At 71.8% G+C, this 57,671-nt stretch carries 47 protein-coding genes (1 of these 47 only partly in view); 17 read left to right on the forward strand and 30 right to left on the reverse strand.

Going from position 1 to position 57,671, the window contains the following annotated elements; genetic code table 11:
- Positions 1 to 30 precede the first annotated feature (30 nt).
- Both AWQ71_RS08490 and AWQ71_RS08495 read right to left on the reverse strand, forming a co-directional pair.
- A complete protein-coding gene (locus AWQ71_RS08490; protein ID WP_061253439.1) occupies positions 31 to 288 on the reverse strand; it encodes a WhiB family transcriptional regulator in 258 nt (85 codons plus the stop codon).
- A 192-nt stretch (positions 289 to 480) separates the two neighbouring features.
- Positions 481 to 2,496: a hypothetical protein gene (locus AWQ71_RS08495; protein ID WP_157570247.1), complete on the reverse strand. Its 2,016-nt coding sequence runs from the start codon at positions 2,494 to 2,496 to the stop codon at positions 481 to 483.
- Between the two features lie 168 nt (positions 2,497 to 2,664).
- Here AWQ71_RS08495 and cofD point away from each other — a divergent pair, with 168 nt between their 5' ends.
- Entirely contained in the window at positions 2,665 to 3,621 is a 957-nt protein-coding gene (gene cofD / locus AWQ71_RS08500) for a 2-phospho-L-lactate transferase (protein ID WP_067129380.1), read from the forward strand.
- A complete protein-coding gene (locus AWQ71_RS08505; RefSeq protein WP_245658180.1) occupies positions 3,618 to 4,925 on the forward strand; it encodes a coenzyme F420-0:L-glutamate ligase in 1,308 nt (435 codons plus the stop codon). Before cofD ends, AWQ71_RS08505 begins: the two co-directional genes overlap by 4 nt.
- A gap of 18 nt (positions 4,926 to 4,943) precedes the next feature.
- Here AWQ71_RS08505 and AWQ71_RS08510 read toward each other — a convergent pair whose 3' ends face one another.
- From AWQ71_RS08510 to AWQ71_RS08535, 6 genes are all read right to left on the reverse strand, one after another.
- The gene (locus AWQ71_RS08510) at positions 4,944 to 6,629 is read right to left on the reverse strand and encodes a substrate-binding domain-containing protein (RefSeq protein ID WP_245658181.1); all 1,686 of its coding nucleotides are present in this window, start codon (positions 6,627 to 6,629) and stop codon (positions 4,944 to 4,946) included.
- Positions 6,630 to 6,804: 175 nt separating this feature from the next.
- Positions 6,805 to 9,405, reverse strand: coding sequence for a bifunctional FO biosynthesis protein CofGH (locus AWQ71_RS08515; protein WP_084258703.1), 2,601 nt, complete (start codon positions 9,403 to 9,405; stop codon positions 6,805 to 6,807).
- 320 nt (positions 9,406 to 9,725) lie between these two features.
- Positions 9,726 to 10,694: a DNA-3-methyladenine glycosylase family protein gene (locus AWQ71_RS08520; protein ID WP_067130353.1), complete on the reverse strand. Its 969-nt coding sequence runs from the start codon at positions 10,692 to 10,694 to the stop codon at positions 9,726 to 9,728.
- A 171-nt stretch (positions 10,695 to 10,865) separates the two neighbouring features.
- Positions 10,866 to 11,969, reverse strand: a complete 1,104-nt coding sequence (gene manB, locus AWQ71_RS08525; RefSeq protein WP_245658182.1) for a mannose-1-phosphate guanylyltransferase — start codon at positions 11,967 to 11,969, stop codon at positions 10,866 to 10,868.
- 372 nt (positions 11,970 to 12,341) lie between these two features.
- The gene (locus AWQ71_RS08530; protein ID WP_067129386.1) at positions 12,342 to 13,295 is read right to left on the reverse strand and encodes a lysylphosphatidylglycerol synthase transmembrane domain-containing protein; all 954 of its coding nucleotides are present in this window, start codon (positions 13,293 to 13,295) and stop codon (positions 12,342 to 12,344) included.
- Positions 13,296 to 13,365: 70 nt separating this feature from the next.
- A complete protein-coding gene (locus AWQ71_RS08535; RefSeq protein ID WP_218001708.1) occupies positions 13,366 to 14,211 on the reverse strand; it encodes a class I SAM-dependent methyltransferase in 846 nt (281 codons plus the stop codon).
- 234 nt (positions 14,212 to 14,445) lie between these two features.
- On the opposite strand from AWQ71_RS08535, the gene AWQ71_RS08540 reads away from it, so the two are divergent.
- Positions 14,446 to 15,393 carry a lysylphosphatidylglycerol synthase transmembrane domain-containing protein gene (locus AWQ71_RS08540; protein ID WP_084258704.1) on the forward strand — a complete coding sequence of 316 codons (948 nt, stop codon included), beginning with the start codon at positions 14,446 to 14,448 and terminating at the stop codon, positions 15,391 to 15,393.
- Here the strand turns inward: AWQ71_RS08540 and AWQ71_RS08545 are convergent.
- The 4 genes from AWQ71_RS08545 to AWQ71_RS08560 all read right to left on the reverse strand — a co-directional run bounded on the left by AWQ71_RS08545 (position 15,363) and on the right by AWQ71_RS08560 (position 20,287).
- Entirely contained in the window at positions 15,363 to 16,439 is a 1,077-nt protein-coding gene (locus AWQ71_RS08545) for a glycosyltransferase family 4 protein (RefSeq protein WP_067129388.1), read from the reverse strand. The genes AWQ71_RS08540 and AWQ71_RS08545 overlap by 31 nt on opposite strands.
- Before the next feature lie 10 nt (positions 16,440 to 16,449).
- On the reverse strand, positions 16,450 to 17,382 hold the full coding sequence (locus tag AWQ71_RS08550) for a glycosyltransferase family 2 protein (protein ID WP_067129391.1): 933 nt from the start codon (positions 17,380 to 17,382) through the stop codon (positions 16,450 to 16,452).
- 84 nt (positions 17,383 to 17,466) lie between these two features.
- The gene (locus AWQ71_RS08555) at positions 17,467 to 18,072 is read right to left on the reverse strand and encodes a hypothetical protein (protein WP_067129393.1); all 606 of its coding nucleotides are present in this window, start codon (positions 18,070 to 18,072) and stop codon (positions 17,467 to 17,469) included.
- Between the two features lie 49 nt (positions 18,073 to 18,121).
- Positions 18,122 to 20,287, reverse strand: coding sequence for a hypothetical protein (locus AWQ71_RS08560; protein ID WP_067129396.1), 2,166 nt, complete (start codon positions 20,285 to 20,287; stop codon positions 18,122 to 18,124).
- A gap of 290 nt (positions 20,288 to 20,577) precedes the next feature.
- Between AWQ71_RS08560 and AWQ71_RS08565 the strand changes: the two genes are divergently transcribed.
- Entirely contained in the window at positions 20,578 to 22,011 is a 1,434-nt protein-coding gene (locus AWQ71_RS08565; protein WP_245658183.1) for a hypothetical protein, read from the forward strand.
- A 459-nt stretch (positions 22,012 to 22,470) separates the two neighbouring features.
- Entirely contained in the window at positions 22,471 to 24,666 is a 2,196-nt protein-coding gene (locus AWQ71_RS41455; RefSeq protein ID WP_157570248.1) for an LCP family glycopolymer transferase, read from the forward strand.
- A 223-nt stretch (positions 24,667 to 24,889) separates the two neighbouring features.
- Here the strand turns inward: AWQ71_RS41455 and AWQ71_RS41460 are convergent, their stop codons facing one another.
- Positions 24,890 to 25,216 carry a hypothetical protein gene (locus AWQ71_RS41460; protein ID WP_157570249.1) on the reverse strand — a complete coding sequence of 109 codons (327 nt, stop codon included), beginning with the start codon at positions 25,214 to 25,216 and terminating at the stop codon, positions 24,890 to 24,892.
- A gap of 325 nt (positions 25,217 to 25,541) precedes the next feature.
- Between AWQ71_RS41460 and AWQ71_RS39990 the strand changes: the two genes are divergently transcribed.
- The 3 genes from AWQ71_RS39990 to AWQ71_RS08590 all read left to right on the forward strand — a co-directional run bounded on the left by AWQ71_RS39990 (position 25,542) and on the right by AWQ71_RS08590 (position 29,514).
- Entirely contained in the window at positions 25,542 to 27,449 is a 1,908-nt protein-coding gene (locus AWQ71_RS39990; RefSeq protein WP_084258707.1) for an acyltransferase family protein, read from the forward strand.
- A gap of 60 nt (positions 27,450 to 27,509) precedes the next feature.
- A complete protein-coding gene (locus AWQ71_RS08585; protein ID WP_157570250.1) occupies positions 27,510 to 28,685 on the forward strand; it encodes a glycosyltransferase in 1,176 nt (391 codons plus the stop codon).
- Positions 28,686 to 28,779: 94 nt separating this feature from the next.
- Entirely contained in the window at positions 28,780 to 29,514 is a 735-nt protein-coding gene (locus AWQ71_RS08590; protein ID WP_067129404.1) for an acetoacetate decarboxylase family protein, read from the forward strand.
- A gap of 39 nt (positions 29,515 to 29,553) precedes the next feature.
- Here AWQ71_RS08590 and AWQ71_RS08595 read toward each other — a convergent pair whose 3' ends face one another.
- Positions 29,554 to 30,255: a hypothetical protein gene (locus AWQ71_RS08595; protein WP_067129412.1), complete on the reverse strand. Its 702-nt coding sequence runs from the start codon at positions 30,253 to 30,255 to the stop codon at positions 29,554 to 29,556.
- A 19-nt stretch (positions 30,256 to 30,274) separates the two neighbouring features.
- Positions 30,275 to 30,625 carry a hypothetical protein gene (locus tag AWQ71_RS08600; protein ID WP_067129415.1) on the reverse strand — a complete coding sequence of 117 codons (351 nt, stop codon included), beginning with the start codon at positions 30,623 to 30,625 and terminating at the stop codon, positions 30,275 to 30,277.
- Positions 30,626 to 30,791: 166 nt separating this feature from the next.
- Here AWQ71_RS08600 and AWQ71_RS08605 point away from each other — a divergent pair, with 166 nt between their 5' ends.
- The gene (locus tag AWQ71_RS08605; RefSeq protein WP_067129418.1) at positions 30,792 to 32,774 is read left to right on the forward strand and encodes a sensor histidine kinase; all 1,983 of its coding nucleotides are present in this window, start codon (positions 30,792 to 30,794) and stop codon (positions 32,772 to 32,774) included.
- Complete coding sequence (locus tag AWQ71_RS08610) at positions 32,762 to 33,403, forward strand: response regulator transcription factor (protein ID WP_067129420.1); 642 nt, start codon at positions 32,762 to 32,764, stop codon at positions 33,401 to 33,403. The genes AWQ71_RS08605 and AWQ71_RS08610 overlap by 13 nt, the downstream gene beginning before the upstream one ends.
- Before the next feature lie 33 nt (positions 33,404 to 33,436).
- On the opposite strand, the gene AWQ71_RS08615 is transcribed toward AWQ71_RS08610, so the two are convergent.
- The 6 genes from AWQ71_RS08615 to AWQ71_RS44315 form a co-directional block, all read right to left on the reverse strand.
- The gene (locus AWQ71_RS08615; RefSeq protein ID WP_067129422.1) at positions 33,437 to 34,318 is read right to left on the reverse strand and encodes a glycosyltransferase family 2 protein; all 882 of its coding nucleotides are present in this window, start codon (positions 34,316 to 34,318) and stop codon (positions 33,437 to 33,439) included.
- A 202-nt stretch (positions 34,319 to 34,520) separates the two neighbouring features.
- Positions 34,521 to 35,279, reverse strand: a complete 759-nt coding sequence (locus AWQ71_RS08620; RefSeq protein WP_067129424.1) for a CDP-alcohol phosphatidyltransferase family protein — start codon at positions 35,277 to 35,279, stop codon at positions 34,521 to 34,523.
- The gene (locus AWQ71_RS08625) at positions 35,257 to 36,297 is read right to left on the reverse strand and encodes an iron-containing alcohol dehydrogenase family protein (protein WP_067129426.1); all 1,041 of its coding nucleotides are present in this window, start codon (positions 36,295 to 36,297) and stop codon (positions 35,257 to 35,259) included. Before AWQ71_RS08625 ends, AWQ71_RS08620 begins: the two co-directional genes overlap by 23 nt.
- A gap of 171 nt (positions 36,298 to 36,468) precedes the next feature.
- Positions 36,469 to 37,200, reverse strand: coding sequence for a phosphocholine cytidylyltransferase family protein (locus AWQ71_RS08630; RefSeq protein WP_067129428.1), 732 nt, complete (start codon positions 37,198 to 37,200; stop codon positions 36,469 to 36,471).
- A gap of 132 nt (positions 37,201 to 37,332) precedes the next feature.
- A complete protein-coding gene (locus AWQ71_RS44310; RefSeq protein ID WP_067129430.1) occupies positions 37,333 to 37,956 on the reverse strand; it encodes a DUF5941 domain-containing protein in 624 nt (207 codons plus the stop codon).
- 32 nt (positions 37,957 to 37,988) lie between these two features.
- Entirely contained in the window at positions 37,989 to 39,515 is a 1,527-nt protein-coding gene (locus tag AWQ71_RS44315) for a CDP-alcohol phosphatidyltransferase family protein (protein WP_067129432.1), read from the reverse strand.
- Positions 39,516 to 39,644: 129 nt separating this feature from the next.
- Between AWQ71_RS44315 and AWQ71_RS08645 the strand changes: the two genes are divergently transcribed.
- Together AWQ71_RS08645 and AWQ71_RS08650 are read left to right on the forward strand one after the other, a co-directional pair.
- Positions 39,645 to 41,051: a bifunctional cytidylyltransferase/SDR family oxidoreductase gene (locus AWQ71_RS08645; RefSeq protein ID WP_067129435.1), complete on the forward strand. Its 1,407-nt coding sequence runs from the start codon at positions 39,645 to 39,647 to the stop codon at positions 41,049 to 41,051.
- An 18-nt stretch (positions 41,052 to 41,069) separates the two neighbouring features.
- A complete protein-coding gene (locus AWQ71_RS08650) occupies positions 41,070 to 42,836 on the forward strand; it encodes a CDP-glycerol glycerophosphotransferase family protein (protein WP_067129438.1) in 1,767 nt (588 codons plus the stop codon).
- 53 nt (positions 42,837 to 42,889) lie between these two features.
- On the opposite strand, the gene AWQ71_RS08655 is transcribed toward AWQ71_RS08650, so the two are convergent.
- Entirely contained in the window at positions 42,890 to 43,948 is a 1,059-nt protein-coding gene (locus AWQ71_RS08655) for a glycosyltransferase family 2 protein (protein WP_084258709.1), read from the reverse strand.
- Positions 43,949 to 44,008: 60 nt separating this feature from the next.
- Between AWQ71_RS08655 and AWQ71_RS08660 the strand changes: the two genes are divergently transcribed.
- Complete coding sequence (locus AWQ71_RS08660) at positions 44,009 to 45,496, forward strand: LCP family protein (RefSeq protein WP_067129441.1); 1,488 nt, start codon at positions 44,009 to 44,011, stop codon at positions 45,494 to 45,496.
- Between the two features lie 17 nt (positions 45,497 to 45,513).
- Here the strand turns inward: AWQ71_RS08660 and AWQ71_RS08665 are convergent, their stop codons facing one another.
- Both AWQ71_RS08665 and AWQ71_RS08670 read right to left on the reverse strand, forming a co-directional pair.
- A complete protein-coding gene (locus tag AWQ71_RS08665; protein ID WP_067129443.1) occupies positions 45,514 to 46,716 on the reverse strand; it encodes an MFS transporter in 1,203 nt (400 codons plus the stop codon).
- A 299-nt stretch (positions 46,717 to 47,015) separates the two neighbouring features.
- On the reverse strand, positions 47,016 to 47,732 hold the full coding sequence (locus AWQ71_RS08670; RefSeq protein ID WP_067129445.1) for a TetR/AcrR family transcriptional regulator: 717 nt from the start codon (positions 47,730 to 47,732) through the stop codon (positions 47,016 to 47,018).
- An 88-nt stretch (positions 47,733 to 47,820) separates the two neighbouring features.
- On the opposite strand from AWQ71_RS08670, the gene atpB reads away from it, so the two are divergent.
- Positions 47,821 to 48,609 (forward strand): F0F1 ATP synthase subunit A, encoded by a 789-nt coding sequence (atpB, locus tag AWQ71_RS08675; protein WP_369407192.1) that lies wholly within the window; start codon positions 47,821 to 47,823, stop codon positions 48,607 to 48,609.
- On the opposite strand, the gene AWQ71_RS08680 is transcribed toward atpB, so the two are convergent.
- The 4 genes from AWQ71_RS08680 to AWQ71_RS08695 all read right to left on the reverse strand — a co-directional run bounded on the left by AWQ71_RS08680 (position 48,589) and on the right by AWQ71_RS08695 (position 54,071).
- On the reverse strand, positions 48,589 to 49,113 hold the full coding sequence (locus AWQ71_RS08680) for a hypothetical protein (protein ID WP_067129449.1): 525 nt from the start codon (positions 49,111 to 49,113) through the stop codon (positions 48,589 to 48,591). The two genes, atpB and AWQ71_RS08680, sit on opposite strands and share 21 nt — an antisense overlap.
- Positions 49,114 to 49,258: 145 nt before the next feature.
- Positions 49,259 to 50,680: a DUF2079 domain-containing protein gene (locus tag AWQ71_RS08685; RefSeq protein ID WP_169806528.1), complete on the reverse strand. Its 1,422-nt coding sequence runs from the start codon at positions 50,678 to 50,680 to the stop codon at positions 49,259 to 49,261.
- Positions 50,681 to 50,999: 319 nt separating this feature from the next.
- Positions 51,000 to 51,779, reverse strand: coding sequence for a methylenetetrahydrofolate reductase (locus AWQ71_RS08690; protein ID WP_067129451.1), 780 nt, complete (start codon positions 51,777 to 51,779; stop codon positions 51,000 to 51,002).
- Positions 51,780 to 51,944: 165 nt separating this feature from the next.
- Positions 51,945 to 54,071 carry a prolyl oligopeptidase family serine peptidase gene (locus tag AWQ71_RS08695; protein WP_067129453.1) on the reverse strand — a complete coding sequence of 709 codons (2,127 nt, stop codon included), beginning with the start codon at positions 54,069 to 54,071 and terminating at the stop codon, positions 51,945 to 51,947.
- Between the two features lie 896 nt (positions 54,072 to 54,967).
- On the opposite strand from AWQ71_RS08695, the gene AWQ71_RS43210 reads away from it, so the two are divergent.
- Positions 54,968 to 55,435, forward strand: a complete 468-nt coding sequence (locus AWQ71_RS43210) for a hypothetical protein (protein WP_067129463.1) — start codon at positions 54,968 to 54,970, stop codon at positions 55,433 to 55,435.
- Positions 55,436 to 55,457: 22 nt separating this feature from the next.
- On the opposite strand, the gene AWQ71_RS08705 is transcribed toward AWQ71_RS43210, so the two are convergent.
- The gene (locus tag AWQ71_RS08705; protein ID WP_067130376.1) at positions 55,458 to 55,946 is read right to left on the reverse strand and encodes a nitroreductase family deazaflavin-dependent oxidoreductase; all 489 of its coding nucleotides are present in this window, start codon (positions 55,944 to 55,946) and stop codon (positions 55,458 to 55,460) included.
- Positions 55,943 to 56,401, reverse strand: a complete 459-nt coding sequence (locus AWQ71_RS43000) for a hypothetical protein (protein ID WP_174550689.1) — start codon at positions 56,399 to 56,401, stop codon at positions 55,943 to 55,945. Before AWQ71_RS43000 ends, AWQ71_RS08705 begins: the two co-directional genes overlap by 4 nt.
- Before the next feature lie 335 nt (positions 56,402 to 56,736).
- On the opposite strand from AWQ71_RS43000, the gene AWQ71_RS08715 reads away from it, so the two are divergent.
- Positions 56,737 to 57,393: a TetR/AcrR family transcriptional regulator gene (locus tag AWQ71_RS08715; RefSeq protein ID WP_067129465.1), complete on the forward strand. Its 657-nt coding sequence runs from the start codon at positions 56,737 to 56,739 to the stop codon at positions 57,391 to 57,393.
- Positions 57,394 to 57,598: 205 nt separating this feature from the next.
- Positions 57,599 to 57,671: the start of a ribosomal RNA small subunit methyltransferase A gene (locus tag AWQ71_RS08720; protein ID WP_084258711.1), read on the forward strand. The gene runs 752 nt beyond the window's last position; only the first 73 of its 825 coding nucleotides appear in the window; the start codon lies at positions 57,599 to 57,601; the stop codon falls past the right edge of the window.

Genomic DNA, 57,671 nt, shown 5'->3' on the forward strand with positions numbered 1-57,671 from the left:
GCCACGCGCCGATCGCGTGGCCCCGCCGAATCACACCGCCTGGCGCTTGATCCGGCGCCGTTCCCGCTCCGACAGCCCGCCCCAGATGCCGAACCGCTCGTCGTGTTCGAGCGCGTACTCAAGGCACTCCGCTCTCACCTCGCACGAGCGGCACACCTTCTTGGCCTCTCGGGTGGAGCCACCCTTCTCCGGAAAGAACGCTTCCGGGTCGGTCTGAGCGCACAACGCACGCTCTTGCCACCCAAGATCCTCACCGTCGAGCGCCTGTGCCATGACCTGGTCGGCCATTGCACACCTCCCTGTCGCTCGCCAGCCCACAATGGAGCCCCCCATGGAACGCCTTCCTGGTTACCCAGTTATTGGAAGGCGTAACAACATGACTGTAATTACACGCGCGTCTCGCGTGTGGCGTCAAGCGGCATACCGATACCCGGGGAAAGACCAGCTTGCCCCGGTTTCGCGACCCTTGTGTTAGCCCTATCAGCGTTGGGAACCGTACCAGGGGGCCTGCGGGTCAGATCCGTGACCTGCCTGCTCTGTGCTCACACCTTCCTCAAGCTTTGCCTGCGACCGCTCGGGAGCGTAGATCGCGGTCGGATCGATGGTGTCCTCGCGACGCGACGGCCCACTGAGCGGATCCCCCTGATAGAGGTTGGCGTCGAAACGCATGGTCTGGTCGCTCGGGGCGGAGTATCGGGAGGGCTCGGGCGTCTGGGCGTGTCCGAGCGGGTTGTCGTAGTAGGAGTCCGGATAGTCCTGGGGTGCGGTCTGGGAACCGGCGTAGTCCACCGGCTGGGAGTGCTGCTGGTAGTTCTGCGCCTGCTGGTAGGCCGCGGCGAGCTGCTGCTCCCTCGGGTCCACGCCCGGCTCGTACGGCCGGGACGGGTCGAAGGCCGTGGCCGGCTGCTCGAACGAGGAGCCCTGGTCGGCCCCCTGGCCGCCGAAGTGGCCGCCCTGGTAGCCGGAGAACGCCCCCTGACCCTGCTGCCCCTGCTGCCCCTGCTGACCGTACTGCTGCTCGGCCTGCTGGCCCTGCTGGCCGTACTGCTCGGCCGGGTGGCCGTAGGACTCCTGCTGGTACGGCTGGGCCTGCTCGGCGGCCGGGTAGCCGGGCTGGCCGAAGCCCTGGTCGGCGTATCCCTGGTTGGCGTAGCCGGGCGTCTCGGCCTGGGGCGCCGGCGGGAACGGGGGGCCGTCCTGCCGGGACCCGAAGGCGCCGTAGCCCGCCCCCTCGCCCTGCTGCCCGGCGTAGCCGTGCTGGTCGAACATCGGACCCTGCGGCGGCTGGGAGTAGCCGCCGGTCTGCTGCTGGAACGCCTGCGGAGCGGGCTGCGCCTGCTGGACGGGCGGAACCGGCTGGACGGGCTGGATCGGCTGCACCGGCTGGGGCTGGGCGGGCCCGGGCTGGTGGGGCGCCTGCTGCTGGGAAGGCTGCTGGGCGCCGTACGGCACGACCGCGGCGGCCGAGGGCTCGGAGGCGTACGCCGGGGAGTCGGAGCCGTAGCCCTGGGCGCCGAACTGGCCGGCGGGCTGGGCGTCCTGCTGGGGGAAGCCCTGGGTACCCTGCGCGTACCCGTCCTGGTAGCCCTGCCCCGGCGCGTACGGCTCGGCGGGCGAGGGGCTCTGGACCGGGGAGGCGGGGGAGCCCGGCCCGGCGGCCGCGGCGGCGAAGGGCTGCTGGTCGTGCTGCGGCCGGCCGTACGGGGATTCCTGCTGGCCGAAGGACGAGTCCTGGGCCTGGCCGAACCCGCCGTCTTGCGGGTGGCCGAAAGACGAGTCCTGACCCTGACCGAATCCGCCATCCTGCGGGTGGCCGAAAGACGAGTCCTGACCCTGACCGAATCCGCCATCCTGCGGGTGGCCGAAGGACGAGTCCTGCCCGGGGTTGTACACCTGCTCCAGCTGGGTGGGCGCGAAGGAGGGGCTCGCCTGCGCGCCGCCGCCCTGGGCCGGCTGCACCGGCGAGACGGGCTGAATCTGGGGGGCCTGGAGCGCCTGCTGCGGGTTGTAGCCGCCGAAGCCCTCCTCGGGGAAGCCGCGGAACCGCTCCTCGGAGCGGGCCGTCCCTCTGCGCGGCACGTCGGCGCCGATGGAGCTCCGGGCGAACAGCATCCCGACGGCGGCGAGTGCGACCTGGGGCAGCGCCAGGATCAGGTACTCGATCTTGTCACCGAACGACCCGCCGGCGAAGAACCCGACGATCGTGGCGACCAGGCCGAGCAGGGTGGCCAGGCCGAGCAGGGCCATGGTGCCGAGGTTGACCAGCCGGGCCCGCGCGGTCGGATCACCGGCCCGGGTCACCAACAGCACCGCGCCCGCGGCCAGCGCCGTGTTCAGGGGGCTCACGAACGCCGACAGATAAGCGATGGCCCGCATCGTGAACGACGCCGACCCGAAGAAGAGGTGGACGACGCCGAGGAGGACGTTGGTGGCGACCACCGCCAGCATGATCCATGCGGCAGGCTCGCGCAGCCGTCCGGTATCAACCCTGAGCACCACTACCCCCAACGCCTTCCAAAAGACACTCGGGGAAGTTTCGCACAAGAGCGACTTTGGTGTCGGTAGACGCAAGAACCGCATCCTATTACAAGTGTTGTCTACGTCACATTTCGCCTCATATGAGGCCGGTGCCGCCGTCGACCAGCCGAGTGCGAGACTGGCCGCATGCGCATCGTTTGCCTCGCCGGCGGGATCGGCGGCGCCCGTTTCCTCCGCGGCCTCAAGGCGGCCTGTGTCGAAGCCGCCCCCGAAGAGCCCGCCGAGATCACCGTCATCGGCAACACCGGAGACGACATCACCCTGTTCGGCCTCCGGGTCTGCCCGGATCTCGACACCGTGATGTACACCCTCGGCGGCGGCATCAACGAGGAGCAGGGCTGGGGCCGCACCGGCGAGACGTTCACCGTCAAGGAGGAGCTGGCCGCCTACGGCATGGAGCCCCAGTGGTTCGGGCTGGGCGACCGCGACTTCGCGACCCACATCATCCGCACCCAGATGCTCGCCGCGGGCTATCCCCTGTCGCAGGTCACCGAGGCGCTGTGCGCGCGCTGGCAGCCCGGTGTACGGCTGCTCCCCATGACCGACGACCGGGTCGAGACCCACGTCGTCGTCGAGGACGAGCAGGGCAGGCGCGCCATCCACTTCCAGGAGTGGTGGGTGCGGCTGCGCGCCTCGATCCCGGCCCGCCAGATCGCCCTCGTGGGCGCGGACGAGGCGAGCCCGGCTCCCGGCGTGCTCGACGCCGTACGCGAGGCCGACTTCGTGATCCTTCCGCCGTCCAACCCGGTGGTGAGCATCGGCACGATCCTCCAGATCCCCGGCATCAGGTCCGCCCTCTGCGAGAAGACCGTCGTCGGCGTCTCCCCGATCATCGGCGGCGCGCCGGTGCGCGGCATGGCCGACGCCTGCCTGACCGCCATCGGGGTCGAGACGAGCGCCCAGGCCGTCCTGGAGCTGTACGGCTCGGACCTGGTCGACGGCTGGCTCGTGGCAGAGGAGGACAAGGCCGTCTCCCTTTACGGCGTGGCCGTCGAGGCGTGTCCCCTCCTCATGGACTCCCCCGAGGCCACCAGGGACATCGCCGCCGCCGCGCTCACGCTCGCCCGCGGGCTCGCCTCGTGACCGCGGGCGAGGACGGCGTCGTGTCCCGCGTCACGATCACCGGCGTCCCCGGCCTGCCCGAGATCCGGCCGGGTGACGACATCGCCGCCCTGGTGGCGGACGCCGTGCCCGACCTGGCCGACGGCGACATCCTCGTCGTGACATCCAAGATCGTGAGCAAGGCGGAGGGCCGGGCCCGGCGGGGCGACAGCCGTACCGAGGCGATCATGGAGGAGACCGCGCGGGTGGTCGCCCGGCGCGGCGACACGGTCATCAGCCAGACCCGGCACGGGTTCGTGATGGCGGCGGCCGGGGTGGACGCCTCGAACACCGAGCTCGGCACGATCCTGCTGCTGCCTGAGGACTCCGACGCCTCGGCGCGGCGGATCAGGAAGGGCGTGCGGGCCCGGTCCGGCGCCGACGTAGGTGTGATCGTCTCCGACACCTTCGGGCGCCCCTGGCGGCACGGGCTGACCGACGTGGCGATCGGCGCGGCCGGGGTGCGGCCGATGGACGACTTCCGGGGCGCGACCGACGCGTACGGGAACCCGCTTCGGGCGACGGTGACCGCGCTGCTCGACGAGATCGCGGCGGCGGCCGAGCTGGCCAAGGGCAAGCTCGCCGGAGTGCCGGTCGCCGTCGTGCGCGGGCTCGGCCACCTCGTGACGAGCGAGGACGGCCCGGGGGCACGCGTCCTGGTCCGCCCTCCGGACGAGGACATGTTCCGGTACGGCTCCGCCGACGTGGTCTTCGCCCGCCGGACGATCCGGGAGTTCTCCGCCGCCCCGGTGGATCCGGAGGCGGTCCGGCGGGCGGTGGCCGCGGCCGTCGCCGCCCCCGCGCCGCACCACACGACCCCGTGGCGGTTCGTGCTCGTCGAGACGCCCGAGGCGCGTACGGCGCTGCTGGACGCGATGCGGGACGCCTGGATCGCCGACCTGCGCGGCGACGGCTTCTCCGAGGAGTCGATCGCCCGGCGGACCAGGCGGGGTGACGTGCTCAGGAACGCCCCCTACCTGGCCGTTCCGTGCCTGGTGATGGACGGGTCGCACACCTATCCGGACGCGCGCAGGAACGCCGCCGAGCGCGAGATGTTCGTCGTCGCGGCCGGCGCGGGTGTGCAGAACTTCCTGGTCCAGCTCGCGGTGGAGGGCCTCGGTTCGGCCTGGGTGTCGTCCACCATGTTCTGCCGGCCGGCCGTACGCGAGGTGCTCGGCCTTCCGGAGAGCTGGGACCCGATGGGCGCGGTCGCCATCGGCCACGCCGCGGCGCCGCCCAGGGACCGGCCGCCGCGGGACGCCGCCGACTTCGTGGTCACCCGCTGACGGCCGCGCCGCCCGGGCTCAGCCCGCCGAACCCGGGCAGGTCGGATGGCACAGCCGCCGGGCCAGCGCCGAGAGGAAGACGTCGATGATCTGGCCCGGCTGCTCGGCCACGTAGAGCTGGCCGTTGGTGACCGAGACGATCTCGTTCAGCGCGTTCCTGTCGGCGCCCGCGCCGAAGGCGACCACGATGATCTGCACCGGCCGCTCGGGGTCCCACTCCGCGCGCAGCGCCTTGACCAGCTCGGCCCGGGAGAGGCCCTCCCCGTCGTCCTTTCCCGCGGTGAGCAGGAGCAGCGAGTTGTTCATCAGCGGGTCGTAGTCCCCGGACACCTCGCGGAAGCCGGCCAGGATCGAGTCGTACAGGGAGCTGGTCCGGCCGGGGAGCGCGCGGATGCCGTCCGCGATCCGGAACAGGCTGGTCCTGCGGATCTCCTGTCCCGAGTCGGGCCTGGCGATCGAGCCGAGACTGACCAGCTCGCGTTTGTCCGCCCGTCCGGCGATGTGCCGGGCGAACTCCCACACCCCGATGGAGGTCTCGTCCGGGAACATCCGGATGCCGATCTTGGCGGCCTCGATCGCCACGTCGAGCCGGGTCTGGCCGCCCGCCCTGATCGGCTCCGCGGTCTCCTTGGAGACGTCGGCGAGGACCAGGATCCTGGTCGGCGGCGCCAGCCTGCTCCAGGCCTCCAGCGCCTCGTCGATGACCTCCGGGGTGATCGAGGGGCGCGGGTCGGGCGCGTCCGCCGGGATGTCCGGGCCGACCGGGAACGGCGGCTCCCTGCCGTCCGCCGTGCGGAAGCCGTCGCGGCGCATGGCCTCCTGCGTCTCGGCCGAGCGCAGCCAGCTCGCGAACAGCCGCGACCCCGCCGACCGGTCCGGCTCCGCCGAGGTCACGACGTACGGATAGTCGAGGGTGATCGTGCCCTCCTTGGGGTGGAGGGCGACGGCGGGCGCGGCGCCCGCCATCTGGTTGTGCGCCCACACCGACTGCTCGGGGACGACCACGACCGGGCGCGCCCAGAAGCCAGGGGCGTCGACGGCGCCGAGCATGCTCCGGTAGTCGGGGGCGGAGCCCGCCTGCGCCATCCGCACGAAGGCTGTGAGCTGCTTGCCCGCGTCCGGCCCCGTCCCGACGATGTCCCGGGCCGCGGCGACGGCGGCGATGCCCGCGCCGGAGACCGAGGGGTCGGGGACGCGGACCACGTCGGGCTCGCGCTCCGTGGGCTCCAACCGGCCCCGTACGGTGGCGGGGAAGAGCATGTCCCAGCTCATCGCCGTGCCTCCGGCCGCGAACCGGTGCGCGAGCGGCCGGCTGGTGGCGAACACCAGCGGAGACGTGGCGACGACCGTCTCCCCCGGCGCGACTCCCTGCGCGCCCTGCTTGCGAGCCAGCCGCACCCAGGCCGAGGAGTCGGCGATCCAGCCGTCCGGACGGCGCGGCAGGACCCCCGCGCGGTCGCCGATCAGGGTGCGCAGCACGGGCGCCGGCGGCTGCTCGGCCACCTGGACCTTGACGCACCGCCCGTCCACCTCGGCCCCGCTGTCGTTGAACAGCCGGGCCGCCTCCATGACGGGCGGCGCGATGTCCACCGCGGCGGCCACCGCGACCACGACCGGGTCGCGGACAGAACACGTTCCGGGCGCCGCGCCCACGAAGCGCACGGCCACTCCCACCAGCAGAAGCGCCGTCCCCGCGCCCGCCATGAGAAGGCGCCTCCGCATGGGAGGGCGCGGCTGGTCAGCGGATGTCGCGGCGCGGTGACGTCCGTACGGCACGGGCATGACCCCTCTCAGGCAAGGGATCACGATTGTGCCTAGCCGCCCGGTGCGGGGCGCAAGCCCCTCGACGGGGAATTTGTAGAACTTGTTATAAGAACGGTCACAGGACCGGCAGGGTCCTCCTGACGCTCTGGCACACGCCGTCGCTGCGCTCGGCCGCGACGATCCGCTCCGGGGTCGGCACGCCGTACTCCGTGGTCCGCTGTCGCAGCGGGCGGCCCGTGGGGGCGACCATCGCGGCGATCTCGCTGATGGTCTTGTAGGAGCCGTTCTCCGAACCGGCCATCCGGCTGATGGTCTCCTCCATCAGGGTGCCGCCGAGGTCGTTGACGCCTCCGGCGAGCACCGAGCGGCACAGGTCGTCGCGGAGCTTGACCCACGAGCACTGGATGTTCGGGATCGCGCCGTGCAGCATGATCCGGGCCAGGGCGTGGACGGCGCGGTTCTCGCGCGCGGTGGGCCCGGGGCGCGCGATCCCGGCGAGGTAGATCGGGGCGCTGTGATGTACGAACGGCAGCAGCACGAACTCGCGGAAGCCGCCCGTCTCCTCCTGGATGTCGCGGATGAGGCGGATGTGGCGGACCCAGTGCTCGTGCGTGTCGACGTGGCCGTACATCATGGTCGAGGTCGTCGGGATGCCGACCCGGTGCGCGGTGGTGATCACCTCGATCCACTCGGCGGCCGGAAGCTTGCCCTTGGTCAGCACCCAGCGGACGTCGTCGTCGAGGATCTCGGCGGCGGTCCCCGGCAGCGAGTCCACCCCCGCCTCCTTGGCCGCGTGCAGCCACTCGGCGATGGACAGGTTCGTCCGGGCGGCGCCGTTGACGACCTCCATCGGCGAGAAAGCGTGGACGTGGATGTCCGGGCAGCGCTCCTTGACCGCGCGGGCGATGTCGAAGTACGCGGTTCCGGGCAGGTCGGGGTGGATCCCGCCCTGCATGCAGACCTCGGTGGCGCCCGCGTCCCACGCCTCGGCCGCCCGGTCGGCCACCTCGGAGAGCGACAGCGTGAAGGCGTCGGCGTCCGTACGGCGCTGCGCGAAGGCGCAGAACCGGCACCCGGTGTAGCAGACGTTGGTGAAGTTGATGTTGCGGTTGACGACGTAGGTGACGTCGTCGCCCACCGCCTCGCGGCGCAGGCCGTCCGCGATCCGGGTCAGCTCGTCGAGGCCCGCGTCGTCCGCGCCCACGCCGTTCTGGTCCCCGGCCAGGCCGAGCAGGGCCAGCGCCTGCTCGTCGGTCAGCGCGGCCGGGTCGCGCTCCGCGACGCGCAGCGCCTCCCGTACCTCGGCGGCCACCCGGCCGGTGGTCGCGGGGCGGGGCAGCCGGGCGCGGAGGGCGTCCCAGTCGCCGTAGACGCTGTCGAAGTCGGCCCGGCGGTCGGCCGTCCGCCCCTCGGAGTCGATCGCGACGTGCAGGTCGGCGCGGCCGCTGCTCGCCGCCGCGGCCTGGAAGCCGCCGTCGGGCTCCTGCCAGGGCCGCCCCTCCGGTGTCACGTCCTCCCGGGCCAGGCCGGTACGGGGGTCGGCCAGGGCGGCGACGTGCTCACGCAGCCGGGGGTCGAGCCACGGCTCCCCAGCCGCCACATATTCCGGATATATCGTGAGCCGTTCCTTGAGCTCGAACCCGGCGGCCGCCGTACGCGCGGCGAGATCGTCGATCTGGGGCCACGGGCGTTCGGGGTTCACGTGATCGGGCGTGAGCGGTGAGATGCCGCCCCAGTCGTCGATGCCCGCGCGGATCATCAGGGCGTACTCGTCGTCCACCAGATTCGGCGGCGCCTGGATCCTGACCTTGGGGCCGAGCACGAGCCGGGCCACGGCGATCGTCGCGGCGAGCTCCCGCAGGTCGGCGTCCGGCATGCCGCGCATCGCCGTGTCCGGCTTGGCGCGGAAGTTCTGGACGATCACCTCCTGGATGCCGCCGTACTCCCTGGCGACGCGGCGGATCGCGAAGATCGACTCGGCGCGGTCCTGAACCGTCTCACCGATGCCGATCAGGATGCCGGTGGTGAACGGCACGTTGGTGCGCCCGGCGTCCTCCAGCACCCGCAGCCGTACGGCCGGATCCTTGTCGGGCGAGCCGTAGTGCGCCTGGCCTTTCTCGGCGAAGAGCCGCTCGGACGTGGTCTCCAGCATCATCCCCATGGACGGGGAGACCGGCTTGAGCCGCTGGAGGTCCCGCCACGTCATCACACCGGGGTTGAGGTGCGGCAGCAGCCCGGTCTCCTCCAGCACCCGCACCGCCATGGCCCGCACGTACGACAGGGTGTCGTCGTAGCCGTGCGCGTCCAGCCACTCGCGCGCCTGGTGCCAGCGGTCCTCCGGGCGGTCTCCCAGCGTGAAGAGGGCCTCCTTGCAGCCCAGCGCCGCACCCTGGCGGGCGATCTCCAGCACCTCGTCCGGCGGCAGGAAGGGGCTGTCGAGCTTGTGCGGCGCGGTCGCGAACGTGCAGTAGCCGCAGCGGTCCCGGCACAGCCGGGTCAGCGGGATGAAGACCTTCCTGCTGTAGGTGACGACCCCCGAGCGGCCCACGGCCGCCAGCCCGGCGTCCCTGACCCGTGCGGCGTGGTCGAGCAAGGTCTCCAGGTGATCGCCTCGGGCCTGTAGCAGGACGACGGTCTCGGTGACGTCGAGGGCCTTGCCGTCCCGCGCCCGAGCCAGTGCGCGCCGCAGCGCGGCGTCCGTGGGGTTCGCGCTCATGGGCTGCACATTACGGCGCGCCCCGGCGGCGGCACCCGGCGGGGGCGATCATCGATTCAGCATCCCTTAAGAGATAGGCGGAGAACTTTTCAATAGACGTGAATAGATGCACGGACACATACTTGAGGCATCACCCAACGCCACCGAGCCGCCACCGGTTCGGCCGTCCCCTCGCAAGGAGTCCGCCATGAGCTGGTTCGTCATCGCCTTCATAATCGCCGTCGCGGCGCTCGCCCCGTTCCTCGGCGCCGACACCCGGGACGGCCGCGACTGGAAGCTCGGCTGATGGGCTGTCCGCGGACCTCGGCCGCCGTGGACGGTCAGAACGACCGGTAGTCGCGCACCGACATCCGCGGGCCGCGCGCCGGCGGCCGTGGAGCGCCGAGCGCGATCAACCACGCCACCCGGTGGCGCTGCCCCCGGAACGGCTCCAGGAGCTCCAGCATGGCGGCGTCGTCCACCTTCTGCCCGGTGAGCGCGTAGCCCACGTGGCCCGCCAGATGGAAGTCCCCCACGCTGGGCGCGTCGGGGTCGCCGTGGGCGCGCTGGCGGACCTCCGCCGACGTCCACACCCCGATCCCCGGAAGCGCCCGCAGCAGGCGGTCCGCCTCGGCGCACCCGCCGGACGGCGCCGTGGCCGTCGCCTCCAGCCGGGCCGCGTACCGCGCCGCGTTCACGATCGTCCGCGCGCGTACGGCCTCGGCCCCGGCGCGGTGCCAGTCCCAGGACGGGATCCGGCGCCACACCTCTGGCGGCGGGATGACCACCATGCCCTCGGGCGCGGGGCCGGGCGCGGCCTCGCCGTACCGGCGCATGAGCCACCGCCAGGCCCGCCACGCCTCCATGCCGACGACCTTCTGTTCGAGCACGGCGGGGACCAGCGCCTCGAAGACGCGCAGCGACCGGCCGACGCGCAGGCCCGGGTTTCTGGCGGCCAGCTCGGTGACATAGGCGGCCGTACGCGCCGCGCCCGATGACGCCGCCCGCGCCAGCACGTCGGCGAAAGCCGCGACGTCGTCGTCCGCCCCGAGCAACGAGGGCAAGGTGTCGAGCAGCCACTCCGCGCCCGGACCCCAGGCCTGGCCCAGGACCTCTCCGGCCGAGGCGGTGACGCGCAGCGTGCCGGGGCCGTCAGGAGTGCGGCAGGTCCGCCAGAACGCGCCGTCGGGAGCGCGGCGCCAGGCCGGGTCCCCGCCGCCGTGCGGGTGCGGCGACAGCGTCAGGACCAGGTCGAGGGCGCCCGCGGGCCGCCACCGGCGTTCCCGCTCTCTCACCGCCGTGCTCGTCATCGCTCCCGCCACCACACCGTCTCAACGTAGTCGCCGACGGGTACCCGCCGATCCCGGGACCGGTGCGGCGGGCCGTTCAAGACGCGGCGGCGTCCCGATGACGACAGGACGCCGGGGATGGCGCGCGCCTGCCTGCCGCCCCGGGGACTCGCGGGGAGGCCCGGACGGACGTCAGATGTCGCTGGAGAACCGCACCGAGCACTCGTCCAGCGTCACGCCGGGCCAGATGCGGGCGCCGGCGGCGAGCTCGTTGCCCGCGCCGATCACGGCCCCGTCGCCGACGACCACATCGCGGAGCACCGCGCCCGTGGAGACCCGGGCCCCGGGACCGATGATCGAGTCGATGACGGTCGCCCCCGGCTCCACCACTGCCCCGTCGCCGAGGACGCTGCCCTGGACGGTGGCCCCGGCCTCGACCGTGACCCCGGCGCCCACGACCGTGCCGCCGCCGACCTTGGCCTCGGACGAGACGTTCGCTCCGTCCAGCAGGAGGACCTCGCCCACCGGGCCCGGCAGGGCGGGCGACTCCAGCCGGCCCAGCACGAGGTCGGCGGACCCCTGGACGAAGGCGGCCGGGGTGCCCACGTCCAGCCAGTACGACGCGTCCGAGTAGCCGAGGACCAGCTCGCCCGCCTCGATCAGCCCGGGGAACGTCTCCCGCTCCACTGAGACGACCTGCCCGGCCGGGATCGTGTCGATGACCGAGCGCTGGAACACGTAGCACCCGGCGTTGATCCGGTTGGTGACCGGATTGGGGGTCTTCTCCAGGAACGCGGTGACACGGCCGTCGGCGTCGGTCGGCACACAGCCGAACCGGGACGGGTCGTCCACCTCGGTCAGGTGGAGCGTGGCGGCGGCGCCGCGTTCGACGTGCATCCTGATCTGGTCGGACATGTCGTGCCCGGAGAGGATGTCGCCGTTGAGCACCAGCACGGGGTCGTCCGCTCCGCAGGTGAGCGCCTCGGCCGCGTTGCGGATCGCGCCGCCGGTGCCGAGCGGCGTCTCCTCGGTCATGTAGACGATCTCCAGCCCAAGGCCGGAGCCGTCGCCGAAGGCCTCGGCGAACATCGAGGCGCGGTAGGAGGTGGCGAACACGATCCGGCGCACCCCGAACGAGCGAGCCTTCGCCAGTTGGTGCGCGAGGAACGGAACCCCGGCGGTCGGCAGCAATGGCTTCGGCGTAAAAAGCGTCAAGGGCCGCAAACGCGTACCTTGGCCTCCAACCAGAAGAATCGCCTCATAATGGGCCGACTCCGGCAAACAGCTCGTCCTCACATTGGCGAGGTTAGCCTAACGATCCGGAGGACGCCCTGACGAAACCAGATGTGCCCGACCTGAGACCTGTGCAGGGAATTCCGCTGGCCAGGCAAATGCCGCGAATCGCGCAATCGGCCACAACGGCAGGGTGGCCGGGATCACTTTCATCCGTCCCAGCGAAGTCGGCCGCCGCAGTACCCGAGCGCCAGACCGGCCCCAGGCCGGAGACTGGTCGGGCTGGTACCCGCCCGGCCATCCCCGGGCCGAAAATCCGCACGGGGAATAGCGCAAAGAACGCGAGGCGGAGGAGAAGGACCGATGACGAACTTTCCTAAGTGGAGCGACATCCGCGGCGACATCGTGGCCACCTCAATCCTCCGGGACGCGTGGTCAGTCCTTCGGCTGGTCGCCGCGCAACGATCCGGCGGGTGACTCGACCGGTACGGCAGGGGCCGACCGGCGTGCGGACAGGCCGGCGAGACCGGCGCACACGAGGTCGCCCACGGAGACGATCAGCCGCGAGCAGAGCGTCGCGGCGATCGCGGCGTCCTGGCTGAGCACGGGTGCCAGCGCGGCGACCATCGCGACCTCGCGCACCCCCACGCCGGCCGGGGCGATCACCACGATGAAGCCAAGGGACCAGGCCAGGGCGAACGCGCCGACGCTGAGCAGCGCCGCCTGTGGGCCCGACGCCCCGAGCCCGTGGACGATCAGCGCGAGATGCGTGCCGTACGCCGCCCAGCCGCCGAAGGCCCAGCCGCAGGCGACCAGCACGCCACGGCGGGTCAGCGGCCGCTCCAGCGGAGCCCGGCGCAGCAGCCGGAGCCCGCGGTTGATGCACCAGTTGATGACGGACGGGTGCAGGGCCGCCGCGAGCACCGGGATCAGCAGCAGCAGCCAGGCGAACCGGGCGACGGAGCCGCCCGCGAGCACCGGCAGGGTCACGCCGGCCGTCAGGAGGCCGCTGCCCAGATAGACGGGATAGGTGAGGAAGAAGGCCGCCGCGCTGCGCGCCCGGGGGACGCCGTGGTCGCGGCCCATCTCCATCTGCGCGAGCACCGGCCACAGCGAGCCCGGGATGTACTTCCCCAGCTGGCCGACGAAGAAGATCTTGGCGGCGTGCGGGAACGCCAGCGGCGAGCCGAGATCGGCGAGCAGTGCGCGCCACATCATCATGCCGCAGCCCAGCGCGGCGATCACGGCGAGCAGCGAGCCGCCGAGTTCCAGCCACGACAGCCGGGCGAACCCCTCGGACACCTCGGTCCACCGGCTGGCCACCGCCCACACGCCGAAGCCCAGCGCGACGGCCAGGAAGAGCAGCCGCAGCGCCTTGCGCCCGCTCACCGGCTCTCCCCCCGCACGCCCCGCATCGCCGCGCCGACGACGAACGCGTCCCGAAGGTCTCGCGTGCGGGTCACGGCGTGCGTACCGGCTCGGGCGGTTGCGGGAGCGCGGGCCCGCGCGGACGGCGCGGCCTCCGGGTCGCGACCCACAGGTATGTCGGCACGATCGGGAGCAACGCCTGCAACGCCGTGCGCGGCGCGCGCTCCAGGGTGCCCTTGGCGGCCCGCCCGACCGCTCCGGGGAACAGCTCGCCACCGGCGAACCGCTCAGGCGAGGCCAGCACCGGGAACGTGTAGTCCCACACGTGGAAGTCCCTGAGCATGCGGCGCAGGCCGCCGCGGGTGCGGAAACGCTCGTAGTAGCTGTCCGCCCGGCCGAACGCCCGCACGTAGCGGTCGGCGGCGGCGGGCGGCAGATAGGACAGGAACGGCAGCTTGTAGTGCGGCTCCATGACGCCGAGCCGGTTGCCGAGACCGAGGTAGAGCACGCCGTCGTCGGACAGCACCCGGTGCATGTCCTTGATCACGGCGTCGGGGTCCACCACGTGCTCGTAGATGTGGTTGAACACCAGCACGTCGATCGAGCCGTCCGGGAACGGCAGCGCCCCGCCGTCGGCGCACACGAACTCGACGCGCTCGCCGAAGCGATCCGCGGCCTTGCGCAGCCCGGGGACGTCGATGTCCACCCCGAAGGTGCGGCTCGCTCCGGCGCCCGCCAGCTCGTCGGCGATGAACCCGGCGGAGCAGCCGATGTCGGCGACGGTCAGCCCGGCCAGCGGGCGGGCGGGGTCCTGTGCGCCCAGGAAGTGCCCGAGCACCGCGATGATCTTCGCTGCCTTGCGGCGGCGCTTCTCCTCGTCCAGCATCGCGGACTGGAATTCGGAGTACTCAAGCTGGGCGGCCCGTTGCCTGCTCACCTGTCGCTCACCACTCCCCGGCCGCCGCGCGACCCGATCCGCTCGCCCCGATCCGCCGGGCCCCGCAGGGCCCGCCGCCGCTCATCGGCCCGCTCACCGCTCTCGCGCCTCCCGCGGCGCGCACCCGTCGCTTCCCACGCCGCCCAACAGTACCGGCGCGCCCGGGCCTCCTCGGCCCGCCCTGTGGAAAACTCACCCCTACCAAACGGTAGCTTCGGGCCGTACTCTTGGCGGATGCTGCGCCGCCTGCGATCGAGCCCGCTGCTCAGGGGCCTGCTGGCCCTGATCGCGCTGGGGTTCCTGGCATACGGCCTGGCCAGGAACTGGACGGAGACCTCGGCCGCCCTCGCCCGCCTCTCGTGGTGGTCGCTGGCCGGCTGCGGCGCCGCCGTGCTGGCCGGCTTCGCCTTCATGCTGCTCGCCTGGAGGACCGTCCTGGGCGGCCTCGGCTCGCGCCTGCCGTTCCCCGTGGCCGCCCGCGTTCTCTACGTCGGGCAGCTCGGCAAGTACATCCCCGGCTCGGTATGGGCGTTCGCCGCGATGATGGAGCTGGCCCGCGACCACGGGGCGCCTCCCCGGCGCACGTTCAGCGCCACGGCGCTCGCCCTGGTCACCTCGCTCGGCTGCGCGCTCACGCTGGTAGCGGTGACGCTCTCCCGCCAGATGGCCGGCCAGGCGTGGCAGTTGCTCGCACTGATCCCGCTCATCCTCGCCGGCCTGCACCCCCGCGTGATGACCTGGGGCCTCAACCTCGCCCTCAGGATCGCCCGCAAGGAGCCGCTCGACCGGGTGCTGAGCGGAGCCGACATGGCCAGGGCGGCCGGCTGGACCATGGCCGGCTGGCTCTGCTACGGCGCCCACCTGTGGTTCCTCGTCGCCGGCATGCGTCCCGGCGGGCTCTCGCTCTACGCCGTCGCCGCCGGCGCGTACGCGCTGGCCTGGGCGACCGGCATCCTCACGGTCGTGGTCCCGGCGGGCATCGGCGTCCGCGAAGGCGCCATGGTCGTGGCCTTGGCACCCGTCCTCGACACGCCGAGGGCGCTGGTGGTCGCGGTCGTGTCGCGGGTGGCCTTCACGCTGGGGGACGCCGCGGTCGCCGGGATCGGCTTCCTGCTCGCCCGCGTCGCCCCGCGCCCGGCACCCCCCTCGGGTCAGGAGGGCCCGAGCAACGTGTCGAGGTAGGTGTTCCAGAAGGGCTCGGGATCGACGGCCTTGACCCCCTCGGCCAGTCGTCGAGCCGTACCGGGCCGGTAGAAGCGCGTGATCGCCTCGGCCAGCGCGTCGGCGGAGCCCGGCTCGACGAGCAGGCCGTCCACGTCGTCGGTCACGTTGTCGGGCAGCGCGCCGACCCGCGTCGCGATGACGGGGACGCCGTGCTCGTGGCCGAGCCACACGTTCTGGCTGGCCGTGGCCGAGCGGTAGGGCAGCACAAGCGCGTCGGCCCGCGCGAACAGCCCCGGCACGTCCTCCGCCGGGACGTATCCCGGCCGCAGCTCGACCCGCGCGTCCAACCCCAGCTCGCCGATGAGCGCCCCGGTCTCCTCCAGGCCGCCCCAGAACTCGCCCGCCACCGTGAGGCGCACGTCCGGGACCCGGGCCAGCGCACGCAACAGCAGGTCGAGCCCCTTGTACGGCCGGACGATCCCGAAGAACAGCAGCTCACGGAGCGGCTCACCGCCCCGGGCGGCGGCTCCCCCGGACGCGGGCAGGTGCGGCGCGAGCGCGGACACCGCGACCGGAACCCCGGTGAGCCCGCGGGCCAGCTCCGCCTGCTGCTCCGAATGGGCCAGGACCGCGTCCACCCGCGCGAGCAGCGCCTTCATCAGCGGCCGGTCATAGGGCTTGCTCTCGTGCGGCAGCACGTTGTGGCACAGCGCCACCACGCGCGTCCGGCGGCGCAGGCCGTACAGGATGCCGAGGTAGGCGGGCACCTGGACGGGGCTGAGCACGGCCAGGATCACGAGGTCGGCGTTCCGCAGGCGCCGCCCGCAGCGGAGCCAGCCGTCGGGCCGCCGCCAGTCCAGCTCGCGGCGCGTCCCGGGGTACGGCTCGCCCTCCGGCGTGTCGATCGTCTGTTGCCCGGGATAGAGGAAGGAGGGGTACTGCGCCCGCCAGGACTCGATCACCACGTCGTGGCCGCGCGCCCGCAGCCGGTGGGCCAGCTCGGTGGTGTGCTGGGCGCCGCCTCCCTTGTAGGGGTAGGTCGGACCGACGATCGCGATCCTCATCGTGCCGCCGTCACTCGGCCCGGGAGCGGACGATCAGGTCGGCGAGCAGCGCCAGCGACCCGATCAGCAATCCCGACAGGAAGGTCACGACCGTGTTGCTGGTCAGGTAGATCGTCCTGTGCGTGACCACGTCGAACAGGCCCTTGACGAACCCGATGCCGACCAGCCAGATCGCGGGGGGCATGAGGACCTTGAGCGGGTTGAAGTACATGATCATCCGGAGCACCTGGAGGATGTACCGGTAGGCGTCCGAGACGAAGCCGAACTTCGACTTGCCGGCCCGCTTGGCGTACTCGATGGGCAGGTAGTACACGTCGTGCTGGTTCGACAGGAACGCCAGCGTGATCGTCGTGACGCAGGAGAACCCGGGCGGCAGCAGCCGCAGGTACGGCCTGGCGACCGACTTGCGGAACGCCCGCAGGCCGGAGTTCAGGTCGGGGATCTTCTGCCCGGCCAGCCGCTCGGCGACCTTGCGGATGAACCACTTGGCCGGCACCCGCAGAAACTTGTGCGAGCCCTCCTCGGTGGTCCGCGCGCCGACGACCTGGTCGACGGTCGGGTCCTTGTCCAGGATGCTGACCAGCTCGGGGATGCGCTCGTTGGGGTACGTCATGTCGGCGTCGGTCCACACGACGATCTCGCCGCGCGCCTCCTGGGAGCCGATCCGGCGCACCGTGCCGGATCCGCCGTTGCGGTGGAACGCCTTGATCCGCATGTGCGGGAACCGCGGCGCGGCCTCCCGGAGCCGGGCCAGCGTCTCGTCGGTCGAGCAGTCGTCGACGGCGAGCAGCTCGTATGTGTAGCCGCTGGAGTCCATGGCGGCGCAGATGCGCTCGACCTCGTCGATCACGTGGTCCTGCTCGTTGTAGCAGGGCAGGACGATCGTCACGTATGGGGTGTCGGCGGGGATCACGGCGCTTCCAGAGGTATCGGGCGTGCTCACGTCGGCAAAGGGTACTCTGCCGCGGCCACCTCCCTGCCCCACATGAGGATCTCGCCCGCATTCCACACCCGCACGGCCGCGGCCTCACGGCGCGGCGACCGGCGCCACTTCCCTCACCCTGGCCACGCCGGACATGCCCGCGACGGCCTTCTCGATCCGCGCCGCCGTGCCGGGGTCGGCGATCTTGACGTAGAAGCTCTCGGGGAGGTCATCGAGTGGACCGTCCCCGAACGGCCTCAGCCATGCGATATGGCCACGCGCCTTCGCCGCGTGCGCCGGGTCCTCCGCGTAGACCTTCTCGATCACCGAGACATCCGCCTTCCCCCACCAGAAGTCGTCGCGGTACGCGATGGGGGCACCGACGCCGGGCAGATCCCCCAACGTGCGGAGCAGGGCGCGCCAGTCCCCTTGGCCGAGAGTGCCGCCGTAGCCCTCGTGCATCACGTCCGCGGTGAGGATGTCACCGACCCGGTAATCCTGCCGCGCGATCGCCAGCATCCCCTCCGGGCTCTTCCGGCCGTACGACGTGACTTCGGGGAGCGATGCGAGGGTCCGCTCGATGACCCACTTCTCCTCGTCGGTGACGGCACCGCCACCCGCACACCACTCCCAGACCTCGGCGCTGTCGTCCTGGCAGAGATGGAGGAGGAAGGTGCCGGTTTCGGGCCAGGGGCCGCCGGGCGGCGGCAACGGCCACCGACCGCGGTCGTAGGGATCGTTGGTCCGACCGCACGGCGGACTAACGCTGCTCCTGGGGGACGGTCATCCAGACGTCGGAGCCGAGACTCCAGACGGCGTCCGGCGGGCCGACGAGGGAGCGCTCGTCCTGGCTCGTCCGTAGCCCCAGCACCTGGGTGGCCGTGCCGTACCGCGTGAGCTGGGCCTGCTCGGCGGCGAGCAGCACGGGCCGGCGGCCGGTGGCCCGCACCTTCCCGATCACCCTGCGCACGTCGAGTGCCAGGGCGACGCTCGCCCCCTCGAGGTTCTTGACCCGCGCGGTGGGGACACCGCACTGCCCGCGAATCACCTGAGTGAACCTGTCCCCGGTGACCCGCTCGATGATCAGCACGGACGCGTCGCGCGGGATCGCCGCGCACATGCGGGCGACGCCGTCCGCCTCGCCCCGCTCGACGGGCGAGAACGCGGTCCCGATCGAGGTGACGGCGGGGGGAACCACGAACAGGAGCACTCCGGCGACCATGGCGAGGCGGGTGCCGCGTCCCGCGCGGTGGAGGCGGTCGCGCCCCCAGCGCAGCCCCCAGACCGCGAGCAGGATCAGCCCGGGGATCACGACCGGCACCAGCCGCCGCGCCGCGAACGGGTGGTCCGGTGTGATCGCGGGACGCCACAGGGTCGTCACTGTCGTCCAGCCGACGATCGCGAGCGGGAGCAGCCACTCCAGGCCCCTCCCCCTGGCGAGGCGCCGCGCGAGGACCGCGGCGGCGAGCGTGGCCAGCACGACCACTGGAAGCCCGACGTACCAGATGACCCAGTAAAGGGAGTCCTCGTAGTAGAGCCGGGTGCCGTCCACCGGGAGACGGTTGGCCATCTGGGTCTTCTCGATGAAGTCGGCGTTGAGCTTGTCCTCCCATGTCACCGCCACGCGCCGCACGATCTGCACCCAGGGCCGTACGGCGAGGCCCGCCATAACGAGCACGACCAGCGCGGTGGCCCATCCCGGCAACGCCGACACCCGGAACAACTCCGGCAGCCGCGGCAGGCGGGAGAGCCCGGACCGTCCCGGCTGATCGCCCCGCTCCGGCCGGCCGGGCCGTTCCGGATGATCGGTACGTCCGGGGCGGGCCCGGCGGGCGGCGAGCCGGACGGCGATCCTCGGCGCGAGGGCCGCGCCCGCGGCGGTGACCACGACGACGACGGCGCAGATCGCGAGCAGCGGCAGCAGCGACCCCGCGAGGTAGTTCAGATAGGGCCGGGCCAGCAGGTAGCAGGCGGCGAAGCCGCAGAATCCGCCCACCCCGAGCCCCGCGAGGAGCGGCACGCCCAGCCGCCCGTCCGGGAACCGCCGCGCCGTCTCCGCGCCCGCCGGCGCGGGCGGCCAGGAGATGCGGCGCAGCGCGATCAGCACCCCCGCGTACGCCAGGACGGGGAGCACGTCACGCAGGCCGTCGATCCGTACGAGCAGGGCGAGGCCGAAGACCAGCCCGGCCAGCGCCGCGGCGGTGCGGGCGCCGTCCCCCGCCCGGAGCCGGTGGCGGGCGTCGAGCAGCAGCGTCATGCCGCCGAACAGCAGGATCAGGGAGGGGATCTCGCTGAACGTCGTCCGCGACGTGTAGAGAATGGGCAGGCTGACCGCGAAGACCAGGGCCGCGAGCGGCGCCCAGCGGGCTCCGGCCAGACGGGCGGTGGTCCCGGCGACGACGAGCACCGCCAGCGCGCCCAGCACCGGCGGGACCAGCAGGAGTCCGGGCACCCCGCCGAGCCAGTAGCCGATCGCGTCCAGCATGGGCGGCCCCGGCATGAACTGGGGCACGATCGCGCCGTGGAAGTCGTAGAACCCCACGCTGTCGAAGCGCAGCGCGGGGTCGAGGCCGCCGAAGTCGGCCTGGCCGTACGGGATGGGCAGCGACCCGTGCCGGGCCAGCCAGATCGCGTACTGCGCGTACGTCGCGGGGTCGCGCCGCACGAAGATCTGCTCGGAACGCAGGAACCCGTTGAACAGTCCGGACGCGACGGCGATGCCCGCCACGGCGGCGGTGTGCCGTCCGAGGGCGGGCACGCTCTCCGGGAGGCGGCGCAGGCCGAGCACGCACAGGAGGAGGGCCGCGCCGCCGCCGAGCAGCGCCATGGGCAGCGGCCGGAACCAGCCGAGCAGCAGCAACGGCAGGCCCGCGAGCAGCCATCCGGCGAGCGCGAGCGCGGGCACGGCGGAGCCGACGGCGAGCACCCGGCCCGCCGACGGCCATGTCGTTCGCGGCCGGAGCCGGCCGAACCGATTTGTCGGGATGAGCCGAGCGTAACGGCCCGCCGCGGATGATCGGCCCACGCGCCCTGCCCCCGACCGAGCCCTGCCCCCGACCGAACCCGGACTCTCGCGGCGCTCGAACTGTCACCGCGGCGGGGTAGCGTACGCCGGGAAGGACGCGGGGGACGGGGAACGCCGGGGGGACGGGGAGTCAGGTGTCGTGGTTGCGGCGCATCGCGCCTTGGGCTCGCCGCCACAGATGGTTCCTGGGGGTGCTCGGACTCGGCGCCGCCCTCCGGGTCGTGACCATGCTCGGGTACCGGCCCACGCTGTGGTTCCCGGACTCCTACAGCTACGTCGTGACGGCGATGCGGCCGAAGCCCGACCTGGTCCGCCCGGCGGGCTACTCGATGTTCCTGCGGCTGCTGGAGCCCCTGCACGACTTCGGGTTCGTGGTGCTCACCCAGCACGTGCTCGGCCTGCTGACCGGCGCGATGATCTATCTGGCGGTGATCCGCCGCCGCAGGCCGCTCTGGGCCGGCGCGCTCGCGTCCGCGCCCGTCCTGCTCGACGCGTACCAGGTGCAGCTTGAGCACCTGCTGGTCTCCGACGCGCTGTTCACGTTCCTGCTCGTGGCCGCGGTCTTCGTGGCGCTGCGCCCCCTGACCTGGCGGACGGCCGTCGCCACCGGCCTGCTCCTGGCCGCGGCGACACTGACGAGGACGGTGGGCCTCCCGCTGATCGCCGCCTTCGCGGTCCTCCTGCTCTGGTACGGCTCGCGCGCCGCCGGGAAGGCCGCCGCGGACGACGCGGCCGGCCAGGCGGGCGCGGCCCAAGGGTCACGGCGCGGGCTTCCCTGGCGGGTCGTCGGGGCGTTCCTCGCCGCGGCGCTGGTCCCCGTCGCCGCCTACGCGGGCTGGTTCTGGGCGGCCCATCACCGGGTGGGGCTGGTCGGGTCGAACGGCGCCTTCCTGTACGCGCGGACCATGTCCTTCGCGGACTGCCGGGTCATGCGGCCCCCGGCCGACCTGGCCGTCCTGTGCGACGACCGGCCCCCGGCCCGCAGGCCGCCGTCGCAGGACTACGTCTGGGACCCGGACTCGCCGCTGGTCCGGCTGCCCGGCATCACGTTCCTCAGCGAGACCGACGCGCTGGCCGGCCGGTTCGCGTGGCTGGCCATCCGCAGCCAGCCGCTCGACTACCTGTCCACCACGGTGGACGAGTTCGCCCGGACGTTCGTGTGGGGCCGCCCGGTCTATCCCGACCCCGAGGTCTACGGATACTACGAGTTCCCCTCGAAGACTCCCGCCCCGCCCGGACGCCATCCCGCGGTCGTCGGCACCCGGTTCGCCGAGCTCTACCAGCGGGGTCCGATCTCCACCCAGGTCGTCGAGCCGTTCGCCGGGGTGATGCGGGCCTACCAGAGCGTGGTGTTCCTGCCGGGCCTGCTGCTGCTGCCCGTCCTCCTCTTCCCGCCGCTGGCGGCCGCCGCACGGTGGGCCCGTCGGCTGGCCGCCTCCCGCGGGGCGGCGTCCCGTACGGGTGACGGGTGGCGGCTGGCCTGGGCGGTGCCGTGGGCGGTCGCGGTGTCGCTGTTGCTCATCCCCGCCGCCACGGCCGAGTTCGACTACCGGTACGTCCTTCCGGCGACCCCGCTGGCGTTCCTCGCCGCCGCGCTCGCCCTGCGCCCGCGCTCCCGGCGCTGACCGGAGCCGTACGAAGCCGACCCGCCCTGCCCGGCCCTGACCGGCCCTGCCCTGACCGGCGCCCTACGGAGCCGCGCGACCGCCCCATGGTCCGGCGTCGGCCGACCGCTGTGGACCGCAGCTCGGAACGGGCTCCGGCTGCACCGTCGGGCGATCTCCGTGCTGACCTGGAAGATTCCTGAGAGTCCGGCATTCGTCAAGTATTTGACATACCCCGAAATATCTATGTTTGAGTATGCTTCGCGCGGGATCACCCAAGTCGAAGCAAAAGACAGGTCACGTCCTAAATCAGCGATCTCCCCGTTCGTTCACACGTGCGTGCCCTAGCCTTCGGCGAAGAGTTGTCATGCTCTCGGTCAAATGGCCGTAAAGCGAGGAGGAACACGTGTGCGTGCGAAGCAGTAGTCGGACCAACTGTTCGCCCACACATCCGGCGCGCCTCGCATCGAGGAGGAGCGCATGAGCGACCGCCGCCAGCCTCCGGGTACGCCGGGGAACGACCAGCGGGTCTGGGCACGCGAGGACACGGGACCGCACTACGGCCAGGGGGATCGGCAGGGCCGCCCCGACCGGCGGGACCAGCCCGGCGGCCCGCGCGGACGCGACGGCCGCCCCTCCCGGCAGGAGGAGTACCAGGACTCCCCTCGCGACGCCTACGCCCAGGACGCCCACAACGCGCCGCGCGGCCGTCGCAGGGGTGGCGGCAGGACCGATGAGCACCAGGACCAGGGATACGGCGCCCCCGGATATCGCGATCAGGGGTACCAGGAACCCGGTTATCAGGACCAGGGGTTCCGGCAGGGCGAGTACGACGAGCCCGAGCTCGGCCCGTGGGGTGAGCGCGAGCCCGACGACGACTACCTCGAGGACCCGCCGAAGCGGCGCTGGGGACGGCGTTCCAACGTCGACCCCTGGGACGAGCCCGACGACGAGCCGCGCCGCAAGCTCTGGGGGCGCCGCAAGTCCGGCGACGAGGACGACGCCACCGACGAAGGCGCCGAGGGCGAGCCGGACGGCGGCCGGGGTCGCGCCAAGCGCGGCGGCCGGCGCGACGAGCACCACGAGATGGGCGCGGACGACGCGCACGACGACGACGCCCCCCGGCGGGGATCACGCCGGGGGCGGGGCGGCGGCCGTCCCGGCGGTCCCCCCGGCGGCGGTCCGGGCGGTCCGGACTCGCGCCGCCGCGACTCGGGCGGCGCCAAGCGCGGCCTCGGCCTGCTGGGCTGGACCAGCATCGCGATGGCCACCGTCCTGGTCACGGGCACGCTCACCGCGTACAAGGTCTACCGGGACACCTTCGACCTCCTCGGGACGGAGCAGGGCGAGGACGACCTGGACAAGAAGCGCCCGGTCAACCAGACCGGTGCGCTCAACGTCCTGCTGGTCGGGTCCGACACCCGGGCCGGCGACAACAAGAAGTACGGCCAGCACATGCAGGACGGCGGCGAGCGCACCGACACGATCATGCTGCTGCACATCGCCCCCAACCGGGACGGCGCGACATTGATCAGCTTCCCCCGCGACTCCATGGTCCTGATCCCCGAGTGCCGCGACATCAAGACCAAGGCCGTCATCGCACCGCACCTCGCCATGATCAACTCGGCGTTCTCCACCGGCGGCATGATCTGCACCCGCCGGACCATCGAGACGCTCACCGACATCCCCATCGACCACTACGTGAAGGTCGACTTCACCGGCTTCAAGAACATCGTGAACGCCCTGGGCGGCATCGAGATCTGCCTGCCGAAGGACGTCAACGACAAGAAGGCCAAGCTGGTCCTGAGCAAGGGCAAGCACATCGTCAAGGGCGAGACCGCCCTCGCCTACGTACGGGCTCGCTATGCCCTCGGCGACGGCGGCGACATCAGCCGGATCGAACGCCAGCAGGTCTTCATCTCCCAGGTGGTGAAGAAGGCGACCAACAGCGGGCTGCTCACCGACCTCGGCAAGCTGCAGAAGTTCATCGCCGCCACGGCCGAATCCGTCACGATGGACAACAAGCTCAACGGCGACGCGCTCATCCAGATCGCGATGAGCGCCTCCAAGCTCAGCGCCAAGGGGTTCAAGGGCACCAAGGTGCCCTGGGAGCCGTACACCCTGGACAGGAACCGGGTCCAGTGGAAGCAGCCGGAGGCGAACAATCTGTTCGCCGGCATCCGGGGCGACGTGGAGGTCACCGCCTCCCCGAGCCCGGCCGCCACCGCCTCCGGTGGCACCACGCCCGCCGCGCCGAAGGTGACCAAGCCCGAGCAGGTCAAGGTCCAGGTGTTCAACGGCACCAACACGGGCGGCAAGGCCAAGGAGGTGGCCGAGGCGCTGGCCGCCGAGGGCTTCCGCGTGGTCGGCGTGGGTGACGCCCGCAAGGCGGACGGCACCGACCAGCCGACGACGATGATCCGCTACACGGGTCAGGGCTGGGATCAGTCCAAGATCCTCAGCGGCAAGCTGCAGGGCGAGGTCAAGCCCGAGACCGGAAAGCTGGCGACCGGCCCGGTGAACCCCTTCACGTCCGAAAAGACGCCGGCCAAGCCCGGACGGGTCGCCGGCCCGATCATCCAGCTCGTGGTCGGCGCGGACTGGAAGGGCGTCAAGATCCCGCTGCAGGTGGGCGACGACGCCGTGACCTCCGAGACCGACATCTGCAAGGGCTGAGGACAGTCCCTCACAGCGATTATTGATGTCCGTTACAGGAGTGATCCACGAGACTTGCGTTAAGGTTGGGCGAAGCGGACGCATTCCGTGCTTCCACGTTCGCCTGACCGCACGGGACGTCCGCGCTAGCGTCTTGGACGCAGGCTCCGTCTCGAATGAGCCACCGGCCCCCGCTCGGCGAACCTTGAGAGTTTTCTCCCGTGACTGACACTCGCCCATCCCCTCACGTACCGGGAGCGAACCCGGGCGAACCGCACGATCCCTCCGAGGACGCGCCCACCGGAGTGATCGGCCGCATCACCGGCGAGTGGCCGCCGCAGCCCGCCGCTCCCGGCGACGGCACGCCCGGGGGCGCCCCGGCGCCCGAGCCGCCCGCACGGCAGCCCTGGGCGGCCACGCCTCCGGGGGGCCACTTCGGCGCCTCCCAGGAGCCGCCGTCCACCGGGCACTTCGCGTCCTTCGGCTCCGCGCCCGCGGCTCCGGCCGGGTCGGCGGGCTCGCCGCAGGCCGCTGGCCCGACGGGCGCTTCCGGCTCGGCCAGGTCCGGCAATCCGGCGGGCCCGGCCGCGGCGCCTTCCGGCAGCAGGCCGTCCCACCCCGGCGCTCCTGAGCCGGGTGCCGCGGCTCCGTCCGGCTTCGCGACCGGCGCGGAGCGCTTAGGCTCCCCGGCCTCCGGTACGGGCGCCTCGGCGGCCCCCGCCCCGGAAGCCGGCCTCTCGGGAGGCTCAGCCTCCGGAGGCCGAACCCGACCGTCCGCGTCCGGAAACGGCTTCGCGGGAACGCCCGCCCCGGGATCCGGAGCGTCGGCACCCGCCGCACGATCCGGAGTGTCCGGATCCGATGCACCGAGATCTGATGCGCCGGTCCGGCCCGAAGTGTCCGCTCCGTCCCCCTCCTTCGAGGCGCCGCCCGCGCCCTCGGCCGCCGGCTCGTTCTCCGAGCCCAAGCCGGCGTCTCAGGGCTCCGCGGCCGAAAGCCCTGCCACGGCCCCGGCCCCCGAGACCTCCGCCGATCTTGGCGCCGATCTTGGCGCCGAGCACCGGCCCCTGCCCAAGCGCCGCCCGCGCTCGCCCAGGGCCGACGCCGCGCAGGCGACGGGAGCGCCCGAGCCGGCCTCCCAGGGCTTCGACTACTTCTCCACCGACCGCGCGGCGGACGGCGGAACACCTCCCGCGGCCGGACCGGCCGCCGCGCCCGAGCAGAGCCTGTTCGGCGGCGCCCCGCCCGAGAAGAGCCGGTTCGGCAGATCCGCCCAGGGTCCGTACCCCGCGCCCACCCCGGATCTGGCCGCGCCCGCGGACGCCCCGATTCCGGACCCCTTCGCGGCGCCCGAGCAGGAGCCCGTCGCCCAGGAGCCGCCCGCGCCCACGACCGAGCGTCTGCCGCAGCGTCAGCGCCGCGGCTCGGCCATCTACGGACAGGCGCCGACGCAGTCGATGCCGGCCGTCCCCGCGGAGCCGGCGGCTCCCCCCGCCCAGCAGTGGCCCGAGCTGCCCGCGGACCCGTGGGACCCGTGGCGCCGGGCCGGGCACGAGGTGCCGCAGGGCCTCGCCGTACCGGGCACCGAGCAGCCTCCGGCCGCCGCGCCGCCCGCGCCCGCTGCCCCGGAGCCCGCTCCGGAGCCGCTCCCGCTGCCCGCGTGGGCCCAGGCGCCCCAGCAGGCGTCGCCGTACGGGCCCGGGTCGGCGACCGGGTTCGGCGAGACGCGGCCGCCGGCCGGGTGGGAGGAGCAGGAGCTCGAAGAGGAGCCCGCTCCGCGCCCCAAGCGACGCGACCCGTACCTGGACAACGTCAAGTTCCTGCTGATCGCGCTCGTGGTGACCTCGCACGCGATCCGCCCGACGGTCGGCACGGACGCCAACCGCGCGCTGTACATCTTCATGTTCTCGTTCCACATGCCGCTGTTCGTGATGATCAGTGGCTATCTGTCGAAGAACTTCTGGAACTCGAACGCGAAGACGAACAAGCTCGTCGACACGTTCCTCGTGCCATACGTGATCGTCCAGTTCGGCTACGCCGCCCTCCGCGTCGCCTTCGGGCACAAGTGGAGCGTCTCGATCCTCGATCCGTACTGGCTCAACTGGTATCTCATCGCCCTGTTGTTCTGGCGATTGTCCACGCCCGTGTGGAAACGGATGAGATATCCGGTGCTCACCGCGTCGGTCGTCTGCCTGGTCTCCGGACTGTCCCAGCTCAGCGGTGATTTCAGCATCGACCGCGTGTTCGGCCTGCTGCCCTTCTTCGCGATGGGCCTGGTGCTCAAGCCCGAGCACTTCGACCTGCTCCAGCGTGCCTGGGTCAAGATCGTCGCCGGCGTCACCCTGCTGGTCTGGGCGGTCGCGGTGTACGTCCTCGCGCCGCGCCTCAAGTTGAGCCTCTGGTACTTCAACGCCAGCTACCACGACCTGCACATGACGTGGTGGTACGGCATGGGCTTCCGTCTGGTGTTCCTGGCGGGCGTCACCGTGATCTGCTTCAGCGTCATGGCCCTCGTGCCACGGCGCCAGATGTGGTTCTCCGAACTCGGCACGCGCACGCTCTACGCGTACCTGCTGCACGGCGTTCCGGTGATGATCGGCAAGGAGATGGGCTGGCTGAAGGTCTCGTGGCTGAACGGGCCCCTCGGCGTGCTGACCGTCCTGACCGGCAGCTTCGTGCTGGCGACCATCCTGTGCCTGCCGATCACCCGGACCCTGTTCAAGTGGATGCTGGAGCCGCGCCTCGCCTGGCTCTACCGCAAACCCAGGAAACCGGTGGAGCCACAGCCGGAAGTTCAGCGGTAGTTCCGCATGGATTAACGCGCCACATCCGGGCGCGACGGGATGAGACCCCAGAGTCGACACATGAGGGTATGTGTCGGCACGATCGTCCACCACCCCGAGGACGCCCGGATCGCGCACCGCCAGATCCGGGCCCTGCTCGACGCGGGGCACCAGGTCACCTACGTCGCCCCGTTCACCCACTGCAACGTGACGCCGCCGCCGGAGATCCGCGCCATCGACGTCCCCCGGGCCGTCGGCCCGCGGCGCCTCAAAGCGCTCCGGGCGGCGCGGGCCGCGCTGGCGAAGGGCTGCCGGGACGCCGACCTGCTCCTGGTCCACGACGTCGACCTCCTGCTCGCGCTGCCCCGCCGCAGGCCGGTGACCGTCTGGGACGTCCACGAGGACACGCGCGGGGTGCTGGAGGGCGAGGCGTACCTGCCCGGGCCGATGCGCCCGGTGCTGCCCCGGCTGATCGGCGCGCTGGAGCGGCGGGCGGAGCGCCGCCTGCACCTCATCCTCGCCGACGAGTCGCTGCGCGCCCGCTTCCCTGGCGGCCACCCGGTGGTGCCCGACCACACCGACGTCCCCGCCGTCGTGCCCGCCACCGGTGACGACCGGATCGTCTACCTCGGTCGCGTCTCGCGGGCCCGCGGCGCCGCCGAGATGATCGAGCTGGCCCGCCGCCTGCGGCCGTACGGGATCCGGCTCGACGTGATCGGGCAGGCCGACGCCGGCGTGCGGCCGCTGCTGCGGGACGCCCAGCGAGAGGGCCTGCTCGACTGGTTCGGGCACGTGCCGAACGCGCACGCGCTGCGGATGGCCGAGGGAGCGCTGGCGGGGCTGTCCCTGACGCACGACGTGCCCGGCTTCCGCGACGCCATGCCGGCGCGGGTCATCGAGTACATGGCGCGCGGCCTCCCTGTGATCACCACGCCCCTGCCGGGCGCGGCCTCGCTGGTCACCGGGACCGGCTGCGGCCTCCTGGTCCCGTTCCCGGGCGTGGGCCCCGGCCTCCCGGCCGAGGGCGCCGCGGGCCGCGATCCCGGGAACACCGTGGAGGCGGCCGTGCGGGCCGTCCTCACCCTCCGGGACGATCCCGGGACGCGCGCCGCGATGGGCGCCCGGGGACACGCGGAGGCGCTGCGCCGGTTCCACTGGCCGGTACGCGCCCCCGAGTTCGTGGCCCAGCTCGAACGCTGGGCGCGGGCTCCGCACCCCGCCGCCGCCCGCCCCAGCGGGCACGCCCTCACCGCCTGACCGGAAGCCCGGGCCGGCCGTACGGGACGGCCGATGAGGCCCGAGCGCACGAACGGCTACCGTCCGGGCCCCCGGGCTTGTTCTACTTGAATACGTGAGCAGCCATCTCATCCAGGGACGCCGGATCGACATGCCGGTACGGATCAGGGACGCGTCGGTGGGCGCGGCCACCTACCTCGTGCGAGCCGACGCCGCCCGTGCCGTGATCGCGTACTCCGGGCTGGACGTGACCGAGGTGCTGCCCGGCAAGGCCGCCTGCACGCTGGTGTTCGTGCGGTACCGCGACGGCGATCTGGACGCCTACCACGAGTTCGGCATGGCGTTCCTGATCCGGCCTCCCGGCTCGGGCCGCCCGCCGGGACGGGGGCCGCTGGCGGGGCTGAAGGACGTCCGCGCGGCCGGCTCCGGCGCCTTCGTCCACTGGCTGCCGGTCGACCAGGGGTTCACGCTGGAGGCGGGCCGCCGCATCTGGGGCTTTCCGAAGGAGCGGGCCGACATCGACCTGCGGCTGGCCACGCCGTACAAGCGGTGCGTGCTGCGCAGGGACGGGCGGCTGGTGCTCGACCTGCTGATCCGCCCCGGCCTCCCGCTCCCGCCGGGCGGGCTGGCCGGGGTGGACGCCTACTCCCACCTGGACGGGGTCACCCGGCGGATCCCCTGGAGGGCACGCGCGAGCGGGGTGCGGGCGCGGCCCGGCGGCGCGCTGATCAGGCTGGGAAACCACCCGATCGCCAAGGAGCTGAGCGAGCTCGGCCTGCCGGGCAGGGCTCTGATGACGGCGACCGCCGATCACGTGACGATGTCCTTCGAGGACGCCGTCGCCGTGTGACCGGCCGCGCCGCCGTTCGGTGCACGGCCCGCCGCGGCGTCATCGGCGGGCGGCCAGAACGCGCGTACCGGCGACGGCCAGGCCGACTCCCTCCAGGCACGCGCCCGCGACCTCGAACCATTCGCTGCCGACGACGAGCCCGGCCACGTGCAGCACGGGCCAGGCGATCACCGCGGCTCCGGCCCAGACCGGGACCACGCGGCCGCGGAGGAAGGCCACCCCGAGCAGCAGCGTCCCGACCAGGTTGCCGAGCACGAAGAGAAGGAACACCCACAGAGTGGACGGGTCGCTCTGCGAGCCGTCGATGACGGCCGCGTAATCCGCGGCGTTCCCCGGATGCTCGACCATGGCGAGCGTGACGTTCCCGGCGAAGGCGATCCCGAAGTAGCAGATGTACCCGGCGCCCATGAGCAGCGCGCCGACCGAGCCGAGTTTCCGGCCCCGGCCCACGAGGAGCCGCCGGGCGCCGACGACCGCCGGGACCATGAGCAGGCACCCCAGCAGCGCGGCCACGGTGCTGAGACGGATCAGGCCGGGGTGGGCCTCCGCCAGGGCGAGCGCCTCCGCGCCGGTGCTGTCGCCTCCCCCGGCGCGGGTGGCCCACGCGTACGCGCCGTTGGAGACGGCCAGCGCCCACGGCGCGATGAACATGGCCAGGACGGGCGCGATGCCGGGCCGCGGCGGGTCCGCCGCCGGCGACGTGCCGGAGGTCTGCTCGGACGGGGGCAGGGACGTTTCCATGATTCTCCTTGAGACGTGATCAGGCGCGGGCGCGCAGCGCCGGGGCGACCAACGCGACGCCGGCGAGGGTCAGGACGACGCCGAGCGCGGCGAGGCCGCGTGCGGGCCCCGGCACGCCGTCGGCGAAGAACGCGGGCACGGCGCTGAGCCCGGACAGGAGCCTGGTGACGATCACGAGCGCCGCGCCGGCCCGGCCGCCGCGCCAGGCGAGCACGACCCCGGCCAGCGTGAGCAGCCCGAGGACGGCGCCCACGACGGCCACCGCGAACGGCGGGTGCTCGCCGTCGCCGAACGGCATCGTCACGACGTCGACGAGACCGAGCAGACCGGACAGGATCAGCCCGGCGACGAGAGTTCGGGAGCGGTTCACGCGGCCCTCCTTGAGTGAACGGATCTCTCCATGGCCGCAGTGTCCGCGCGTCGCGCCGGCGCGCGGATCAGTGCCGCCCCGGGACCTCGCCACGTGCCGGCCCGGGTTCCGATCTCCGTGCTGCCACGTATTCACGAGCCCCGTCCGCCGGGCCTACCGTTGGCACGTGCCGTCTCTCCGCGCCCTCGCGTACGCCGCCGCGGTCGGCGTGTGCGGGCTCGCGGGCGCCGGGGCGGTGCTGGCCGGGATCGCCGACAGTGGGGACGCCGTCGCCGCGTTCCTGATCGGCGCGGCGTTCACGCTGCCCTCCGTCGTGCTCGGCGTGGTGGTCGCGGTGCGGCGGCCGGACAGCGCGGTCGGCCTGCTGCTCGTGCTCGTCGGCGCGACCGCGATGCGGATCGGGGTCGGCGAGCTGTACTCGCTGGCGGTTGCCCGGCGGCCGGGCCTGCCGCTCACCGAGCTGTACGCGGCCGTGTCCACCAGCGACTGGATGTTCCTGTACGTCCCGGCCGCGCTGCTCATGCTCGTCTTCCCCGACGGCCGTCTGACCGGGCCGCGCCGCCGCTGGACCGCCGCCGGGCTGCTCGCCGTCGCGACGCTGTTCACGGTGATCGCGGCGTTCAACCCCGATCCGTACCCGCCGCCCTTCCGGCACACGCGGCACCTCCTGCGGGTGGCGGAGCCGTACCTGTCGCTCCTGAACGCCGTCGGGATCGCGCTGCTGCCGGTCTTCCTCGGGCTGCTGGTCGCGTCCGCGGCCGCGATGGTGCTGCGCTACCGGCGGGCGACCGACGCGGTGCGGCGGGCGCAGCTCAAATGGCTCGCGCTCGGCGCCTCCGTCCTGCCGCTGACGCTGCTGCTGTGCTGGGCCGGGTACCTCTTCACCGGCGGCGCCGACCTGGCCCTGATCGGCCTGGCGGCGACCGCCCTGTCGGTCCCCGCGGCGACCGCGATCGCGGTGCTGCGGCACGACCTCTACGACGTCGACCGCGCGATCAGCGCCGCCGTCACGTACGGCCTGGTGACCGTGATCCTGCTGGCCTTCTCGACCACTGCCTCGTTCGTGGTGGGCCTCGGCGCGGGCCGGGCCTCGCCGGTGGCGGCCGCGGCGGCGACGGCGGTGTGCGCGGCCGCGCTGGCCCCGCTGCGCGTACGGCTCCGGCGCTGGGTGGACCGGCGCTTCTACCCGGCGCGCCAGGCCGCCCTCGCCGCCGTCGAGGACCTGCGCGCCCGTACGCACGCCGGCCAGGCGCAGCCCGAGCATCTGGAGGAGACGCTGCGCGGCGCGCTGCGCGACCCGGAGCTGCGGGTCGGCTACCGGCTGCCCGGCGAGACCGGCCTGGTGGACGCGTCCGGCGACCCGCTGCTCCCCGGCCCGGCCCACGTGGCCCCGGTACGGCTCGGCGGGCACGACATCGGCGCGATCGTCCGCGGCGCGACCGGCAGCCGGGAGCTGCTGCGCGAGGTGGCGTCCGCGAGCGCCCTGCTCGTCGAGGTGGTACGGCTGCGCATCGAGGTCAGCCGGGCGCTCGACGAGGCCGAGGCCGGCCGCGCCCGGCTGCTGCGCGCGGGCTACGAGGAGCGGCGGCGGCTCGAACGCGACCTGCACGACGGCGCCCAGCAGCGCCTGGTCTCCCTCGGCATGGCGATGCGGCTCGCCCAGCGCCACCTCTCCGACGGCACGGTGGACGTCGACGGCCTGCTGGACCGGTGGGTCGCCGAGCTGGCCGCGGCCGTGCGCGAGCTGCGGCAGATCGCGCACGGCCTGCGCCCGAGCAGCCTGGACGACGGGCTCGGCGCCGCGCTCTCCCTGCTCGCCGGGACGGCGCCGGTGCCCGTGACGCTCGACGTCGCCGACGGCGACCTGCCCGACGACGTCGCCACGACGGCGTACTACGTCGCGAGCGAGGCCATGACGAACGCGGTCAAGCACGCCGCGCCCGCCGCGATCGGCGTCCAGGTCAGCCGCGCGGGCGACCGGGTGACCGTACGGATCAGCGACGACGGCCCGGGCGGGGCCGTGATCCGCCCCGGCGCGGGGCTGGCGGGACTGACCGACCGTGTCACGGCGGCCGGGGGGACGCTCCGGCTGTCCAGCCCGGCCGGCGGCGGAACCCGGGTGGAGGCGGTGCTGCCATGCGCGTGGTGATCGGTGAGGACTCGGCGCTGTTCCGCGAGGGGCTGGCCCGTCTGCTCGCGGACGCGGGGTACGACGTCGTGGCCAAGGCCCAGGACGCCCCTGGCCTGGTCGCCGCCGTCGACGCCACGGCCCCGGACCTGGCGATCATCGACATCCGGATGCCGCCCGATCTCACCGACGACGGCGCACGGGCGGCGCGGCGGATCCGCGCCGCCCATCCGGAGCTGGGGATCGTCCTGCTCTCGCAGCACGTGGAGTCCCGGCACTCGGTCGAGCTGGTGTCCGGCGGGCGGTTCGGCTACCTGCTCAAGGACCGGGTCCTCGACGTCGACGACTTCCTCGACGCGCTCCGGCGGGTGGCGGCCGGCGGCTCCGCCCTCGATCCCGAGGTCGTCTCCCGCCTCATCGGCGCGCACCGGGCGAGCGACCCCCTGCGCTCGCTGACCGCCCGGGAGCGCGAGGTGCTGGCCCTGATGGCCGAGGGTCGCACGAACGTCGGGATCGCCCGGCGGCTCTGGCTCACCGACCGTACGGTCGAGACCCACGTCAGCTCGATCCTCACCAAGCTCGGCCTGTCCGGATCCGACGAGGACCATCGCCGTGTGCTCGCGGTCCTCGTCTATCTCAACCGGCCGTGAGGAGCCGGGTTCAGGCGATCGCGTCCAGTGCGCTCAGACGATCGGCGGGCGGCCGAGGCGGAGCATCCGCCACGCCGTGCGCCAGGCCATCGGCCGGCGCTCGCCGGCGGGCTCGCGCAACCCCTCGCGGAAGCCCTGGAACCATGCTTTGAGCGCCGCTCCCGACCGCTCCCGCAGCAGGGTGAGGACGATCCAGTTGCCCAGGTACAGCACGGCCAGCGACCAGGGCAGGTTCCTGCGTGCCAGCCACACCCGGTTGCGGGCGTTCAGCCGGTAGAAGTCGGCGTGCCGGCTCGGGAGCACCAGCGGGTGGTACATGACGGTCTGCGCGTCGTACTCGATCCGGTAGCCCTCGCCCAGCAGCCGCCAGGCCAGGTCGGTCTCCTCGTGGGCGTAGAAGAAGCGCTCCGGCAGCCCGCCGACCTGGAGGTAGGCCGAGCGCCTGATCGCGCAGGCGCCGCCGAGGAACGTGGTCACCGGCGAGGAGCGCTCGGGGTCGCCGGCGCGGAGCCGGGGGACGTGCCGCCGCTGCACCGAGCCGCCGTCGGGGTCCATCACGCGGAAGGAGATCACCGCGAGGTCGGGCTCGGAGGCGAAGCGCTCGCGGACGTGCGCGACCAGCTTGCCGTCGGCGTACCATCCGTCGTCGTCGAGGAACAGCACGACGTCACCCGAGCACTCCTGGACGCCGCGGTTGCGGCCCATGGGGATGCCCGCGTTGTGGCCGATCCGCACGGTCTTGATCGTCGCCCCGGAGCCGGGCCGCGGCCGGGCCGCGATCTCCGGCACGTCCGCGCCGTTTCCGACGATCACCACTTCGACGTCGCCGTCGGTCTGCGTGAGGGCGGACTCGACCGCCCGGTTCAGCTCGGCGACCCTGTTCCCCATGGTGAGGATGACGCACGAAATCTTCACCGCGTCATCGCCTCGACGCGTGGCAGCGAGCACACGATTTCATGATCACCGAGTCTGTACGGCCGAACCATCCCGAACCTGTCTGGTTTACTGCGCATCAAGGGTATCGGAACTGTGACCGACGCCCCACCAAACACTCGGACGCGGCAGGCGGCCTCCCGGTTCCCCGATCCCCCTTCCGTAAACGTCGAGAAGTCCGGTGTCACGAGAGCCGCCGCGACGCCAGGATGCTGACGAGATGCAGCACGAGCTGGAGGCCCGCGATCACCGCGCAGGCGACGGTGAGGATCCGCGTGGCCGGGAACCAGAAGTCGAGCAGCGCCGCCACCACCACGATCAGGGACAGCTCGACCGCCTGGATGACGCGGTGGAAGCGCAGCGCCGCGGCCACCTTCCGCGCCGCGCCGAGCCCGCGCGACTGGAAGTGCCCGGCGGACGCCTCTGTGGCGGCGGTCAGGCCGGAGCGCGCCCGGGCGACGTCGACCAGGTCGGTCTCCGCCTTGATCAGGATCGCGCCGAGCGCGGCCGCGACGCCGAGCACGGTGTACCAGTCGGGCAGCACCTGCGACGCACGGAAGCCCAGACCGATGAGCAGCGCCGCCTCGGCGAGGTAGTGGCCCACCCGGTCGAGGTAGACCCCGGCGATCGAGGTACGGCCGGTCCACCGGGCGAGTTCCCCGTCCGAGCAGTCGAGCAGCAGGTAGACCTGGATCAACAGCGCGGCGGCGACGGCGGCCCAGAACCCGGGGATCGCGAGCACGACGCCCGCGAGCACACCGCACGCGATCATCAGGCCGGTGACCTGGTTCGGCGAGATCGGGGTCTTGGCCAGCACCCAGGTCGCGTAGATGGACAGTTTCCGCATGTACAGCAGGCCGGCCCAGTGCTCGCCGCTGCGACGGTCCATGGTGGTCTGCGGCTGCGCGACCGCGCGCAGCTCAGCGACCGACGGCGCGGACATAGCCCTCCACCCTCGTCTTGACCTCGGTCTCCGACAGCCGGAGGTGCTCGAGGATGGTGTATCTGCCGGGCCTGGTCGACGGCGCGAGCATCACCGCGTCGGTGAACTGGTCGACCGTCAGGCCGAGGTCGCCGGGCGTGACAGGCAGCGCGTGCTGTCTCAGGCAGTCAGTGATCTGATCGAGGCGCCGGCTGTCCTCTCTCAGGAAGAAACAGAACGCCGCGCCCACTCCGGCGATTTCGCCGTGGTTGGACGTTCCGGGAAAGAGCTGATCCACGGCATGAAGGATCTCATGGTCGCCGCCACTCGAAGGACGGCTCGACCCGGCGACGACCATCGCCATCCCGCTGAGGACCAACGACTCGGCGAGGACGGTGAGGAATCCGTCGGACTCGATCGAGTCGGAGCGGCCCACCACCGCCTCGGCGGCCGTGCGGGCCATGGAGACCGCGACACCGTCGATGGGCTCGCCGCGCTCGGCGTTGCCGAGCTGCCAGTCCTCGATGGCGGACAGGTTGCTCAGGACGTCGCCCACCCCGGCGCGGACCAGGGCCGACGGCGCGCCGTGGACGAAGTCGAGGTCCACCATGATCGCCAGCGGCATCGGCACGCCGAACGAGGGCTTGCCCCCGTCGTGGACCAGGGAGGCGACGGGCGAGCAGATGCCGTCGTGCGAGAGGTTGGTGGCGACCGCGACCATCGGGATGCCGGCGAGGGACGCGGCGTACTTGGTCGCGTCGATGGTCTTGCCGCCGCCGATGCCGATGACCGCCTCGTACGCCCCCTTCCGCAGGTCGGCGCCGAGGGAGACGGCGGCGTCCACCGACCCGTCGGCCACCCGGAAGACCTGGGCCTCTCCCAGGGTCGGTGCGATCACCTCCGCGATCTTGTCGCCCTGACTCACTCCGACCGCGACGGCGACGCGGCCGGAGGTGGCGACCCGGCTGTCGGACAGCAGCGCACCGAGTTGGGCGATCGCGCCCCGCCGTACCTCCATGATCAGAGGGGCGGGGAGCATCCTGGCCAGAATCGGCAAGAGGATCTCCTTAGGCGACGAGAGCTAACGCGCCGCCGGGCGGGATCTGCCCGGCGGAGCGATGTCCAGGGGGGTGCGTCGCGAGGCGGCGGGTCCACGTCCCCCGCGACATGAAGGAGCGGGGGAGTGACCTGGCGCGCGCCGGGCCGCGGCCTAGTAGCGGCACGCGATCTCGCGCGCCTTGGCCAGGTCGTCGTGGTTGTCCACCTCGACCCAGTCGACCTTGCCGATCGGAGCGACCGAGATCTTCTCGCCCCGGCCGACCATCTCCTGGTAACCGTCCTCGTAGTAGAGCTGCGGGTCGCGCTCGAAGGTGGCGCGCAGCGCGTCGGCCAGCCGCTCGGCCGCGCCGGGACGGATCAGCGTGGCGCCGATGTACTCGCCGTACGCCTCGGCCGGGTCCATCAGCTTGGTGATGCGCTTGAGGCTGCCACCGTCGAGGGTGACCTTCATCTCCTCGTCGGCCAGGACCTTCACGTCGTCGACCGCGAGGAGGATGTCGCTGGTGGCCTCCGCCGACAGCAGGGTCTCCTCGACCGAGACCGGGTGCACGGTGTCGCCGTTGACCAGCAGCGCGCCCTGCGCGAAGTAGTCGCGGGCGCACCACAGGGAGTAGGCGTTGTTCCACTCCTCGGCCTTGTCGTTGTGCACCAGGGTCAGCTTCACGCCGTACCGCCGCTCCAGGTCCGCCTTGCGCTCATGGACGGCCCCTGCCTGGTAGCCGACGATGATGACGACGTCGCGCAGGTCGACCGCGGCGAGGTTGCGCAGGGCGATGTCGAGGATCGTGGTCTCGCCGTCGACCGGCACGAGCGCCTTGGGCAGCGTGTCGGTGTACGGCCGCAGGCGGCGTCCGGCTCCGGCGGCCAGCACCATTCCCAGCAACGTGCACTCCTAGAGGTCGATCGACTGGCAGTAACCCCAAAGATTAGTTGCCTTTGTGCCCTGATCGGGTAATCCGTACGCCCGGCGGCGTTCATCCGCGTGGTTCATGCGGCGCGGACGACGGCCGCCGGGTCAGTCGCCGGCGCCGAGATCGGCCGCCTCGACACCCGAGCGCGGCGCCGCGAGCCAGCAGGTCGCGCTCTCCCAGCAGAAGAGGCCCGTCAGGTAGAGGCAGAGCAGCGCGAACATCCCGGTGACCAGGCCAAGGGCGCCGCCGACCGCGACGGCGAGCATCCGGCCGTCCCAGCCGAGGCCGGCCAGCGGCAGCCAGAGCGGCGGGTACACGTGCTGCCGCACCCGGTAGACGGTGTCGTAGTGGTGGAACACCACCGCGCCGAGCAGCGCGAAGGTCAGCAGCGGCGGGACGTCGTGCGCGAAGCCGACGCAGGCCACGAAGCCGTACTCGGTGAGGCGCAGGATCGGCGGGACCAGCCAGTCGAGCCGTCCGTCGTGCCGGTGGGAGCTGCCCGGACCGGCGAGCAGCAGGGCGACCGCGGGGGCGAAGACGGCCAGGCCGTCGGTGCCCGCGATGCCGACGAGCAGCAGCACCCCGGTCACGAAGGCCCCCGCGACCGCGGGCGGCAGCGGCGGGAGCTGGCCCGCGACCATCGTGCCCATCGCCCGGGACAGCATGCCGTCGTCCCGGTAGGCGACGACCGCGCTGCGCGGCACCGGCGTCATATGTACGGAGACCATGCCCGCTCCCTCGCCCTGTGCGAGACCTGTTGTCATGTGAGAGACCTGCCGACGCGACCGGCGAGGGTGTACGCGAGCGCGACCGCGCCCCAGCCGAGCAGGGCGATGAAGGTCACCCTGGCGTTGAACACGGCCGCGGTGACGGCGATGAGCGCCATCCGCTCGCCGATGGGCAGCACGACGACTTTCTTCGCCCACCGGGTCGCCGTGCCCAGGTCGAGCCTCCGGGACAGGCCGGCCACGCGGCTCGCGACCGTTTCCAGAGGAGCGCCGCCCCCGTCGGCCCGCCGGCGGGCGGGCGGGTCGTCCGGGCGGGACAGGTCGGAGGCGACGGAGAGCGGGATCGGCGGGCGCTCCTTGCCCCACGCCGCGTCCGCCAGCGCTCCGGCGTACGAGAAGTCGATCATGTGCCGGAGCGCCTGCAGCAGCATGGCGGCGACCGCGAGCGCCCAGATGCCGCCCGGTCCGGTCGGCCCCGCCGGGACGCTCGCGGCGTAGCCGATGGCCAGCCCGGCGTACACGAGGTATTCCTTCACCCGGTCGAAGGTGGCGTCGAGCCAGGCGCCGAGCGGCGAGAAGCCGCGGGTGTAGCGGGCGAGCTGGCCGTCCACGCAGTCGAGCGCGAACGACAGCAGGAGCGCCGCCGCGCCCGCGATCTGGGCGGTCCGCTCCCCCGCCGTGAACCAGATCGCCGCCACCACGGCCAGGCCGACCGAGACGCCGGTGACCGCGTTGGGCGTCATGCCCAGCCGCGCGGCGAGCCGTACGAGATGGGGGGACCAGGTGCTCACGCAGTAGGTGGTGAACAGGCCGTCGTCGGACTTGACCGCGGCCCGCAGCCGGGCGGCGCGCTCGTCCACCTCGGCCAGGCGGCGCACCGCCGCGTCCGCCGCCGTCTGGCCCGACGCCCGCGCGCAGTGCAGCCCGCCCAGCGGCGCGGCCTGCACGGGGACCCCGGCGCGCACCAGGCCGGCGAGCAGCAGGTCGGCCACCTCGCTGTCGCCCGCCCGGCCGAGCCCGCGGTGCTGCGCGAGGTCGGCGAGTTCCTCGGCCACGTCGGCGAGGCCGGCGAGATGGGCCTCGCCGACCTGCAGGACGCCGCGGAAGGTGGCGTCCGGCGACTCGACCCGGTGGAAGGAGTTGCCCGCCGCCGCGATCCGTCCCCGTTCGGTGCGCACCGGCGGCAGGAGCGGCCCGGCGGCGCCGGGCTCGACCAGCGCGCGCGAGCCGCGTGAGGGATGCTCCAGCACCGCGGCGAGGGCGTCGGTGTGGGCGACGAGGTCGCCGTACAGCACGGCCACGGGGCCGCTCGCGGCGCGCGCCGCCTTGGCGACGGCGCGCAGGTCGTCGGCGAGGCCGCCCCCGGTGTCCTCGGCCCGGGTGACGACCTGGACGTCGCGGACGGAGAGCGTGCGCAGTTGGGCGGTGAGGCGGTCGAGGAGGGTGGCGCTCCCCGACGTGAGACGGGACGCGGGTGTGGTCGCGAAGACCACGGCGACCGCGCCGGTCGAGGCGCCGGGTGTGGTGCCGGGCGTCTCCCGGGCCGCTGCTGCCCCCATGGGTCTCCCACTCCGCTGTGATCACTTCCGGGTCCACACCGCAACGTAACTGAGTGATCACGGGGTGGCAATGCCATTCGGCAGCGGTTCGCGAACGGCCTGCGGGTATGGTCAGTCCGGGGAGGCATCATGATCGCGAAATCGCGTCTGCGTACGGTTGGAGTCGTGCTGGCCGGCGGGGTCGGCCAGCGGGTGGGGCTGAACACTCCGAAGCAGCTACTCAAGATCGCCGGCAGGACGATCCTGGAGCACACGCTCAGCGTGTTCGACGGCCATCCGGAGATCGACGAGATCGTCGTGCTGATGACCCCCGGCTTCGCCGACGAGGTCGCCTCCCTGGTCGAGCGGAACGGGTACACGAAGGTCACCAAGATCCTCGAAGGGGGCGCGTCCCGCACCGAGACCACGTGGCGCGCGCTCCAGGCGCTCGGCGACGAGGAGTGCGACGTGCTGCTGCACGACGCGGTCCGCCCGCTCGTCGAGCCGCGCATCATCAGCGACTGCGTGACCGCGCTCGCCCGCTACGAGGCGGTGGACGTGGCCATCCCGTCGTCCGACACCGTCGTCGTGTCCGCCCCGGGGCCGCGCGGCGAGATCATCCGCGACATCCCCGACCGCTCGCGGCTGCGCCGCGGCCAGACCCCGCAGTGCTTCCGGCTGTCGGTCATCCGGGCTGCGTACGAGCGGGCCTTCGCCGACCCCGACTTCGAGAAGCTGCCCGCGACCGACGACTGCGGCGTCGTGCTGCGCTACCTCCCCGACGTGCCGATCTACATCGTGCCGGGCAGCGAGCACAACATGAAGGTCACCCACCCGGTCGACGTGTTCATCGCCGACAAGCTGTTCCAGCTCGCCGAGAGCACCGCCCCCGCGCTCACCGAGGAGGGCTACCACGAGGCGCTGCGCGGCAGATGCCTGGTCGTCTTCGGCGGCAGTTACGGCATCGGCGCCGACATCGTGCGGCTCGCCCGCGGCTACGGCGCGACGGTCCACCCCTTCTCCCGGACCGTGAACGGCGTGCGCGTCCAGGACGCCGCCGCGGTCGAGGACGCGCTCGCCCGCGCGTACGCCGAGACGGGCCGCATCGACTACGTGGTCAACACGGCGGCGGTCCTGCACATGGGCAAGCTGGGCGAGGCCGACCACTCCACCATCGAGGAGACGATCGGCGTCAACTACCTCGGCCCGGTCAACATCGCCCGCGCGTCGTTCAAGTACCTGGCGGAGACGCGCGGCCAGCTCCTGCTGTACACCTCGTCGTCGTACACGCGGGGGCGGGCCGACTACAGCCTCTACTCCTCGACCAAGGCGGCGGTCGTCAACCTCACCCAGGCGCTCGCCGACGAGTGGGCGGACCAGGGCGTCCGGGTCAACTGCGTCAATCCCGAGCGCACCGCCACACCGATGCGGTTGCGCGCGTTCGGCGACGAACCCGCCGGAACGCTGCTGTCTTCGGCCGCGGTCGCCCGTACCAGCCTCGACGTGCTCATCTCCCGCCTCACCGGACACGTCATCGACGTGCGGCTCACCAGGTGACTGGGTACGCAGCGATGCATGGGGGGATCGTTCAAGGGAAGAAACGCGCTGCTCAGCTGGGTGGTGCTCGCGTCATATCCGGCCCTGACGGCGGCCGCGCTGTATCCGCTTCCATGGGTCTTCGTGATCCTGGCGCCGTTGTCGTACGCCGCGGAGGCGGCCCTGCCTTCGGGCGCCGCGGAACGTCTCGGCCGGCTGCAGCTCCCGGCCACGCTGCGCTTCATGATGCGCGAGATGGCGGCCGTGCTGCTGCTCGCCAGGACCGCGGGAGCGGAGTCCCCGTGGTTCGCGCTCCTCGCGGGCGGGCTGTTCCTGTTCCACTGGATGCGCGCCGTGCAGAGCGGTCTCGCCACCTATCTGAACCGGTGCCACAACCTGAAGCCGGTCGACACCAGGAACCTCGACGTCTCCTCCCCGCCCGCGCCGCCTGAGACGCTGGTCAACTGGCGCGGCGCCCGCCTGCTGTACCTGGACGCGCTGCCCGTCGGCACCGCCGCGTTCGGCGCGCTGACCGGGAACGACTGGCTCGGCTCGGCCGGGGTGGCGGGCGCGCTCGTCCTGGAGACCGCCGCCGTGCTGGCGCTGTCCGTGTACGTGCTGCGGGCCGCTCCGCTGTCCGACCGGCGGCACGTTGTCGCGACGGTGGACGAGCGGGTCCGCGCGTACCGCCCCGAGGTTCTGCTCTACTTCTCCGGCCCGGCCGACTCGGCGTACCAGGCGACGATGTGGCTGGGCGCGCTGGAGCGGATCCGCAGCCGGGTGCTGGTCGTGCTGCGGGAGCGGGATCTGCTCGGCGCGCTGGGCCGGACGACGCTCCCCGTGCTGTGCGTCCCCTCGGCGGTCGACCTGATGAACTTCCGCGGCCTGGACACGGCGCGGGTCGCCCTGTTTGCGTCCAACGTCGGCAACAACATCCACATGCTGCGGGTGCCCGGCGTCACCAGCGTCTTCGTCGGCCACGGCGACAGCGACAAGGAGGCGTCGTTCAACCCCTTCACGAAGGTGTACGACGAGGTCTGGGTCGCCGGTCCGGCCGGGCGGGACCGCTACCGCCGCGCCGGGGTCGGCGTCCGCGACGAGGCGATCGTCGAGGTCGGCCGTCCCCAGCTCGCCGGGGTGCGGCGGACCGGTCCGGGCCTGCCGTACCCGAGCGTCCTGTACGCCCCGACATGGGAGGGATGGACGGACGACCTGTTCCACACGTCGATGATCACGATGGGGCCCAGGCTGGTGCGCGGGCTGCTCGCCCTGGGGGTACGGGTGATCTACAAGCCGCACCCGCTCACCGGGCACCGCTCCGCGCCCGCGCGCCGGGCGCACGCCGCGATCATGCGGACGCTGCGCGACGCCATGGCCGGGGACACGACCGTGCCCCACCTGGTGGTGACCGGGGACGAGCCGCACCTGTACGAGTGCTTCAACCAGGCCGACCTGCTGATCAGCGACATCTCCAGCGTCATCGCCGACTTCCTGGCGAGCGGCAAGCCGTACGCGGTGACGAACGTCGCCGGGCTGCCGGAGCGCGAGTTCCGGGAGCGGTATCCGACCGCCTCGGCGGCCTACCTGCTCGGCCCGGACTGCGCGGAGCTGCCCGGCGTGGTGTCACGGATCCGCCCAGGGGAGGACGTGCTGGCGGAGGCCAGGCACGAGCTGAGGAGCTATCTGCTCGGGCCGGACCATCCGGACGCCCTCACCCGGTTCGACGAGGCCGTCATGGCCGCCCGCGCGAGAGCGGGCGCGGCGGCGGGCCGGAGCCTCGCGACGGCGGGCGACGAGGTCGCCTGACCGTCCGGGCCACCGCCCGCCGCCTGGGTCGTGTCAGACACTCCCTCGCGCGGCTATTCGCTGTAGTGATCCTGTACGGGCATCCGCTGCACGGCGGGACGCGGCTTGCTGAGCCCCGGCGGGCTGGTCAGGAAGCCGGTGCCCCATGAGACGTGCATCGTGGCGTAGACCAGCGGCAGCCGGAGCAGCGCCGCCCCGGACAGCTCCCGCCCGGTGAGCGCCGAGCCGGCCAGGATCGCCGCGATGTACGCCCCCGGGATGAGCAGTCCGGGCCAGAAGAACGGCGACACGACGAGGCCGAGGGCCATCGCGAGCACCGCCGCGGGCGGCGCGAGGTAGCGCAGGTTGATGGTCCCCTGGTGGGTACGGGAGACCACCCGCCGCCACCGGCCGTAGTAGAAGTACTGCTTGGCCAGGGCTCGGACGTTCGGCCGGGGACGGTAGGACACCCGCATGCGCGGCTGGAAGTAGACCAGGCCGCCGGTCTCGCGGATGCGGTGGTTCATCTCCCAGTCCTGGGCGCGCTGGAAGTGCTCGTCGTAGCCGCCGACCCGCTCCAGCGCCTCCCGGCGGAAGACGCCGAGGTAGACGGTGTCGGCGGGGCCGGCCTGGCCGCCGGTGTGGAACCGGGCGTTGCCGACGCCGATCTTGGAGGTCATCGCGCAGGCGACGGCCTGCTCGAACGGGCTGACGCCCTCGGCGGCCATGACGCCGCCGACGTTGTCCGCGCCCGTCTGCTCCAGAGTCTCGACGGCGGTGGCCAGATAGTCGGGCGGCAGCATGGCGTGGCCGTCCACCCGGGCGATGATCGGATTGCGGGACGCGGCGATGGCCGCGTTGAGGGCGTTGGGCGTGCGGCCGGTCGGGTTCGGCACGACGACGACGCGAGGGTCGGCCGCGGCGATCGCGTCGGCGACCTCCTGCGTGCGGTCGTGCGATGGGCCGACGCTGAGGACGACCTCGATGGGGCCCTCGTACTGCTGGGCGAGGACCTGCCGTACGGCTTCAGCCAGGTGCCGCTCCTCGTTGAGCACCGGCATGATCACCGAAATCGGCGGCCAGTGGCGCGTGCGCGACTGGCTCGTTTGTGGCGAGTCGGGGAAGGGCTTCATGGCCTGGCTCACGCTACTGTACGTGGGGGCGAAGACGGCAACCGAAAGGTGACCGCGGGGATGCGTGGCGACCACGAGGAGGACTCCGGCGTTCGCGTGGGGGGCGACGGCAACGGCGGGGTCAGGCTCGCGGCGCGGCGGGCCAAGCGCGGCCGCACCAGCCTTCGCTCACTGATCGTCTCCGGCTCGCTCTCGACGGCGGTTCTGCTCGGCTCCGGGGCGCTGTGGGCGATCCCCAACTACGCCATCAGCCAGGTCAAATCGGTCGACGCGGGCACCCAGGCGTCGGCGCCGCAGGGCGCGATGAACATCCTCCTGGTCGGCCTGGACAAGCGCGACGACCTCAGCCGCCGGCAGCAGAACCAGCTCCACCTCGGCCGTGAAGAGGGCCAGCGCACCGACACGATGATGGTCATCCACCTCTCGGAGGACCACACGAAGGTCACGGTCGTCAGCCTCCCCCGCGACAGCTGGACCGAGATCCCCGGCTACGGCACCCACAAAATCAACGCGGCCTACCAGTACGGCGGGGCCAAGCTCGCGGTGCGCACTGTGCAGGAGGCCACCGGCCTCAAGATCAACCACTATGTCGAGGTCAACATCCTCGGCTTCATCGACGTCGTGGAGTCCCTCGGCGGCGTCACCGTCTGCACGCCGGTCCCGATCAACGACCCGAAGACGAAGCTCGACCTCCAGCCCGGCACGTACGACCTCAACGGGGCGGACGCGCTCGCCTACGCGCGCACCCGGGCCACCGCGCGCTCCGACCTGGACCGGATCGACCGCCAGCAGCAGGTGATCTCGGCGCTCATGCAGAAGGCCCTGAGCGGCGGCACGCTCACCAACCCCGCCAAACTGACCGGCCTGGTCAACTCGGCGCTCAAAACGCTGACCGTCGACGACGCCCTCAAGAAGGACGTCTTGGGCCTGGTCGGCCAGCTCAAGGACGTCTCGACGGACGACGTGTCGTTCGCGACCGTCCCCCTCTCCGACGTGAACTTCACGACGCCGACCAAGGAGTCCGCCGTCCTGTGGGACAAGAAGGCGGCGCGTGAGCTGTTCCAGCGCATCGACTCCGACCAGCCGCTCACCGGCCCGACCGCCACGGCGTCGCCCAAGAGTTCGCCCAAGGTCTCGCCCTCGGCGTCCGCGTCCCCGGCGCTCACCGTGCCGCCCCAGCGCATCTCGGTCCGCGTGCTGAACGGCACACTGATCACCGGGCTCGGCGCCAGAACGAAGACGGCGCTGGTCGAGGCCGGCTTCATGGTGCCCGCCCCGCCCGGCGACACCGCCAAGCGGGACACCACCACCACCGTCGTCCGGTACGCCAAGGGCCGCGAGGACTCGGCGCGCACCGTCGCCGCCGCGATCCCCGGCGCCGAGCTGCGAGAGGCGAACGTCCAGGGCGTCGAGGTGATCGTCGGCCAGACCCACAACACCGTCAAGAAGGTGAAGGTCGCCGCCGAGCAGCCGACCGCCACCCCGTCGGAGACCGCCACGCCCGCGACGTCGGCCAAGACGGCCACGGAGAACATCTGCAAGAAGTGACCCGGCCGCGGGCCGGGTCACGCCGCTTCGGGGGCCCAGCGCCGCCGTACGGGCGTGAAGGCGGCGGCGCCGGCGACCAGCAGGCATCCGGCCCCGGCCGCCAGGTAGACCGCGGAGGCGCCGTACCCTTCCGCGGCGGCGGTGAGCACGGCGGCGCCGACCGGCCCGAGAGCGTAGTGGACGGTCCAGAACGCGGACGTGACCCGTCCGAGCAGGTGGTCGGGGGTGACCTCCTGGCGTAGCGACATGCTGCAGATGCCGGCGATGGTCGTGGCGAACAGGAACGCCGTCATCATCACCGCGACGACCGTGACGTGCCCCGCCATGCCCAGCGAGATGACGGCGACCCCGCCCAGGGTTTGCGCGCCGATCCAGCAGGGGCCGAAGCCGAACCTCCGGCGCGCGCGGCCGACGAGCGCGGACGCGGCGATCGTCCCGGCCGACGCGACCGCGAGGACCGTCCCCACGGCGGCGTCCGTCTGCCCCAGGTCCTCTTTCAGGTGGTAGATGGTGATGTCGGTCAGCCCGGTCGTGACGAAGATGATGAAGGACAGCAGCACGGTGAGCGAGCGCAGCACCGGGTGCCGCCACAGGAACCGCACGCCGTCCAGGAAACCGGCGAGGCCGCTCATCGCCGGGGCGGGGCCGCGGTCGCCGCGCGGCCTCGGCCGTACGAGGCACAGCCCGAGCGCGGAGACCGCGAAGCTCGCCGCGTCCACGCCGATTGCGATCGAGGGGCCGAACGCCCCGGCGACCACCCCGGCCAGCACCGGCCCCGCCACGCCGGCCACCGCGTACGACGCGGAGAGGCGGCCGTTGGCCTCGGTGATCCGGTCCGGATCGACCAGCGCGGGCACCACCGTCACGTACGTGACCTGGAACGTCATGCCGAAGACCGCGCCGAGGGGCACGATCACGTAGAGCAGCCACACCTGCGGCGCGAAGAGCCAGACGATCGGGATGAGCCCGTAGAGGACGGCGCGCGCGACGTCGCAGACGATGAGCACCGTGCGGCGGTCGAGGCGGTCGGCCACGACCCCGGCGAAGAGCCCCGTGATGACCGACGCGACCCCGGACAGGCCGGTCAGCAGGCCCATCTGGAGCACCGAGCCCGTCGCCTTGAGGGCGAGCAGCGGGATCGCGACGGCGGTGAACATGTCTCCGGCCACGGAGAGCGTCTGCGCGATCAGGAAGATCGTGAACCCGCGGTCTCTCCGCACTTACGCCCCCGCTACGTGATCGATCGATGATCGCCGCATCACGTTAACCGTCAGGCCGTCCGGGCCGCATCACGTTAAACCGCCGGGCCGTCGGAGGCGCGTCACGTTAAGCCGGCGGCCTGTCCGGGCCACATCAGGACAGGCCGTCAGACCGTCAGACCGTCCGGGCCGCATCACGTTAAACCGCCGGGCCGTCGGAGGCGCGTCACGTTAAGCCGGCGGCCTGTCCGGGCCACATCAGGACAGGCCGTCAGACCGTCAGACCGTCCGGGCCGCCGCCCTCGCGATCGCGCCGCCGATCAACGTTCCGGCAGCCGGGCCTCGATGCCGTCCAGCAGGCGTTCGAGGCCGTATTCGAACCGCTCCTCGACGTCGCCGTACGCGCGCCCGCCTTCGGTCGCCATCTTGGTCACCATGGGGTGGTCGCCGCTCGCGATGATGGACATCAGGTACGGCTTCTGGAGGGCCGTCCACTCCCTCAGGTCGAGGCCGGTGCGGCGCAGCGCCTCGGCCTCGGCCAGCTCGCTCTGCACGAACCCGTTGACGTAGGCGAAGACCCCTCCGATGAGCGTCAGCATCTCGTCGACGCCGAGGCCGAGGCCGTCCACCATGCGGAGGGACGCCTCCAGGAGCCGCAGCCGGTTGGGGCTCGCTCCCTGGCGGCTCGCGGCCAGAGGCGCCAGCCACGGATGGCGCAGCATGGTCAGCCGCGCCCGCCGGGCCAGCGCGCCGAGATCGGCCTTCCAGTCGCCGCTGAGGACGGTGCCCTCCGGGAGGTACTGCGCGACGACGGCGTCGACCATCAGCTCGATCACGTCGTCCTTGCCCGAGACGTAGCGGTAGAGCGACATGGTCCCCGCGCCGATCTCGGTGGCGAGCCTGCGCATCGATATGGCCTCCAGGCCCTCGGCGTCCGCGACGCGGACCGCCGCCTCGGTGAGCGCGGCCCGGCTGTAGTTCGGCTGCGGGCCCCGGGCCGGCCGCTCGGGACGCATCCACAGGTTCTCGCGCGCCATCGTCTCCCCCTATTGCGTACGCCGTACCGGGTTAAGTATGGTCGAAACATAATTGAGTACGCTGTACCCGGTTTCGTGGAGAGCTCCCGTGACGATTCCCCTGGCAGACGATGTGTTCCGCGCCCCCGGCATGGAGCTTTTCGACTTCCCCCCGCTGTGGGAGGGCGCGCCATATTGGCTGACCAAGCCGGTCGTGCTGGCCATCGGTGGGGCGCTGGTGGTGTGCGCGCTCGCCTGGGCCGCCTTCGCCAGGCCGACGCTCGTGCCGCGCGGGATGCAGAACGCGGGCGAGCTCGTCTACCTCTTCGTGCGCGACCAGGTGGCCCGGCCGTTTCTCGGCAAGGACGCCGAGCGCTGGATGCCGCTGCTGCTCAGCATGTTCTGCCTGATCCTGCTCTGGAACTTCATCGGGGTCGTCCCGGGGCTCCAGTTCCCGGTGAACGCCCACATCGCGTTCCCCATCGTGTTCACGCTCATCGCGTACATGATCAAGATCTATCTGGGGATCCGGCACCAGGGGCTGGCCGGCTACCTCAAGAACCTGATGTTCCCGCCGGGCCTGCCCAAGGCGCTGGCCCTCACGCTCTACGCGCCGCTCGAACTGCTCTACACCTTCGTCACCGCGCCGTTCACGCACGCCGTACGACTGTTCGCCAACATGTTCGCCGGGCACCTGCTGCTGGCGTTCTTCAGCGCCGCCGGGTTCTGGCTCCTGCACGAGCAGCCGTCCCTGGCGGGAGCGCCCGTCGGGGTCCTGAGCGTGACCGTCGCGGTCGCGATGACGGCGTTCGAGATGTTCATCCAGTTCCTGCAGGCGTTCCTGTTCACCCTGCTCACCGCGATGTACATCGGGGCCTCACTCCATCCCGAGCACTGACGCGGGAGACCGCCAGCGGACGGCGTCCCGGGCGTCCTGATAGGCGGCAGTGATCTCGATCTCGTACTCGTGGTGATCTGTCACGGTCCCGCGGCCGTCCGGGTAGCGCACGCAGAATTGCGCCGCGGTCCCCTGAATCTGCTTCGCGAAGCAGCGCCCGTCCGGTTCGTCGTCCGAGGCGGGTACGGGGCTCCAGCCGCCGTTCCGTGCCGCGTCCGCGTAGAAGGAGGCCACGTCGGCGCGGGACGTCGTCAGGCCGTGGCGGAAACCTTGCACGGCATAGGGAATCCTGTCGTCGCCGTCGCACCCGGAGTAGGGGCGCTTCACCGCTCGTGCCCCCGGCGGGTGGAGGCCGAGGGCGGGCAGAGACGCGAGGGCCGCGGCCAGCCGCTGCTCCTCGACAGTGCAGCCGGACGCGTCGACGACCGCCGCGCGGACCCCGGCGACGGCGAGGCCGCCGGCGAGCGCCAGACCAGCCAGGAGCAGCGCGATTCCCCAGCGCATCGATAAAGGGCCGGCACTTCTCGGAGGGATTTCGCCGCGCGCCGCGTCGCTGATCCTTTTCATGCTGTCTCCGTTCGCTCAACGTCGTGGCGACACCAGAGGACGGCCCAGCGCGCCCGCCGCGCCGATTTCGACCGGCCTTTCATCATCCACACCGCTCCGCGGCCGACGGGTCGCACAGCACCACGTAGCGGTCCCGCGAGAAGACCTCGCGATATCCGCGCCGCCGTAATAGTTGAACGTCGGCAGCCTGGTCCTGGACCGAATCGAAATGGGGCTGCTTGTCGTTGAGATCAGCCAGTATCCACGGGGCACGCTCGGGCCGTAGGGCAGTTTTCGCGGCCCAGGCGACGACCGCGGCCCGCGCGGACATATTCGGCCCGAGCGCGCTCGCCGCCTCCACGAGGACACCGTCCGGAATCCGCCGGATGGCCTCCTGCGCCGCGGCGAATCGCGGCCCCGTGCGGTACCAGCTCGGTGAGAACAGATTGCCCAACGCGAAGAACGGCACGATCCCGACCGCCGCGACGGCGACGACGGCCGTCCAGGGCCAGACCACGTGCCGGAGTCGCCGTCCCTTCACCATGCGGCGCAAGCGTGCGCCGCCGTCCACCGCGGCGCAGAAGAGAGCCATCACGACCGCCGCGTTGTAGTGATAGCGCGTCCCCCACCAGCCGGCGGCCCCCGGGTCCGTGGCGAGCATCCGTTCGGCGAGCAGGACCGCCGCCGGCAGCACGTACGGCGACAGCAGCGGAAGGAAGAGCAAGGGAGCGAAGAGCAGGAGCAGCGTCACCGGCTTCGTTCCGGGGGTGGCGAGAACGTGCAGGACCTCCTGCGGCCGGGTCATGATGTGGACGACCGCCTCGCCGACGTCGTCGCCCCATCCGCTGTAGTACCAGTAACGGCGCGGATCTCCGCCGAAGGCCGGGACGAGGACGTAGCCGGCCAGCCAGAAGAATCCCGCCCCACCGAGAACCATCGCTACGCCCGTACGCCGCCACTCGCGCAGGAAGAGAAGGCCCAGCCCGAGTCCGGCGACGAGGAGCGCCAGGTCTTCCTTGACCAGGAGCAGGGCCGTCGCCGCGGCCAGAACGTGCCATCGGCGCCCGGCCTGCAGTCGCTCGAACAGGATCGCGGTGAGCAGCGGCACGAACGCGTATTCGTGGAAATGGAAGTTCACCGTCTCGGCGACCGGCCAGGAAATGACGTAGGCGATCGCCAGCAGATATGCGGAGGTCACGCCTAGAGCGCGCCGCGCGTAAACCCAGAAGGGCACCACGGCCAAGGCCAGCAGGGCGGCCTGCGCCACGATGAGCGTCTCCGGGCCATTGTGGATCCAGTAGAGCGGGGCCAGCACCGCGAGAATCGGCGAGAAATGGTCGCCCAGCAGCGAGAACGCCGAGCCGAGCTGCTCCCAGTTTCCCTTCACGGTCGAGAGAGGCGGCCCGAACCCCGCGTACCCACGTACACCCTGGTCGAATATGACCAGGTCATAAATCCCGGTCCGGAACGTGAAAAACTTGACCAGCCCGAGCAGCGAATACGCGAGGAAGGCGACTACCGCCACAACTCCCACCGCGTACCGGTGGCGGAAGAATGCGCGAGATCGACCCGAGAGCATGAGGTCGAGCATGTCATGATCTTGCTCTCCGCCACCGACGATCCGCAAAAGTGGAAAGAAACGACATTCTGCGCGTTTTGCCGGGTTTACTCCTCCAGAAAATCCGACATAACACCACAGTCACGCATTATGTCCATGAAAAACCCGAGACAAGGTTTCGCACGCCACGGTCACCGTCCTGCCGAGGGAAGCGTCCGTTGGCCTGCGCCCCGTTCGCCACCAGCGGGTCGACCGGGGGCCCGCACCGCACCACGGCAGGAGAGTCTCAGAGCGCTCCGGACAGCCGGGCTTCCACCTCGCGATAGCGGGCCACGGAGATCAGGTGCACGCCGTCGAAGGCGCCCGAATCGCGGATGCGCAGCACCTGCTCACAGGCGGCCTCGACCCCGGCGAGCCGGTCCCCCGCCACGCGCTCCACCAGCTCGGCGGGGATGTCGATGTCCGGGATCGCGGCGGACAACCGGCGGGCGTGGTTCTCGCTGGCGATGACCATCACCCCGGCGTAGACCGGCACGTCGACCGGGTTGGCCTCACGCCAGCGCAGCAGCGCCTCCAGAGAGAAGCTGACCTGGGCGAACACGAAGTCGGCCGCGCGCTTCCAGGCGGGCAGGGGGCGCAGCCCCGCGGCGGTGCCGACCCGGAAGGCGGGGCAGCCCGCGAAGGCCGGGTCCTCACTGAGCGAACGAACCTCGTCGATCATGGATCGGACGGTGAGGTCGCTGGTCCGGTTGCCCGTCGTGGGCTTGTCGCCGTACACGAAGAGGAACTGGTCGACCCCGTAGGCCGCCGCGGTGAGCAGGTCCCGGCGGAAGCCCAGCAGGTTGCGGTCGCGCGAGTTGAGGCAGGCGATGCTCCTCCCGCCCATCGCCTGGACCTCGTGGGCGACGGCGACGCTGGACACCGTGGCCCGGCCGATGTGGTTGTCCGGGATCAGGAAGGAACCGGCGATCTGGCTGAGGGTGCCGATCTGGTGGCGGACACGCGTGAGGTCGGGACGGGTCGGCGGCTCGATCTCGCAGACGAGCTCGAAGGGGCGATCAGTCATGCCGCCAAACCTACGGAAATCGTGATCTTCAGGCCGGGCGTTTCGGCGAACTCGCGCCGGGCCGGCCGTTCGGCCCGCAGACCGCCGCCCCAGAAACCGGCAGGCTCAGGGCCATCGTGGATCAATCGCGCCGGCTTTCGCGCGCCGCCTGATTTCAGGAGTCACTCAGCGTGATTCGGCGGCGGTCTCGTGAACGCGCATGCGTGGTTCTTCCGGCGACAGACCGGTGTATTTTCCGGCGAAGGCCAGGATGTCCGCGGTCATGGCGCGTTCCTTGCTCGCGGGAGAGGCGGCGTGGGCGGTATCGGGTTCTCGGCGCATGAGGATCGGCCGGTCGCTGCTGGTGGCGTACTGGAGGGCCGCGCACATTTTGGTGACGTGGGCTTCCCCGGTCTGCAGATCGGTTACCGCGCCGGTGAGAAGGAATGCGGGATAGGGCACTCCGGGCGTGACGTTGTGGTACGGGGAGTATGTGAGTAGCCATTGGAGTTCTTCGGGCCGGGAGGCGCTACCGAATTCGTCCGTCCATGTGCATCCCAGGCCGAATTTTTCGTAGCGCACCATGTCGCACAGCGGGCCTTCGGCGATGACCGCGGCGTACAGGTCGGGTCGCTGCGTGGCCGCGGCGGTGACCAGGAGTCCGCCGCCGGACTGGCCGTAGATCGCCAGTTGGTCGCGAGTGGTTCGACCGGTGTCGATGAGCCAGGTCGCGGCGTCGTTGAAGTCGCTGATCGCGCGGTGTTTGTACGGTCCACGGCCGGCGTCGTGCCAGTGTTGGCCTTCTTCGCCGCCTCCGCGTACGCAGGCGACCGCGTACGTGCCGCCGGCGCCGACCCATGCGGCTGCCAGAGGGAAGAACCATGGGCGCATCGGCATGCCGAAGCTGCCGTAGCCGTAAAGAAGGGTGGGGCGCGGGCCCTCACGTTCATCAGCCGGGGTGAACAGGAACAGCGTGATCTCGGTGCCGTCGGCGGCGGGATAGCGAACGCTGCGGCTGCGGATCTCTGCGGTACGTCCGGCTGTTGTGGCGCCGGTTTCCTGTTCGGTCGTCCCGCTGATCGCGTCGTAGCGATAGATGGTGGGAGGGGTGGCCACGTCGCAGTAGCTGAACCACGCGTGACGTCCGTGCGGGACGTTTGCCCGCAGGGAGGACACGACGCCCGCGCCGGGAAGGGGCAGGCCGGTGAGCAGCCGGCCGGTGTCCAGGTCGTGCAGGGTCAGGGTGGAGGTGCCGTGGCGGGCGCGTGCCACCAGGAGGAGAGGCCGTGGAAGTGCCGGGTCGTCCAGGACCAGGCACTCGTCCAAGGGGGCCTGCGGATCTTCGGCGACCAGCGTGCGCCAAGCGGCCGGGTCCGTGTCGTGCAGGCGCGCCGTACAGATGCGGCCACATGGGGCCTGGTAGTCGGTGACCAGCAGCAGATCGCCGTCCGCGAGGAAGCGCGGAAGAACCCGGGCGCCTGTGGCGTGTCCGTCCACGATCCTGACGAAACGCGGGGCTTCCGGATCGATGAGCTCGGCGACGTACACGTCGTTGGGTGAAGCGGTCCCGACCACCGCGGTGATCGCCAGATTGCGGCCGTCGGCGCTGACCGTGAGTCCGTAATAGTGGTCCGGGGCGTCCTCTCCGCCGAACACCACCGCGTCGCTCTGCCAGGGCGTACCGATCCGGTGCAGCCGCACCCGCCGCTGCAGACGCATGTCGCCGGGGGCCAGTTCCTCGTCAGGAACCCGGCTGACGTAGTAGAACGCGTCCCCTCCCGGCAGCCAGGCGAGCGAGGTGTTGCGGGCGCGCGGCAACGGCCCGTCCACCGTCTCCCCGGTACGCACGTCCAGCACCGTGATGTCGCTGCCGGGCTGCTCGGCGACCTCCATCTGGACGGCCACGCGTTCACCCTCGCGCGACGGCCACCAGGCATACAGCCCGCTATGGCCGGACGGATCGATCGCCGCCGGATCGACCAGCATCCGCCTGTTCCCCTCGGCGTCGACGACGAGCAGGCGCCGTTGCTCATCCCCGCGGAGCTGCTCGGCAAGGAACATGACCGGGCCACGCGCCATCGGAGGCTCGGACACGCCGAAGGATGACACCTGATCCAGCAAGGACGCCCACGATCGCGTCTCCGGCCATCCGGTGCTGTGCGTCCGGAACAGTCGGTCCTGCGCCGCGGCCCAATCCCGCACGTGCGCGTCATCGCCGTCTTCCAGCCACCGGTACGGATCGGAAACCGGGAATCCGAACAGATCCTCCACCACATCGCCGCGCCGGGCGGCAGGGTAAAACAATCGCGCCATAAACGCCCCCAATGCGTCGCCCCGCTATATAGGTCGAGGTACTGCGGCCGGCACGCACCGCAGTACCTCGATTCGCTCAGCGGCTATGACTGACCGCGGAGAATGTCGGCCTGCCAGCCGCGTGCACCACCAACGCGACTAGCCGGAGCGTTCGCTGCATAGGGCAGGTATCCGCTCATGTAAGCCTCCCGGATTCGGCGATTCGCCCGGAGTGAGCGATTCCATAACTATATCTCCACGCCTGGATCAAGAAAGGCGGCATCACCCCCGACAACGAGCGCCGGCGCACCCGGATTCTCGGCCCGTTCGAGCCGAAAACCGACCGGCATATCGACTATCTCCCCGCCAAGATTCCCCGCAAAGGAAAAACGCATACAGGAATGCCCCGTGAAGATCGATCTCACGCAAAAGTTACTCGGAGCCTTTCGAGATAGATCCCAGGACTGACGGAGTCCTCATATCGTGAGGCCGAGAGCAATCAACGGGTCACCGAGGTCATCGCGAGCCCCCTTGACAACGCGGAGCGGCTTCCGCGGCCCGCTCCTCCACCGCCCTCGGCGACATCCCCGCAGCGAGAGGACGCTTCGTTCACACCGAAGAGCTCGTACGCGGTCCCCCGCCCCTTCGACGCGGACACCATCCGGTGGCACCACCTCGGACACGGCCCCCGGTGCAGCCGCTCTCGTAGGCCGGCGGACCGTGACCATGCGCTGGATCCGGCCGGCGCCCTCGTAGACCTGGGTGATCTCCGACGTGAGATCAGGCAGCCACCGAAAAATAGCTCGATCATTGAAATGAGCAGTGGTTAACCTTGCGGACGTCTCGCATCACTTCTCGCTGATTTCGGTACTCCCCCGGAACAGCGACGAAACAGAGCAGAAGCGTGGAGGCGCTCCATGGCGATACCCAAGAAGGGCTCACGCCCCATCAGCGTCGACGGCACCACCTTCCGTTGGCGCGTCCGGCGTAAGGCCACCCGCCCCCAGGGCAACGCCGGGAATCCCCTCACTCTCGCCGTTGAGCGGGCCGAGGATCCGGGGCGTGTTCTCGTCGCGTCACTTCCCTGCGCCCGGCCGGACAACTCGCTCGGAGAACGGACGATCGCGGTTCGCCCCGCCCTCGTCGCCGGATGCGTCCGGCGAGCCGTCGAACAGGGGTGGAACCCCGGGCAACCGGGCTCGGCATTCGCCCTCACCGTCACCGAGGACGAACTGGCCATGCTTCTGGGCGAACCGCCTCAGTACCTGATCCCCTTCCTCTGGGGCATGATCCCTGAAGGCGGAAGCATCGAAGACCTCCCTCGTTGCACCGAGATCTGGAGCCGCGACACAGAAGACGCCGGCCAGGCGTCTTCTGCTCCATAGATAGAGAGCCCCTATTTGAGGATCACCGGCCGCGGATCCGGAAGACCGGGTACCGGTGCGCGATCGCCTCGAACTCCGACAGCGGCGCCCGCCGGTCTACGGGGATGTGGGGCCGCGCGCCGGGGGCGACGGCGAGATAGCGACGGAGCACAGGAGCTCGTTGCTCCACCGGAATCTCTTCCAGAGTGACCTCCTCGCGGCCACGCCGACGCAGGATGGCGTGGCCACCCGCGGCGCGGACGTTGCGCACCCAGTTCGCGTCCGGTCCGAGCATCGACACCAGGAAGCGCTCCCCGTCATGTTCCGCGACGGCGACCGGCAGCGATGTCGGCCGGCCGGTGTTCCTCCCGACCACCTCCAAGGTGACCGCGTTTCGCGGGGAGAAGACTCCCGATGCGTACAGCCGTGCGTCGACGCGGTTCCACGCCCGCATGAACGCCCCCGGCCGGCTGCCTTCGTACAGCTTGCGCTTGAGCGCACCGAAGTACCCGGCCAGCGACTGAATGATCATGCCTGCGACGCCGGTCGCGCTCTCCTCCACAGCAGCGCGACCGCCAGGAGTCCGGCCAGGCTCGGCACCATCCCGACCCAGCCGAGCAGCGGCGGCAGGCCCGTGTCTCCGGAGCTGTCCCGCACGAGCAGGGTGAACAGGCCGACGCTCAAGCCGAGCGCGAACACGAGGGTCGCGACGCTGCGGGCCCACCGCTTGCCCGCCCCGACCGCCCAGATGGCGAAGAACCAGCAGCTGATGCCGAGCGCTCCGACAACTGACAGGCAGACAAGCCATGTCATGACGGCGGTGTCGACGCGGTCCTGCGGGAAGGTGGGATAGCCGGCCCGGATGTGACCGGCCAGCACGCCGCCGGTGGCACGGTCGATCCACGGGACGATCGTCGCGACGACGGTGAGCCCGAGGCCCGCGTACATCGCGCCGACGGCTGATTGCTTACGACGTGTCCTGGTCATCGATCTGTCTCCTTCAAAGTAAGCCGCACATGCCGTGCGCAACTGGCGGAATCAGGTGGTCACGCCGCCGCGCGGGCCGTGGTGGTGGGCGTTGCCGATCCACCTGCGGGTCGATTCGTAACGGCGGTTCGTCTGTCCCTTCCTCGGCCTTCTCGGTACGCCATCCGGCCGGGCAGCGAGTCGTGGCCGAGCTGACAGCACCAGCTGATCCACACAGGTCGCGACGGTTTTCCGGGGCAACGCACCGAGGCCCTACTACCTACACCGTAAGTATTACCTACGGCGTAGAATATAGGCCTACGGTGTAGGTTGAGCAAGGAGCGAGAGGACGGCGAGTGACGAAACGCGGACAGGGCAAACCGGCCGGGCTGAGCCGCGAGCGGATCGCCGTCGCGGCGGTGGACCTTGTCGATCGCCAGGGGCTGGAGTCATTCGGGGTGCGGCGCCTGGCATCCGAACTCGGCGTCGACCCGATGTCGATCTACAACCACATCAAGGGCAAGGCCGCACTGCTGGACGCCGTCTCCGAAGCCGTCCTGGCCGAGGTCTCGGCCACCGCCGCGCAGTGGCCGGACGACTGGATGGACATCGCGCGCACCATGGCCCGCGGATACCGGGACATGGCGATACGCCATCCCCGGATCTTCCCGCTGCTGGCGACCCGAGCGCAGACCTCAGCGGTGGCGTTCGAGGCGCTTGAGCGGCTCACCACGGCCATGCGCCGCGCCGGGATCACCGACCAGGCGATCGCGGACGCTCCCCTGGTTCTCTTCGGCTTCCTCAACGGGTATCTGCTCGCCACCTTGAGCACGGATCCCGGCGAGGCCGGTGGCCCCGCGACGGGCGCGGCCCAACCGGCGTTCGATCCGGCCCTGTATCCGACGATGGCCGCCCTGGCTCCCCTGCAAGCGGGCTTCGGTGGTGAGCCTGAGTTCGAGCGGATGCTGGCAACGGTCCTGGCCGGCATCGCCGAGGGCGCGGCCAGAGCGTAGGCGGCGCGTTAAATGCGTTGCGAGCGGCCACGACGCCTTCGTAAGGTCGGCGGCATGCATCGCACGTCCTTCGTCTTCATCCGTATCCGCAGCGGCCGGGCTCTGGCTCGCTAGCGGACGCGGTGACTTCTTAGCGCGTCCGCAAGAGCGCGCCCAGGGCCCTTCGAGATCCCATTCGTCTCGAGGACCCGAAAGGGCTGCAGCTGTGGCGCAGAACTTCGCACACGGTAACTATTCCCACACTCAGAAGAAGGCCAGGAACAGCGGCGGCGGCGGAC

Source organism: Microtetraspora malaysiensis, from assembly GCF_001528665.1.
GTDB lineage: Bacteria > Actinomycetota > Actinomycetes > Streptosporangiales > Streptosporangiaceae > Microtetraspora_A > Microtetraspora_A malaysiensis.

What these genes read in the sequence shown, in the direction of transcription:
- cofD (WP_067129380.1), top strand. Translation starts at nt 2,665, where the DNA reads ATGCGCATCGTTTGCCTCGCCGGCGGGATCGGCGGCGCCCGTTTCCTC.
- AWQ71_RS08690 (WP_067129451.1), bottom strand. Translation starts at nt 51,779, where the DNA reads ATGACTGATCGCCCCTTCGAGCTCGTCTGCGAGATCGAGCCGCCGACC.
- AWQ71_RS08520 (WP_067130353.1), bottom strand. Translation starts at nt 10,694, where the DNA reads ATGACGAGCACGGCGGTGAGAGAGCGGGAACGCCGGTGGCGGCCCGCG.
- AWQ71_RS08650 (WP_067129438.1), top strand. Translation starts at nt 41,070, where the DNA reads ATGGGGGGATCGTTCAAGGGAAGAAACGCGCTGCTCAGCTGGGTGGTG.
- AWQ71_RS08660 (WP_067129441.1), top strand. Translation starts at nt 44,009, where the DNA reads ATGCGTGGCGACCACGAGGAGGACTCCGGCGTTCGCGTGGGGGGCGAC.
- AWQ71_RS08595 (WP_067129412.1), bottom strand. Translation starts at nt 30,255, where the DNA reads ATGGAAACGTCCCTGCCCCCGTCCGAGCAGACCTCCGGCACGTCGCCG.
- AWQ71_RS08670 (WP_067129445.1), bottom strand. Translation starts at nt 47,732, where the DNA reads ATGGCGCGCGAGAACCTGTGGATGCGTCCCGAGCGGCCGGCCCGGGGC.
- AWQ71_RS08515 (WP_084258703.1), bottom strand. Translation starts at nt 9,405, where the DNA reads ATGAGCGCGAACCCCACGGACGCCGCGCTGCGGCGCGCACTGGCTCGG.
- AWQ71_RS41455 (WP_157570248.1), top strand. Translation starts at nt 22,471, where the DNA reads ATGAGCGACCGCCGCCAGCCTCCGGGTACGCCGGGGAACGACCAGCGG.
- AWQ71_RS08585 (WP_157570250.1), top strand. Translation starts at nt 27,510, where the DNA reads ATGAGGGTATGTGTCGGCACGATCGTCCACCACCCCGAGGACGCCCGG.
- AWQ71_RS08510 (WP_245658181.1), bottom strand. Translation starts at nt 6,629, where the DNA reads ATGGCGGGCGCGGGGACGGCGCTTCTGCTGGTGGGAGTGGCCGTGCGC.
- AWQ71_RS08540 (WP_084258704.1), top strand. Translation starts at nt 14,446, where the DNA reads ATGCTGCGCCGCCTGCGATCGAGCCCGCTGCTCAGGGGCCTGCTGGCC.
- AWQ71_RS08620 (WP_067129424.1), bottom strand. Translation starts at nt 35,279, where the DNA reads ATGTCCGCGCCGTCGGTCGCTGAGCTGCGCGCGGTCGCGCAGCCGCAG.
- AWQ71_RS08625 (WP_067129426.1), bottom strand. Translation starts at nt 36,297, where the DNA reads ATGCTCCCCGCCCCTCTGATCATGGAGGTACGGCGGGGCGCGATCGCC.
- AWQ71_RS44315 (WP_067129432.1), bottom strand. Translation starts at nt 39,515, where the DNA reads ATGGGGGCAGCAGCGGCCCGGGAGACGCCCGGCACCACACCCGGCGCC.
- AWQ71_RS08655 (WP_084258709.1), bottom strand. Translation starts at nt 43,948, where the DNA reads ATGAAGCCCTTCCCCGACTCGCCACAAACGAGCCAGTCGCGCACGCGC.
- AWQ71_RS43210 (WP_067129463.1), top strand. Translation starts at nt 54,968, where the DNA reads ATGGCGATACCCAAGAAGGGCTCACGCCCCATCAGCGTCGACGGCACC.
- AWQ71_RS43000 (WP_174550689.1), bottom strand. Translation starts at nt 56,401, where the DNA reads ATGACCAGGACACGTCGTAAGCAATCAGCCGTCGGCGCGATGTACGCG.
- AWQ71_RS08545 (WP_067129388.1), bottom strand. Translation starts at nt 16,439, where the DNA reads ATGAGGATCGCGATCGTCGGTCCGACCTACCCCTACAAGGGAGGCGGC.
- AWQ71_RS08695 (WP_067129453.1), bottom strand. Translation starts at nt 54,071, where the DNA reads ATGGCGCGATTGTTTTACCCTGCCGCCCGGCGCGGCGATGTGGTGGAG.
- AWQ71_RS08610 (WP_067129420.1), top strand. Translation starts at nt 32,762, where the DNA reads ATGCGCGTGGTGATCGGTGAGGACTCGGCGCTGTTCCGCGAGGGGCTG.
- AWQ71_RS08490 (WP_061253439.1), bottom strand. Translation starts at nt 288, where the DNA reads ATGGCCGACCAGGTCATGGCACAGGCGCTCGACGGTGAGGATCTTGGG.
- AWQ71_RS08705 (WP_067130376.1), bottom strand. Translation starts at nt 55,946, where the DNA reads ATGATCATTCAGTCGCTGGCCGGGTACTTCGGTGCGCTCAAGCGCAAG.
- AWQ71_RS08645 (WP_067129435.1), top strand. Translation starts at nt 39,645, where the DNA reads ATGATCGCGAAATCGCGTCTGCGTACGGTTGGAGTCGTGCTGGCCGGC.
- AWQ71_RS08680 (WP_067129449.1), bottom strand. Translation starts at nt 49,113, where the DNA reads ATGCGCTGGGGAATCGCGCTGCTCCTGGCTGGTCTGGCGCTCGCCGGC.
- AWQ71_RS44310 (WP_067129430.1), bottom strand. Translation starts at nt 37,956, where the DNA reads ATGGTCTCCGTACATATGACGCCGGTGCCGCGCAGCGCGGTCGTCGCC.